At 66.3% G+C, this 57,671-nt stretch carries 46 protein-coding genes and 1 pseudogene (2 of these 47 only partly in view); 28 read left to right on the top strand and 19 right to left on the bottom strand.

Features of this window, described 5'->3' with window-relative positions:
* On the top strand, nt 1-243 hold the 3' portion of the coding sequence (locus ACQPZ2_RS13995; protein WP_433525922.1) for an ectoine synthase. Its footprint begins 153 nt before the window's first position; only the last 243 of its 396 coding nucleotides appear in the window; the start codon falls outside the window, past its left edge; its stop codon occupies nt 241-243.
* On the top strand, nt 240-1,298 hold the full coding sequence (locus ACQPZ2_RS13990) for a threonine aldolase family protein (protein ID WP_433525921.1): 1,059 nt from the start codon (nt 240-242) through the stop codon (nt 1,296-1,298). The genes ACQPZ2_RS13995 and ACQPZ2_RS13990 overlap by 4 nt, the downstream gene beginning before the upstream one ends.
* Nucleotides 1,299-1,319: 21 nt before the next feature.
* Here ACQPZ2_RS13990 and ACQPZ2_RS13985 read toward each other — a convergent pair whose 3' ends face one another.
* Genes ACQPZ2_RS13985 through ACQPZ2_RS13970 form a run of 4 tightly spaced genes read right to left on the bottom strand, consistent with a single transcriptional unit; the run spans nt 1,320 to nt 5,480 of the window.
* Nucleotides 1,320-2,084, bottom strand: coding sequence for an enoyl-CoA hydratase/isomerase family protein (locus tag ACQPZ2_RS13985; protein ID WP_433525920.1), 765 nt, complete (start codon nt 2,082-2,084; stop codon nt 1,320-1,322).
* Between the two features lies 1 nt (nt 2,085).
* Nucleotides 2,086-3,174 carry an acyl-CoA dehydrogenase family protein gene (locus tag ACQPZ2_RS13980; RefSeq protein ID WP_433525919.1) on the bottom strand — a complete coding sequence of 363 codons (1,089 nt, stop codon included), beginning with the start codon at nt 3,172-3,174 and terminating at the stop codon, nt 2,086-2,088.
* Nucleotides 3,161-4,063 (bottom strand): acyl-CoA dehydrogenase family protein, encoded by a 903-nt coding sequence (locus ACQPZ2_RS13975; protein WP_433525918.1) that lies wholly within the window; start codon nt 4,061-4,063, stop codon nt 3,161-3,163. The genes ACQPZ2_RS13980 and ACQPZ2_RS13975 overlap by 14 nt, the downstream gene beginning before the upstream one ends.
* On the bottom strand, nt 4,041-5,480 hold the full coding sequence (locus ACQPZ2_RS13970) for a class I adenylate-forming enzyme family protein (protein WP_433525917.1): 1,440 nt from the start codon (nt 5,478-5,480) through the stop codon (nt 4,041-4,043). Before ACQPZ2_RS13970 ends, ACQPZ2_RS13975 begins: the two co-directional genes overlap by 23 nt.
* Before the next feature lie 76 nt (nt 5,481-5,556).
* On the opposite strand from ACQPZ2_RS13970, the gene ACQPZ2_RS13965 reads away from it, so the two are divergent.
* Both ACQPZ2_RS13965 and ACQPZ2_RS13960 read left to right on the top strand, forming a co-directional pair.
* On the top strand, nt 5,557-6,621 hold the full coding sequence (locus tag ACQPZ2_RS13965; RefSeq protein ID WP_433525916.1) for a 2Fe-2S iron-sulfur cluster-binding protein: 1,065 nt from the start codon (nt 5,557-5,559) through the stop codon (nt 6,619-6,621).
* A gap of 206 nt (nt 6,622-6,827) precedes the next feature.
* The gene (locus ACQPZ2_RS13960) at nt 6,828-7,181 is read left to right on the top strand and encodes a hypothetical protein (protein ID WP_433525915.1); all 354 of its coding nucleotides are present in this window, start codon (nt 6,828-6,830) and stop codon (nt 7,179-7,181) included.
* Between the two features lie 32 nt (nt 7,182-7,213).
* Here ACQPZ2_RS13960 and ACQPZ2_RS13955 read toward each other — a convergent pair whose 3' ends face one another.
* The 6 genes and pseudogenes from ACQPZ2_RS13955 to ACQPZ2_RS13930 form a co-directional block, all read right to left on the bottom strand.
* Nucleotides 7,214-8,026, bottom strand: a complete 813-nt coding sequence (locus tag ACQPZ2_RS13955) for an alpha/beta fold hydrolase (RefSeq protein WP_433525914.1) — start codon at nt 8,024-8,026, stop codon at nt 7,214-7,216.
* A 129-nt stretch (nt 8,027-8,155) separates the two neighbouring features.
* Nucleotides 8,156-8,593 carry a group I truncated hemoglobin gene (locus ACQPZ2_RS13950; protein ID WP_433525913.1) on the bottom strand — a complete coding sequence of 146 codons (438 nt, stop codon included), beginning with the start codon at nt 8,591-8,593 and terminating at the stop codon, nt 8,156-8,158.
* Between the two features lie 186 nt (nt 8,594-8,779).
* A complete protein-coding gene (locus ACQPZ2_RS13945; RefSeq protein WP_433525912.1) occupies nt 8,780-9,838 on the bottom strand; it encodes a CaiB/BaiF CoA transferase family protein in 1,059 nt (352 codons plus the stop codon).
* The gene (locus ACQPZ2_RS13940) at nt 9,835-10,791 is read right to left on the bottom strand and encodes an LLM class F420-dependent oxidoreductase (protein ID WP_433525911.1); all 957 of its coding nucleotides are present in this window, start codon (nt 10,789-10,791) and stop codon (nt 9,835-9,837) included. The genes ACQPZ2_RS13945 and ACQPZ2_RS13940 overlap by 4 nt, the downstream gene beginning before the upstream one ends.
* Before the next feature lie 199 nt (nt 10,792-10,990).
* Nucleotides 10,991-11,368, bottom strand: a pseudogene (locus tag ACQPZ2_RS13935) (cobalamin B12-binding domain-containing protein); the annotation flags it as partial.
* Nucleotides 11,368-12,945: a methylmalonyl-CoA mutase family protein gene (locus tag ACQPZ2_RS13930; protein ID WP_063047807.1), complete on the bottom strand. Its 1,578-nt coding sequence runs from the start codon at nt 12,943-12,945 to the stop codon at nt 11,368-11,370. The pseudogene ACQPZ2_RS13935 and the gene ACQPZ2_RS13930, both read right to left, overlap by 1 nt.
* Before the next feature lie 87 nt (nt 12,946-13,032).
* Between ACQPZ2_RS13930 and ACQPZ2_RS13925 the strand changes: the two genes are divergently transcribed.
* Genes ACQPZ2_RS13925 through ACQPZ2_RS13910 form a run of 4 tightly spaced genes read left to right on the top strand, consistent with a single transcriptional unit; the run spans nt 13,033 to nt 15,386 of the window.
* Nucleotides 13,033-13,866, top strand: coding sequence for an SDR family oxidoreductase (locus tag ACQPZ2_RS13925; RefSeq protein ID WP_433525910.1), 834 nt, complete (start codon nt 13,033-13,035; stop codon nt 13,864-13,866).
* Between the two features lie 21 nt (nt 13,867-13,887).
* The gene (gene pcaC, locus ACQPZ2_RS13920; protein ID WP_433525909.1) at nt 13,888-14,283 is read left to right on the top strand and encodes a 4-carboxymuconolactone decarboxylase; all 396 of its coding nucleotides are present in this window, start codon (nt 13,888-13,890) and stop codon (nt 14,281-14,283) included.
* On the top strand, nt 14,276-15,166 hold the full coding sequence (locus tag ACQPZ2_RS13915) for an NAD(P)-dependent oxidoreductase (protein ID WP_433525908.1): 891 nt from the start codon (nt 14,276-14,278) through the stop codon (nt 15,164-15,166). Before pcaC ends, ACQPZ2_RS13915 begins: the two co-directional genes overlap by 8 nt.
* 10 nt (nt 15,167-15,176) lie before the next feature.
* Nucleotides 15,177-15,386, top strand: a complete 210-nt coding sequence (locus ACQPZ2_RS13910; protein WP_063047811.1) for a hypothetical protein — start codon at nt 15,177-15,179, stop codon at nt 15,384-15,386.
* 7 nt (nt 15,387-15,393) lie between these two features.
* Here the strand turns inward: ACQPZ2_RS13910 and ACQPZ2_RS13905 are convergent, their stop codons facing one another.
* On the bottom strand, nt 15,394-17,337 hold the full coding sequence (locus ACQPZ2_RS13905) for a nitrate- and nitrite sensing domain-containing protein (protein WP_433525907.1): 1,944 nt from the start codon (nt 17,335-17,337) through the stop codon (nt 15,394-15,396).
* A 77-nt stretch (nt 17,338-17,414) separates the two neighbouring features.
* Here ACQPZ2_RS13905 and ACQPZ2_RS13900 point away from each other — a divergent pair, with 77 nt between their 5' ends.
* On the top strand, nt 17,415-18,329 hold the full coding sequence (locus ACQPZ2_RS13900) for an LLM class F420-dependent oxidoreductase (RefSeq protein ID WP_433525906.1): 915 nt from the start codon (nt 17,415-17,417) through the stop codon (nt 18,327-18,329).
* A 13-nt stretch (nt 18,330-18,342) separates the two neighbouring features.
* Here the strand turns inward: ACQPZ2_RS13900 and ACQPZ2_RS13895 are convergent, their stop codons facing one another.
* Nucleotides 18,343-19,059 carry an enoyl-CoA hydratase/isomerase family protein gene (locus ACQPZ2_RS13895; protein WP_433525905.1) on the bottom strand — a complete coding sequence of 239 codons (717 nt, stop codon included), beginning with the start codon at nt 19,057-19,059 and terminating at the stop codon, nt 18,343-18,345.
* A gap of 147 nt (nt 19,060-19,206) precedes the next feature.
* Here ACQPZ2_RS13895 and ACQPZ2_RS13890 point away from each other — a divergent pair, with 147 nt between their 5' ends.
* Entirely contained in the window at nt 19,207-20,739 is a 1,533-nt protein-coding gene (locus ACQPZ2_RS13890; RefSeq protein ID WP_433525904.1) for an AMP-binding protein, read from the top strand.
* Here the strand turns inward: ACQPZ2_RS13890 and ACQPZ2_RS13885 are convergent, their stop codons facing one another.
* The 5 genes from ACQPZ2_RS13885 to ACQPZ2_RS13865 all read right to left on the bottom strand — a co-directional run bounded on the left by ACQPZ2_RS13885 (nt 20,740) and on the right by ACQPZ2_RS13865 (nt 27,945).
* Nucleotides 20,740-21,198: a MarR family winged helix-turn-helix transcriptional regulator gene (locus ACQPZ2_RS13885; protein WP_433525903.1), complete on the bottom strand. Its 459-nt coding sequence runs from the start codon at nt 21,196-21,198 to the stop codon at nt 20,740-20,742.
* 160 nt (nt 21,199-21,358) lie between these two features.
* Nucleotides 21,359-23,434, bottom strand: a complete 2,076-nt coding sequence (locus tag ACQPZ2_RS13880; RefSeq protein ID WP_433525902.1) for an ArnT family glycosyltransferase — start codon at nt 23,432-23,434, stop codon at nt 21,359-21,361.
* A gap of 29 nt (nt 23,435-23,463) precedes the next feature.
* On the bottom strand, nt 23,464-25,608 hold the full coding sequence (locus ACQPZ2_RS13875) for an ArnT family glycosyltransferase (RefSeq protein ID WP_433525901.1): 2,145 nt from the start codon (nt 25,606-25,608) through the stop codon (nt 23,464-23,466).
* A gap of 71 nt (nt 25,609-25,679) precedes the next feature.
* Nucleotides 25,680-27,227, bottom strand: a complete 1,548-nt coding sequence (locus tag ACQPZ2_RS13870) for a sensor histidine kinase (protein WP_433525900.1) — start codon at nt 27,225-27,227, stop codon at nt 25,680-25,682.
* Nucleotides 27,205-27,945 (bottom strand): response regulator transcription factor, encoded by a 741-nt coding sequence (locus ACQPZ2_RS13865; protein ID WP_307680683.1) that lies wholly within the window; start codon nt 27,943-27,945, stop codon nt 27,205-27,207. Before ACQPZ2_RS13865 ends, ACQPZ2_RS13870 begins: the two co-directional genes overlap by 23 nt.
* Before the next feature lie 174 nt (nt 27,946-28,119).
* Here ACQPZ2_RS13865 and ACQPZ2_RS13860 point away from each other — a divergent pair, with 174 nt between their 5' ends.
* From ACQPZ2_RS13860 to ACQPZ2_RS13845, 4 genes are all read left to right on the top strand, one after another.
* Nucleotides 28,120-28,812 carry a hypothetical protein gene (locus tag ACQPZ2_RS13860; RefSeq protein WP_433525899.1) on the top strand — a complete coding sequence of 231 codons (693 nt, stop codon included), beginning with the start codon at nt 28,120-28,122 and terminating at the stop codon, nt 28,810-28,812.
* A 127-nt stretch (nt 28,813-28,939) separates the two neighbouring features.
* Nucleotides 28,940-29,227: a hypothetical protein gene (locus ACQPZ2_RS13855; RefSeq protein ID WP_327100760.1), complete on the top strand. Its 288-nt coding sequence runs from the start codon at nt 28,940-28,942 to the stop codon at nt 29,225-29,227.
* 352 nt (nt 29,228-29,579) lie between these two features.
* The gene (locus tag ACQPZ2_RS13850) at nt 29,580-30,149 is read left to right on the top strand and encodes a DUF2165 domain-containing protein (protein WP_433525898.1); all 570 of its coding nucleotides are present in this window, start codon (nt 29,580-29,582) and stop codon (nt 30,147-30,149) included.
* 112 nt (nt 30,150-30,261) lie between these two features.
* On the top strand, nt 30,262-31,512 hold the full coding sequence (locus tag ACQPZ2_RS13845) for an MFS transporter (RefSeq protein ID WP_433527416.1): 1,251 nt from the start codon (nt 30,262-30,264) through the stop codon (nt 31,510-31,512).
* 6 nt (nt 31,513-31,518) lie between these two features.
* Here ACQPZ2_RS13845 and ACQPZ2_RS13840 read toward each other — a convergent pair whose 3' ends face one another.
* Nucleotides 31,519-32,256, bottom strand: coding sequence for a GntR family transcriptional regulator (locus ACQPZ2_RS13840; protein WP_433525897.1), 738 nt, complete (start codon nt 32,254-32,256; stop codon nt 31,519-31,521).
* Between the two features lie 192 nt (nt 32,257-32,448).
* On the opposite strand from ACQPZ2_RS13840, the gene iolC reads away from it, so the two are divergent.
* From iolC to ACQPZ2_RS13790, 10 genes are all read left to right on the top strand, one after another.
* Nucleotides 32,449-33,414, top strand: a complete 966-nt coding sequence (iolC, locus tag ACQPZ2_RS13835; RefSeq protein WP_433525896.1) for a 5-dehydro-2-deoxygluconokinase — start codon at nt 32,449-32,451, stop codon at nt 33,412-33,414.
* Nucleotides 33,411-34,334, top strand: a complete 924-nt coding sequence (locus ACQPZ2_RS13830; protein WP_433525895.1) for a Cgl0159 family (beta/alpha)8-fold protein — start codon at nt 33,411-33,413, stop codon at nt 34,332-34,334. Before iolC ends, ACQPZ2_RS13830 begins: the two co-directional genes overlap by 4 nt.
* 5 nt (nt 34,335-34,339) lie before the next feature.
* Entirely contained in the window at nt 34,340-35,221 is an 882-nt protein-coding gene (iolB, locus tag ACQPZ2_RS13825; protein ID WP_433525894.1) for a 5-deoxy-glucuronate isomerase, read from the top strand.
* 214 nt (nt 35,222-35,435) lie between these two features.
* Entirely contained in the window at nt 35,436-36,536 is a 1,101-nt protein-coding gene (locus ACQPZ2_RS13820; RefSeq protein ID WP_433525893.1) for a radical SAM protein, read from the top strand.
* Nucleotides 36,526-37,779 (top strand): ATP-grasp domain-containing protein, encoded by a 1,254-nt coding sequence (locus tag ACQPZ2_RS13815; RefSeq protein ID WP_433525892.1) that lies wholly within the window; start codon nt 36,526-36,528, stop codon nt 37,777-37,779. Before ACQPZ2_RS13820 ends, ACQPZ2_RS13815 begins: the two co-directional genes overlap by 11 nt.
* Nucleotides 37,767-39,026, top strand: coding sequence for an ATP-grasp domain-containing protein (locus tag ACQPZ2_RS13810; protein ID WP_433525891.1), 1,260 nt, complete (start codon nt 37,767-37,769; stop codon nt 39,024-39,026). The genes ACQPZ2_RS13815 and ACQPZ2_RS13810 overlap by 13 nt, the downstream gene beginning before the upstream one ends.
* Before the next feature lie 7 nt (nt 39,027-39,033).
* The gene (locus ACQPZ2_RS13805) at nt 39,034-39,822 is read left to right on the top strand and encodes an SDR family oxidoreductase (protein WP_433525890.1); all 789 of its coding nucleotides are present in this window, start codon (nt 39,034-39,036) and stop codon (nt 39,820-39,822) included.
* Nucleotides 39,809-40,387, top strand: coding sequence for a histidine phosphatase family protein (locus ACQPZ2_RS13800; RefSeq protein ID WP_433525889.1), 579 nt, complete (start codon nt 39,809-39,811; stop codon nt 40,385-40,387). Before ACQPZ2_RS13805 ends, ACQPZ2_RS13800 begins: the two co-directional genes overlap by 14 nt.
* Nucleotides 40,384-41,577: an MFS transporter gene (locus ACQPZ2_RS13795; protein ID WP_433525888.1), complete on the top strand. Its 1,194-nt coding sequence runs from the start codon at nt 40,384-40,386 to the stop codon at nt 41,575-41,577. Before ACQPZ2_RS13800 ends, ACQPZ2_RS13795 begins: the two co-directional genes overlap by 4 nt.
* A 179-nt stretch (nt 41,578-41,756) precedes the next feature.
* Nucleotides 41,757-42,635, top strand: coding sequence for an alpha/beta hydrolase family esterase (locus ACQPZ2_RS13790; protein WP_433525887.1), 879 nt, complete (start codon nt 41,757-41,759; stop codon nt 42,633-42,635).
* Between the two features lie 153 nt (nt 42,636-42,788).
* Here ACQPZ2_RS13790 and ACQPZ2_RS13785 read toward each other — a convergent pair whose 3' ends face one another.
* Nucleotides 42,789-43,565, bottom strand: coding sequence for an NAD(P)H-dependent oxidoreductase (locus tag ACQPZ2_RS13785; RefSeq protein WP_433525886.1), 777 nt, complete (start codon nt 43,563-43,565; stop codon nt 42,789-42,791).
* A gap of 141 nt (nt 43,566-43,706) precedes the next feature.
* Between ACQPZ2_RS13785 and ACQPZ2_RS13780 the strand changes: the two genes are divergently transcribed.
* From ACQPZ2_RS13780 to ACQPZ2_RS13765, 4 genes are all read left to right on the top strand, one after another.
* Nucleotides 43,707-44,558 (top strand): helix-turn-helix transcriptional regulator, encoded by an 852-nt coding sequence (locus ACQPZ2_RS13780; RefSeq protein WP_433525885.1) that lies wholly within the window; start codon nt 43,707-43,709, stop codon nt 44,556-44,558.
* Nucleotides 44,559-44,615: 57 nt separating this feature from the next.
* Nucleotides 44,616-45,464 (top strand): tryptophan 2,3-dioxygenase, encoded by an 849-nt coding sequence (locus ACQPZ2_RS13775; RefSeq protein WP_433525884.1) that lies wholly within the window; start codon nt 44,616-44,618, stop codon nt 45,462-45,464.
* A 95-nt stretch (nt 45,465-45,559) separates the two neighbouring features.
* Nucleotides 45,560-46,417, top strand: a complete 858-nt coding sequence (locus ACQPZ2_RS13770) for a PaaX family transcriptional regulator (protein WP_433525883.1) — start codon at nt 45,560-45,562, stop codon at nt 46,415-46,417.
* 306 nt (nt 46,418-46,723) lie between these two features.
* Nucleotides 46,724-57,671: the 5' portion of an MFS transporter gene (locus ACQPZ2_RS13765; RefSeq protein WP_433525882.1), read on the top strand. The gene runs 6,041 nt beyond the window's last position; 10,948 of the gene's 16,989 nt are visible here — the first part of the coding sequence; the start codon lies at nt 46,724-46,726; the stop codon falls past the right edge of the window.

Genomic DNA, 57,671 nt, shown 5'->3' with positions numbered 1-57,671 from the left:
TACACCAACCACATCGAGGCCGTCTACGTCATCGAGGGCCGGGGCGAACTGGTCGACCACGAGACCGGTGCAAAGCACCGTCTCGAGCCCGGCATGATGTACCTGGTCGACGCACACCAGCATCACACCTTGCGCGCCCACACCGAGTTCCGCGCGGTCTGCGTATTCAACCCGCCCCTCACCGGCCGTGAGGTCCACGACGAGAACGGCGCCTTCCCACTGCTGACAGAAGAGGATCAGTGAGCGACACCGCTGCCAACGAGGACGAGCCGCTACGCGGTTTCGCCAGTGACAACAACGCTTCCGTGCACCCGGACATCTTGGCGGCGCTGGCCGCCGCCAACGAGGGCCACCAGCCGGCCTATGGCGAGGACGTCCACACCGCACGGCTGCGCGAGCTGATCAAGAACCATTTCGGCGACAGTGCCGATGTCTTTCCGGTATTCAACGGCAGCGGCGCCAACGTGGTTGGGCTGCAGGCGATGTGCGACCGGTGGAGCGCGGTGGTCTGCCCGGAGTCCGCGCACGTCAACCTGGACGAGTGCGGCGCACCGGAGAAGGTGGCCGGGCTCAAGCTGATCCCGGTGCCCACCCCGGATGGCAAGCTGACGCCGGAGCTGCTCGACCGGTACGCGTGGGGCTTCGGCGATCAGCACCACGCCCAGCCCAAGGTTGTCTCCATTACCCAGAGCACCGAGCTCGGCACTCTCTACACACCCGGTGAGATCGCGGCCATCGGCGCGCTGGCGCGCGAACGTCACATGCTGCTCCATGTGGACGGCGCCCGGCTGGCCAACGCGGCCGCCGCACTCGATCTGCCGTTGCGCGCGTTCACCACTGACGTCGGGGTGGATGTGCTGTCGTTCGGCGGCACCAAGAACGGCCTGATGCTCGGCGAGGCGATCGTGGTGCTGAACCCGGACGCGGTGCGCGGCGTGACGTACCTGCGTAAAGCCGGGCTGCAGTTGGCCTCCAAGATGCGGTACATGTCGGCGCAGTTCGTCGCGCTGCTGGAGGGCGACCTGTGGCTGCGCAACGCCCGGCACGCCAATGCGATGGCGGCGCGGCTGGCCACAGCCGTCGCCCGGGTGCCCGGCGTCGAAATCGTACGGCCGGTCCAGGCGAACGCCGTCTTCGCCGTACTGCCTCGGGAGGTCACCGAGCGGCTGCGGAAACGGTTCCGCTTCCACACCTGGGACGAACGCACCGGCGAGGTCCGTTGGATGTGCTCGTTCGACACCACCGAGGCCGACGTGGACGCCTTCGCAGCCGCCATCGCCCAGGAGATGACCGCTTGAACAGGAGGCCTTGCGCGAACCTCAGCGCTTTGCGGTGAGCCTGGCGATGTTGGCCCGGAAGTCCTCGCTCTGGAATGTCAGATCCTCGGCCGCCAGGGCGTAGTCGAGAGTCGCCAGCACGGCATGCTCGAGTTGCAGGTTGAGCACGCGCTTGGTGCTCTCCACCGCCTGCTGCGGCAGTTCGAGCATCCGTTGGGCACAGGCCAGCGCCTCGGCGACCGGATCTTCGACGACATGGTTGGCCAGTCCCATCTCGCGTGCCCTGGCGGCGGGAATCCGTGCGCCGGTGATCGCGTATTCCTTGGCCAGCAGCATGCTGGTGTGCAGCGGCCAGGTGAGCGGGCCGCCGTCTGCGGCGACCAATCCGACCTGCACGTGCGGGTCGGACAGATACGCGGTTTCGGCGATGTAGACCATGTCGCTCAATGCCACAAGGCTGCAGCCGAGACCGACTGCCGGACCGTTGACCGCGGCGATCACCGGGATCCGGCAGCGGGCCATGCCGAGCACGATGTCCCGGCCGTCGGCAATTGTCTTGGCGCGCAGATCGCTATCGCGGCTGAGTTCTTCGAGATACGTGAAATCGCCGCCCGCGGAGAAGGCTCGGCCCGCGCCGGTCAGCACTGCTACCCGCGCCCCACTGTCCGCACTGAGCCGCGGCCACAGCCGGGCGAGCCCGGCATGCAGCGGATCGTTGACGGCGTTGAGGGCGTCGGGTCGATTCAGCGTGATGATCCGGACCGGTCCCTCGGCGCGGACATCGATTTCGGCTGGCATGTCGTACATTTCAAACTCCCAATCCCAGGATGCGCGCGGCGATGATGTTCTTCTGTATCTGCGAGGTACCGCCCATGACGCTCTGTGCGCGGCTGTAGAAGTAGGACCCGAGCAGTTCCGGATCGCGGGTGCCGCCGACGGCCAGCGCCGCATGGCCGACCGCTTGGTCGACCCAGGTCATGAGGAGTTTGTCCAGCGATCCGTCGGGCCCGTGGGTGACGCCGTCGAGCTGTTCGGAGAGTCGGCGCCGCACGTGCAGGCGCAGCATCTCGGTCTGCACCGCCGCCCAAGCGAGTTCCTCGGGTGCCTTGCCCTCGACGCGAGCGGCCAACTGGCGCACCAGCTTTCCGTATCGAGCCGCGAACCCCAGAGTGGAGGGCTCGCGTTCGTGCCCGACGACGGTCATCGCCAGCTTCCAGCCCTCCCCGGGTGCACCGACCAGCTGATCCGCGGGCACGATCGCACCGTCGAATTCCACCTGACCGAATTCCCGGGTCACCCCGCTGATCATCTGCAGTGGCCGCTGCTGCACACCGGGCTGCTTCATCGAGATAATGAATGCCGAAATGCCTTTGTGCCGTGGCGCATCCGAATCGGTACGCGCCAAGACCAGGCACCAGTCGGCGACATCGGAGTAGCTGGTCCAGATCTTGTGGCCATTGATGACGTAGTGGTCGCCCTCGCGCGACGCGGTGGTCGTCAGCGCCGCCAGATCCGAACCGGCCCCCGGCTCGCTGAAACCCTGGCACCAGCGCTCGGTGCCGTTGATCATGCCGGGCAGGAACCGTTGCTGCAGTTCCTTGCTCGCGTGCCGTCCGAGACCTGCGACCAGGTAGCCGAGGCTGGGCCGTGGCGGCGCACCCGCGATCGCCAACTCCTCGTCCAGGATGACGTCATAGACCGGTGAAAGGTCGTGGCCACCGAATTCTCGCGGCCACGACAAACCGAAGAACCCGGCCGCGTAGAGCGCCTGATGCCATTCGCCCTGCCGCGCCCAGTATTCGTCACCCGAGGTCGGAAACGTCCCGGCCACCTGGGCCAGCCAGGCGCGCAGCCGGTCCCGGAATTCGGCCTCCTGCGGTGCGTCACGAAAGTCCAAGGTCGATCTCCTCCAGGCTGACGGGGAACAATTCGGTCGAGGTCAGGGCACGGCGCAGGTACACGTGCGCGAGGCACTCCCAGGTGTTGCCGATGCCGCCGTGCACTTGAATCGCGGTCTCACATACCGTCCGCGCGGCCCGCGCGCAGTACAGCTTCGCGATCCGCGCTGCCCGCATCGACTCGGCATGCGGCAATTCGTCGACCGCCCAGGCCGCGTGCCGCGCGACGCTGATCGATCCCTCGATCAGTGCCTGACTCTCGGCGAGCAGGTGCGCGACCGCCTGATACGAGCCGATCGTATTGCCGTACTGCGCACGGACTTTCGCGTATTCGACGGCGAGGGACTGCGCGCCGCGGGCGACACCCACCAGATCGGCGGTGGTGGCCACCAGCGCCAATGCCTGCCACTGAGCCACCTGATCGGCGGACAATTCGCCGAGGAAGTCGGGTCGACCGGTGAGCTCCGCGTCGACCCTGGTGAGATCCGCACCGGGGAGTTCGGCACCGACCCCACCGACGAGCAGCTGGCCATCGTCGATCACCAGTGCTCGATCGGCGCCGTGCGCGTCGATCGCCCGGTCCGTAACCGCGACGGTCCAACGCTGACCGTCATCGGCCGGACCACGCAGATCGTCGGCCAGTACCGGTCCCAGGAACGGCACATCGACCAGTCCGCGCCCGAACTCCTCGGCCACGATCGCCACCTCGACTCCGGTAGCGCCGTCCGAACGCAGTGCCCGCCAGCCGGTCTGGTCGATCGCCTTCTCCAGCCGGGTCAGCCGCGCCGCGTCGTCGAGGTCGAGTACCGAGCCGGGGCCGAGGTCATCGGCCAATTTCGCGGCGGCGTCCCGCAACTGTCGCTGTTCACTCGTGAGACGAACGTCCATACTGCTCCTTGAGAATTCGGCGCAACACCTTGCCGGAGGGCAGGCGCGGGATTTCGGGGACGAACAGCACGCGGCGTGGTCGCTTGTATCCGGCCAGCCGGTCGCCGACCAGTGCGATGAGTTCGTCGTCGGTGACCGCAGCGGTGCGGGTGACGGCCGCGACGATCGCTTCCCCATCGGCGGGGTCGGCGATACCGAACACCGCGCAGTCGCCCACCGCGGGATGTCCGTGCAGCACGGCCTCGATTTCTGCGGGGGCCACCTGGAAGCCGCGGACCTTGATCATTTCCTTGGATCGGTCGGTCAGCTGGACCCAGCCGTCGGCATCGACGCGGCCGATATCACCGGTCCGGTACCAGCCGTCGTCGAAGGCTTCCGCCGTTGCATCAGCCGGTAGATATCCGGCCATGAGCGAAGGCGACCGCGCCTGGATTTCACCGATCTCGCCGGGGCTCAACGTTTCTCCGGTCGTCGACACCACCCGCAGTTGCACGCCCGCCGCCGCTTTTCCGACGCTGTCGTACCGCACGTTCCCGATCGGACTGCATGCGATGACTGGCAGTTCGGTGGTTCCGTACGCGGGCAGCCAGCCGACACCGGTTCGGGTGGTGACGGTTTCGGCGACGGATGCGGTGACCGGCGTCGCGCCCCACACGATGTAGCGCAGCGAGGACAGGTCATAGGACTCGAGTTCGGGATGCGCGGCCAGCGCTAGAGCGATAGGCGCGACGGCCATCTCGATGGTGATCCGGTCCTCGGCGATGCACCGCAGCATCCGTTCCAGGTCGAAGCGCCGGTGCAGCCGCATCCAGGCGCCGGCCTCCAGCACGGTGACGATATTGAGCAGTCCCAGGATGTGCGAGGGCGGCGTGACGATCTGCAAGCGGTCGTCGGAATTCAGCTCCAACACCCGGGTCCAGTGCCGCACCGCCGCGGCGAGCGAGGCGTGGGTGTGCCGCACCGCCTTCGGCAATCCGGTAGTGCCCGAACTGAATACGAGCACCGCGTCGGATTCCGGATCGGGTTGTCCGAAGGTGTGTGTCAGCGGTGTGATCGGATCGTCGAGGTGGCGCGTGGGCAGCAACTCGGCCAATATCGGCGCATCGCCGAGTCCGTGCGCCGGTTCGGTCAGCGCCAGGGCATGTTCGACCTCGGCACGCTTCCAAGCGGGACTGATCAGCACGGGTGTCGCGCCCAGTAGCCATGTCGCCAGTACCGCGACCACGAATTCCGGCCGGTTCGTCGACATCAGCGCGACGCGATGCCCGGCGCGCACACCTCGCGCCACCAAGTCCACGGCCAGACCTCCGGCCAGCCGATCCAGCTGCCGGTACGTGTACCCGCGGTCCTCGAACGCGAGGGCGACCGGTTCGGCGCGCACGGTCGCGGCACCGCGGCGGCTGTCGTTCGACCCCATATGAGAAGATCCTGTCTCGTCAGAGAGAATATAATTCTCCTTGTACTAGAATCTTAATACCAGGAGGAGGCAGTTCATGGCGAGACCCCCGTTATTCCAGCGCGCGACCGTAACGCGGATCGTTAAAGAGAGCGCCGACGCGCGCACCTATGTGCTCGACCCGCACGACGGGCCGATCGCTTATCAATCCGGGCAGTTCTGCACGTTCCGAGTCCACGTGGACGGCAAGGATCTGTTCCGCTCCTACTCGATGTCGAGTGCGCCGGAAACCGACCGCGAACTGATGACCACGGTCAAGCGGGTGCCCGGCGGACAGGTCTCGAACTGGCTGCACGACAACGTGGTCGAGGGCGACGAACTGGAGCTGACCAGAGCGGCGGGCCGATTCTGTCTGCGCCCCACCGAGGCGCCGCTGCTCGGTTTCAGCGGCGGCAGTGGTATCACACCGATCCTGTCGCTGGCCAAGAGTGCGCTGACGAGCACCGCCAGGAAAGTGCGGCTGCTGTGCGCGGACCGCGATCGGGAGTCGGTGATCTTCGAGGCGGTACTCGCGGAACTGGTCGGCCGCTACCCGGGGCGGCTCGAGGTGATCCGCCACCTCGACGCCGACGGCGGCTTCCTGACCCCCGACGCGATCCGCGATTTCGTCGGCGCGGACGGCGGCGGCGACAGCTATATCTGCGGACCCGAGGCCTTCATGGAGATGGTCGAGAATGCTCTGCCCGGACCGGGCCTGGTGTTCAGCGAACGATTCGGCGCGCCGGCCCCGGCGCTGCCCGCTACCCCGGAGGCCACCGAGACCCCTACGGACACAAGTTCGGCCGCGATCGTCGAAACCCCCACGGCTACAACCCCGGCTGCGACCACCGACCACACTGTCACGATCATCCTGAACGGCAAGAAGAAGTCCGTTCCGCGCAAGGACGGCGAAACACTGCTCGACAGCGCCCGCCGCGCCGGTCTCACACCCCCGTTCTCCTGCGAGGCAGGTAACTGTGCCACCTGCATGGCGAAGGTGACGAAAGGTCATGCCACGCTGCGCCGCAACGACGCGCTGACCGACGACGAACTCGCCGAAGGTTATGTCCTCACCTGCCAGGCCGTACCGGACACGGACTCCATCACCGTCGACTACGAGTGATCGATACCCAACGATCTCTGGCTGACTGTGAGATCGCGGCCCGGGTCGGCGTCGACGCGCGCGCCGTTCCCGCCCGTGCTTGGCGATAATTTTCGGCTTGCACCCCAACTCTTTGCTCGATCGGCCGGTTGATGTCGGTGTCGGTGTTACCTCGAGCAAAGGGAATGACGGTGTCCGAACGAAACTCCCGTTCCAGGAGATCTGTTGTGGTCATCGCGGCCGCGGGGCTCACTCTCACCGCCGCGTCCGCGTGCAGCAGCGTCGTCGACCATTTCAGTGGCCCCTACGATCCCGGTACTGCAAAGGTCGGCGACTGCTTCGGCGGAAAGCACCGGGCCATCGGCGGAGGAGCGAACTTGACCAAGACGGTGTCCTGCGGGAACCCCGAAGGGTACTACCAGGTTTCGGCAGTCCTCGGCAACGGAAAGAGCGCCGAGTGCCCCGCCGATCGCAGCCGGGAGGGTTACCTTCCGGCTGGTGTCGATCGAGGCTCGTACAGCACCAACTACTTCGAGGCCGACGGGAAGACTTTCTGCCTGCTCTGGCAAAAACCGAAATAGGCTGCGACAGCGGGGGCGAGCATTCGGCCGTATTACGCCGGGCGATGCTCCTCGACGCGCCGAAGCCACTCGGAGACGAGCGCCTCGACGAGGTCACCCTGCTCGTGCGGCAGCGCGTGCCCGGCGCGGTCCAGCACCGCGAACGTGCCGCGGGGATAGTGTTCGACCAGATCCCAGTGGCCTGCGAATCCCATCGAGGAGTCCTGGCGCCCGGCGATGATGAGGGTCGGGTTGGGATACGGCGGTCCGTCCTCGGGGCCGGAACTCAGCCGCCAGCGTTCGCCGATCCGCGCCATCGCGGATTGGTCGGCCAAGGGGACGGCGGGAGCCACATAGTGCTGGAACCGCTCTTGCATGGCGGGTGTGTGCACCACGAAGTAGGCCTCGAATTCGGTACGGTCGTCCGGGCCCAGAACGTCGCCGAGGTCGCCTGCGGCGTGCACCACCTGGTGTGCGGGTATGGCGCGCGGGTCCTCGATGAGGGGGCAGATTACGCTCAGCCCACTCACCTGATCGCGGCGTCTGTTCGCGACGGCCCGGGCAAAATAGCCGCCGACGGAATGGCCGATAACCAACAGATTTCGATCACCGATCACAACATCGATCAACCCGAGGACGAGCTCGACCACATCATCTGAGCTATTGATCGTTTCCGGCGCCGGGGTGCGCCCCATACCCGGGAGATCCAGATAGATGCGCCGATAATCAGGCAGGTCACCGAAGATCGGCTCCATCGTCGCGACCATCTCACGATGATCCACCCCCGAACCGTGCATCATCAAGATCGGAGTCCCGCTACCGTATTCGACGTAATGCACGGAAACGCCGTCGACGTCGCACTCCATACCGACACCCTAGTCAGCTGGGGGCGGCAGCTGAGCGCGATCGCTCGTGGCGGCGTGCGGGCATTGCGATCCCTCGAGCGCCTGCACTCTTGCGCTCGCGAACCTGGGGGCCGGTCAACGGCGGAAAGGTCAGCGCGATGACTCTGCGGCAGAGCCGGACGCGATGTCGTCGGCCAGCGGGGCAATGGCCCCAATGATCTGTTCCACCAGCGCCGTCGGCACCTCGGCGGTGGTCAGCGCATCGGTCAGATGTCCGGCAACGAGGTTGAAATGTTGCATCGTGATGCCACGGCCCTGATGGACCTGCTTCATCGGGGCACCAACGTAGGGGCCGGGGCCGCCGAGCGCGGCGGAGAAGAACTCGACCTGACGCCCCTGCAACCGAGACATGTTCGTACCGGTGAAGAACGGCGCCAGCTGGTCATCGGCGAGGACGCGGACGTAGAAGTCCTCGACTACCGCCTCGAGCGCCTCCTGCCCTCCGATCTGCTCGTAGATTGTGCCGGGCTCGGCTACCGCGGCCGCCCCGGACTTGGACTTGGACTTGAACCATGACGTGATATCCATGCATTCAGGACAGCACCGGTCGGTTTCCGTCCCGTTAGTCGGCTGTCGCAGCCCGTTTTCCATTCATGGCCTGTGCATTTCACGGAACTCACAACAGGCAGCCGCACCTGTGAGCAATATTTCGAACGTGACTCATTCTGGGGAAACGTACGGACTGTCGGTGCCGATCGGACACCGCCGGCCCGACTACTCCTCGTGCTCGCCGAGCACCGGCGGCGGACCGTACTGCGGCTGGTATCCGGTTATTCGGATCGGACTGCCGATCAGCCGGTAATCGCCTACGGTGACGATGGTTTCGGGGGTGGCGGCCAGCGCTTCGGGCAGGGTGCGGACCGCGGCCGCCGGGATGCCGAGTGGGCGCAGGCGAGATTCCCAGCCGGAGGCGGTGTCGGTGGCCAGAGCCGCGGTCACCGCGGCGAGCACCTCGTCGCGATGGGCGGCCCGCTCGGCCATCGTCTCGAATCCGTCGACACCGGCCTCCGCGGTGAAGACCTTCCAAAAGCCGTCGTGGGTGATGAACAGCGCGAGGTGGCCGTCGGCGGTCGGAAAGAGCTGTGCTGGAACGTAATACGAATGTGCGCCGAACTTTCGGCGTTGCGGTTGTTTGCCGTCGTTGAGATAGGCCGACGCATGGTAGTTCAGCTGCGAGAGCATCACCTCGTACAGCGAGACGTCCACCTGCCCGCCGCGGCCGGAGACTATCTGGGCGAGCAGGCCGAGCGCGGCGGTGAGGCCGGTCGAATTGTCCGCCGACGAATACCCGGGCAACGTGGGCGGCCCCTGCGGATCGCCCGTCATCGCGGCGATGCCCGTCGCCGCCTGGATCACATAGTCGAAGGCGGGGTCGTCACCGCCGTCCAAGCCGAAGCCCGTGATCGCCACACACACGATCCGCTCGTTGAATTGCCGCAGCGACTCATAGGTCAGGCCGAGCCGCCGGATCGCGGACGGCTTCAAATTCACCAGCAGCGCATGCGATTCCGCGACGAGTTCGGCCAGCCGACGCTGTCCGGCGGGGCTGGTCAATTCGAGTCGGATACTGCGCTTGCCGCGATTGAGGCTGGCGAAATAGGAGTCGCCGACCTGCCGCGAGATCTCCCCGTTCAGCGGTTCGATCTTGGTCACCTCGGCGCCGAGATCGGCGAGCATCATCGTGGCGTAGGGACCGGCGAGCATGGTGCCGACCTCGAGTACCCGGATCCCCGCCAGCGGCCCAGCGGCCTCACCGGATACCGGTCGGTTCACCGCAATTCCTTCGCCAGTTCGGCGATCATCTCCCGGGTGCGGCGCTTGGAGGCGATGAGTTCGTCGCGGGTGTCGCCGATGGGCAGCAGCCGCACCGACAGATCCGTGGCACCGGCGTCGGCGAAGCGCCGCAGTCCCGCCGCGATCGCCCGCTCGTCACCCGCGACGCAGATATCACCGATATCGCGGGCCGAACCCTGTTCCAGCAGCCGCTGATAGTTGGGCGAGACCTCGGCCTCGCCGAGAATCCGATTGGCCCGCGCCTTGGCCTCGTCGACCTCCGACGGCGAGCACAGACACACCGGTAGCCCGGCGATGACGCGCGGTGCGGGCCGCCCGGCGTCGGCGGCGGCCTTGTTGATTTTCGGGACCACATGGTCGGCCACCGCGCGCTCGTCGGCCATCCACAGAATGGTGCCGTCGGCCTGTTCCCCGGCGATGCGCAACATGACCGGTCCGAGTGCGGCGATCAGCACGGGCACCGGCGCTACCGGACCGAGGTCGAGCGGATTGTGCACGGTGAAGGTGTCGTTTTCGATATCGACCTGGCCGGGCCCCCGCAGACCGGCATTCAATACGTCCAGGTAGTCGCGGGTGTAGGCCGCCGGTTTCGTATAGGGGAGCCCGAGCATGTCCTGCACGATCCAGTGATGCGAGGGGCCGACACCGAGTGCGAGCCGACCACCGGCCGCGGCCTGCGCCGAAAGCGCTTGGCGGGCAAGGGCGATCGGATGCTGCGCCTGCAATGGCACGACCGCGGTGCCCAATTCGATGCGGGTGGTCTTCATCCCCATCAGCGCGATGGTGATCAGCGCGTCGAAATCGGTGGGTATCTGCGGAATCCACGCGGTGTCCAGTCCCGCGGATTCGGCCCATTCGATATCGTCGAGCATCCTGCTGAGCTTGCGGGCGGAGTCCCCCTTCTCCGGCCCGATCATCACTCCGATTCGCACGAATTCCTCCAGTTTCCAAGCTCTTCCGGACGACTGCTGCCGCCCGGGATCACGACGGTGTCGTGGTTTCGGTCTCGGGGACGGCAGTCGGCGGAGCCGACGGGGTGGGTAAGCACTCGGGGACGGCAGTCGGCGGAGCCGACGGGGTGGGTAAGCACTCGGGGACGGCAGTCGGCGGAGCCGACGGGGTGGGTAAGCACAGCGCGCGGATCTCGGTGACCAGCGTCTCCAGCGCGGTGCCGGTCGGAAAGACCGCGGCCGCACCGGCTTCCAGCAATCGCGGCACATCCGCCTGCGGGATGGTGCCGCCGACCACCACCGCGATATCCCCGGCGCCGGCGGCCCGCAGCGCGTCCACGACGCGCGTCGTCATCGACACATGCGCGCCGGACAGGATGCTCAAACCGACCACGGCGACGTCTTCCTGCAACGCGATCGACACGATGTCCTCCACGCGCTGACGGATGCCGGTGTAGATGACCTCGAACCCGGCATCGCGCAGGGTGCGGGCGACGATCTTGGCACCGCGGTCGTGACCGTCCAAACCCGGCTTGGCGACGAGTACGCGTGCGGGCATCAGAACACCACCGGCTGCTGGAATTCGCCCCATACCGACTTCAGTGCGGCGGTCATCTCGCCGACCGTGCAGTACGCGTTGGCGCAGTCGATCAGATTGTGCATCAGGTTTCCGTCTCCTTCGGCGGCATGCGACAAAGCGGTGAGACAGGCACGCACCGCAGCGGGATCTCGTTCGGCCTTCACCCGAGCCAGGCGCTCGAGCTGCAATTCCCGCCCCTTGGCATCGAGTTCATAGGTGCCGATATCGGGTGCGGGCTCGTCGGAGACGAATCGATTCACCCCGACCACCGGACGCGAACCCGACTCCACCTCCTGATGCAGCCGGTACGCCTCGTCGGCGATCAGACCTTGCAGATATCCGTCCTCGATGCAGCGCACCATGCCGCCGTGCTGCTCCAGATCGGTCATGATCTCGACGATGCGTGCCTCGGTGGCGTCGGTGAGCGCCTCGACGAAGTAGGAGCCGCCGAGCGGATCGGCCACCCGCGTCACGCCGGTCTCATACGCGAGGATCTGCTGGGTGCGCAGCGCCAGCGTCGCCGACTCCTCGCTCGGCAGCGCGAACGGTTCGTCCCACGCCGCGGTGAACATCGACTGCACCCCGCCGAGCACCGAAGCCATCGATTCGTACGCGACCCGCACCAGATTGTTCTGGGCCTGCGGCGCATACAGCGACGCGCCTCCGGCGACACAGCCGAACCGGAACATCGACGCCTTGTCCGTGCTCGCGCCGTAGCGCTCGCGCACCAGGGTGGCCCAACGCCGCCGACCCGCACGGTATTTCGCGATCTCCTCGAAAAAGTCGCCGTGGGTGTAGAAGAAGAACGAGATCTGGGGCGCGAATTGATCGATCGTCATCCGGCCGCGTTCCACCACGGTGTCGCAATAGGTCACGCCGTCGGCGAGGGTGAAGGCCATCTCCTGCACCGCGGTCGCCCCGGCGTCGCGGAAGTGCGCGCCCGCCACCGAGATCGCGTTGAACCGCGGCACCTCGGCAGCGCAGAACTCGATGGTGTCGGCGATCAACCGCAGCGACGGCTCCGGCGGCCAGATCCAGGTGCCGCGCGAGGCGTATTCCTTGAGGATGTCGTTCTGGATGGTGCCCGTGAGCTTTTCCCGCGGCACGCCCTTCTTCTCCGCGGCCGCCACATAGAACGCCAACAGGATCGCCGCGGTGCCGTTGATGGTGAAGCTGGTGCTGATCTTGTCCAGCGGGATGCCGTCGAAGAGCACCTCGGCGTCGGCGAGCGTGTCGACGGCGACGCCGACCCGGCCGACTTCCTCGCTCACCTCGGGATCATCGGAGTCGTAGCCGCACTGCGTCGGCAGATCCAATGCCACCGACAGTCCGGTGCCGCCCTGGCCGAGCAGATACCGGTAGCGCTGGTTGGATTCCTCCGCGGTGCCGAAGCCCGAGTACTGCCGGAACGTCCACAACCGACCCCGGTAGCCGGAGGCGAAGTTGCCACGCGTGAAGGGATATGCGCCCGGCTGGGGCGGATCGGCACGCCGGTCTTCCGGTCCGTAGACCGGCTCGAGCGGGATACCGGACGAGGTCTGCACTTGGTCGTTCATCAGTGAATACGCTACTTGCCAAAAAAGAGAATGCCAATACCATCTGAAGCGAGTGAGTTCTCACAATCCGTTTCCCCGAGGAGCACGATGCCCGAGCAGCACCGACCGTTGACCGACCGCACCATGGTGATTTCCGGCGCCAGCCGCGGCATCGGGCTGGCCATCGCGGTCGCCGCCGCCCGCCGGGGCGCCAACGTGGTGCTGCTGGCCAAGACGGCCGAACCACATCCACGGCTGCCCGGCACCGTCTACACCGCGGCCGCCGAAATCGAGGCCGCGGGCGGCAAGGCGGCCGCCGTGGTGGGTGATGTGCGCCGCGAGGAGGATGTGCAGCGGGTCGTGGGCACCGCGCTGGAACGCTTCGGCGGCATCGATATCTGTGTCAACAATGCCAGCGCCATCGCGACCGACCCGACCGAGCGGTTGTCGCCCAAGAAGTTCGATCTGATGATGGACATCAATATCCGTGGCGCCTTCCTGCTCACCCAGTCCTGCGTGCCGCACCTACGCAATTCGGCCAACCCGCATGTGCTGACCATCGCGCCGCCGGTGAATATGAACCCGCGCTGGCTCGGCGCGCACCCGGTCTACACGCTGTCGAAGTACGGAATGACGCTGCTGTCGCAGGGCTGGGCCGTCGAATACGCCAACGCCGCAATAGCATTCAACTGCCTGTGGCCCGAGACCTTCATCGCCACCTCCGCGGTGGCCAACCTCGACGACGGCACGAATCAGCTCGCGGCCGCGCGCAGTCCGGAGATCATGGCCGATGCCGCGATCGAGATCGTGTCCCAGCCCGCGCGGGAGGTCACCGGAAACTGCTTCATCGATGCCGAGGCGTTGACGGGATTCGGCGGCGTCGAGGACCTGTCCCGCTACGGCGGCGGCGCGCACCCGACACCGGACCTGTTCCTCGACTGATCGCCGAAAGGATTGCCGGATATGACAATTGATCCCGCCCAACGGGCGCGCTACGAGGCCGGATTACAGGTCCGCCGCGAGGTCGTCGGCGCCGACTACGTCGACCGGGCGCTGGCCGCCGCCACCGACTTCTCCGAGCCACTGCAGGATCTGGTCACCGAATACTGTTGGGGCGCGGTGTGGACCCGCCCCGGCCTGGACCGCAGGGCGCGGTCGATGATCACGCTGGCGATGCTGACTTCGCTCAACCGTGCCACGGAATTCGCCACGCACGTGCGCGCCGCATTGACCAACGGCGTCACCCCGGACGAGATCCGAGAGGTGCTGCTGCACGCGACAGTCTATGCCGGTGTCCCGGCCGGAGTCGAAGCCTTCCGAATCGCCGGACCGATCCTGCAGGAGCACGCCGATGCCTGAACGCGCTACCGGACATATCGCCTTTCTCGGCCTCGGCACCATGGGCGCGCGCATGTCGCGACGGTTGGTGGCGGCGGGTTTCGACGTCGTCGGATTCGACCCGTCCGAGCACGCCCGCGAAGGCTTGGCCGCGGTCGGCGGACGGGTCGCGACCAGCGCCGCGGCAGCCGCCGCCGGTGCCACCCACCTGATTCTCATGCTGCCCAGCTCTGCCGTCGTCGAATCCGTACTCGGTGACGAGCAGCTACTGGCCGCATTGGGGCCGGACGCGATCGTGATCGATATGAGCTCATCCGAACCGGAGTCGACGCGGCGGCTGGCCACCGAACTGGCCGCGCGTCGGATAACGCTGATCGACGCACCGGTGTCCGGCGGCGTGCGCGGGGCGGCGGACGGTACCCTGACGATCATGGTCGGGGGCCCGGAAGACACTGTCGCCCACATTGATTCGGTGCTGGCACCGCTGGGCAAGGTACGGCGCATAGGTGCGTCGGGGGCCGGTCATGCCGTCAAGGCGATCAATAATCTGCTCGCCGCGGTCAATTTGCTCGCCGCCGCCGAGGGGGTCGCGGCCGGACGCCGTTTCGGCCTGGACCCCGCCGTGATCGTCGAGACCATCAATGCCGCCAGCGGCCGCAGTGCCGCAACCGAACTCAAGTTCCCACAGGCGATTCTGCCGGAAACCTTCGACTCCGGATTCGCGCTCGCGCTCATGCTCAAGGACATGCGGATCGCCACCGACCTGGCGGCCTCGCTCGGCATACCGGCCGCACTCGGCGAACGCGCCGTCGAGCTGTGGACGCGCGCCGCAGCCGACCTCGGTCCGAGCGCCGACCAAACCGATATCGCGCGCTGGGCGGACGCGCAGTCCGCGGAACATTGAGGCCAATACCATGAATACGCCCATCCGATTCTCGGTCGTCGACGTGCTTCACTACTTCGGCAAGTGCCCGCGCTGCGGTTATTCCGCCACCGCGTCGGCGATGATCCAGACCTTCGCCGACGGCGCCACCGAATCACAACTCGTCGCCACCTGCGCGCAGCCGTGCGGGTGGAGCGGACCGGTGGCGCTGACCACGATGACCGACGCCCGGTCCGATTGACTCGGATTCACCACCGTTGCACGGTGCTCGGCGCGGCAATGCCCGCGTTCTCCGCGGCCAGCACCGCTGTCGGGATCACGACGATGGCGCGAACTCCGCCGTAGTCGGATTCGGTCAGGCGCACCGAGATGCCGTGCCGAATCCCCAACCGGGCCACCACGAACAGCCCGAGCCGCGAATCCGACGATAGTGTCGCGACGCTGAAATCCGGTGGGTCGGCGAGCACTTCGTTGGCCCGCTCCAGTTCCGAATCCGACATGCCCATGCCCTGATCGCTGATCGCCACGACAACGCCGGTGCCGATCAGATTGCCGGTCACATCCACGCGCGACTGCGGTGGCGAGAACGCGGTCGCATTGTCGACCAGTTCGGCAAGTAGATGGATGAGATCGGCGACCACCGCACCGTTGACGAAAACCGACGGCAGTCCGGCGCCGGTGAACACTCGCGCGTATTGAACGGTTTCCGCGATCGCACCCCGGACGAGCTCCCCGAGCGGAACCGGACGTCGCCACTGTCGACCCGGACGGCCGCCGCCGAGGATGATCAGATTCTCGGCATTGCGGCGCCCGCGGGTGGCGAGATGGTCGAGCTGGAACAGCGTTTCCAGCAGCGCCGGATCCTCCTGTCGCCGTTCGGCCGCGTCGAGAATCTCCAACTGCCGGTGCACGACGATCTGGCTGCGGTGCGCGATATTGCTGAATACCGCGCGCACACCCTCGCGGGTGTTCGCCTCGGTGACCGCTGCCGCGACCGCCGCGCCGTGCGCCCGATTGAAAGCCTGGGCGACCTGACCGATCTCGTCGGTGCCGAAATCCAGCTGTGCAGCTTCGGTTTCCGGGTCGATCCGCACACCTTCGTTCAAGCGTCGCATCGTCTCCGGCAACCGAACCTCTGCCACCGCAAGCGTTTCCGAGCGCAATCGTTTCAGCCGTCCGATCAATTGGTTGGCCAGCCACAGCGACACCAGGAACGCCAACACGGCGACCGCACCCAAAACGCCCGCGGCCAGCAACGAGTTGCGCGCATGCCGGGCACCCGCATCAGCTGCGTGCCGTTCGCCCTGCTGCATATGCCCCACCCACAATGCCACCAACTGCTGGCTCACCTCGTCCGCGGCCACCCGCCACTGCGCAACACTCATCGGTAACTGCGATGCGCTTGCGGGCCGCACCTGCATGATGGCGCTCTCCATGGCGCTGACGTGCTGCCAGGCCGCGGAAGCGGTGAGATCCTTTATGCGCTGTGCGTTGGCCGCGTCGAGTTCGGTTGCCAATCGCGCGATCTCGACGTGGTAGTAGCTGACCAGGTTGCGGTATTCGGCGAACAGCGTCGGCGACCCACTCTGTGGGTTGACGACCGCCATGGTCAGCGCGCTGGCGCGCGACATGGATTCGAGCACACGCATCAACCTGAGATTGCGGGTGAGTTCCGAGCCGGTGGACGCATCCGGAGCAGACTGTCCGATCGTCGCCGAACCCTGGTCCATGCCGTCCAATAGTCGGCTGTAGAAGTCGTAGGCGTCGGCGATCGGTAGCCGATCGGCATCGATCGCACTGCGCAACTCCGGCAACCGAGCCTTCAACTGGTCGAAGGCTGCCACCGTGCTCCCGAGCGCGCTGCCGCCCACGCGCTGGAACTCGTCCTCGGTGGCTGCCAGCGACTTCAGCACCGTGTCGAACCGCAGCCGCGCGGCGACCAGCGCACCGGGATCGATGGCCTCGCCCGCGAGCTGGGACACCGACAGCAACCGCTCTTGTTGCACAGCCAGTACCAATTCACGGGTGGGGGCGAGGTGACTGTCCAGCGTGCGCGCGTAGTCCTCAGCGTGTCGCCCGTCGTTGAACAGGTAGATCGACGTACCCACCCCGACGCAGATCAGCAGCAGGCTGGGTACCAGCGCAATGACAAGAATCCGTGTCCGGATCCCACGGAACCGAGCCTTCAGCATCGCGATAATATAACTTACATATTAGAGAATGGCATTCTTGAAAACACGCACGCCGACCCAGGCACACGGAGGACCCGATGCGATTTATCCTGCATTACCCCGAGACCACCGGCTACGACGGTGACATGCTCGATGTCGGCGCACTGCACGACGTGGCGATCGCGGCCGAACGATCCGGATTCGACGGACTGTCACTGAGCGAGCACCCCGTTCCGGGCGCTCGATGGCTGGCTTCCGGTGGACATCAGACGCTCGATCCGTTCGTCGCACTCGGTTACGTCGCCGGGGTGACCGAACGTCTGCGGCTGATCACCTATCTCGCGGTGCTGCCCTACCGCAATCCGTTCCTGCTGGCGAAAGCGGCGGCAACGCTGGACAAACTGTCGGGTGGGCGCGCGATCGTCGGTCTGGGCACGGGTTATCAGAAGAGCGAATTCCACGCTCTCGGAGTCGATTTCGACGAACGCAACGCACTGTTCGACGAGGCGCTGGACGTGCTGCCGCTGCATTGGAGCGGCGAGCCGTTCAGCTATCAGGGCCGTCATTTCAGCGCCCGCGATGTGATCGCCCGGCCGCGGCCGGTGCAGAACCCGATCCCGGTCTGGATCGGCGGCAATTCGAAGCTGAGCCGCCGCCGGGTCGCCGCGCGCGCACAGGGCTGGATCCCGATGACCGGCGGTGCCGAGCTGAGCACCTCGGCCCGCACACCGGAACTCGGCACGCTCGACCAGCTCGCCGCGAAGATGGCCGAGGTGCGATCGGCGGCCCAGGACGCGGGCCGGTCCGAGCATATCGATCTGGTGTACTCCTACCCGGACGCGAGCATCGCCACCCCGGCGGTGGATGCCGACCGGCATCGCGAAGCCTTCGCGGCGTTGGACAAGGCCGGTGTCGACTGGATCGTCGTCTCCTGTCGCACACGCGAGCCCGGCGCGATATTCGACTTCATCTCGGAATTCGGCGCGACCTACCTGACCGCGCCCGAATCCTAGGCTGCGCCGCAGCTCATCGCGGACGGCTCAGCACCTTGTCCGCCGCCGCCCAGTGCTCGTCCGAAACCCAAAGCTGCGCAAAGGCATTCACGGCCTCGGCCGGGGAAACGCCGGACAGCACGCGCTTGATCTCACCCGCGGGCGCGTTGGCCAGCGAGCGCGCCAGTGCCAGCCAACCTTCCTCGAACGACGCACGGGGCAGCACCCGGTCCACCAGGCCGACGCGTTCGGCCTCGGCGGCGTCGAGCACGGTTCCCGAACCCGCGAGCAGCAGCGCTCGGCTACGGCCCACCAGCGCGCCGAGCCGTTCGGCGCCACCCCAGGCCGGCATGATCGCCAGCGCGACCTGATTGAACGCGATCTTGATGTCGTCGGCGGCGACCCGGATGTCCGCGGCGACCGCGACTTCGGCGCCACCACCGAAGGCGTGGCCGTTCATCGCGGCGATCACCGGGGCGGGAAAGTCCGCGAGGCGATCACAGATGCCCCGCATTCGCCAGGCCATCTCCTCGGCGGCCTCGAGGGTCCGAATCGCACTGAGCTGCTTGAGATCTCCCCCCGAGACGAATGCCTTGTCCCCCGCGCCCCGGATAACCAGTGCGCGAGCCCCCTCGGCCGCGTCGAGCGCCTTCTCGAGCTGGTCCATCGTCTCCGGCGCGATGGCGTTGCGCGCCTGCGGGCGATCGATGGTGACGACCGCAAGCCCGTCGCTCAGCTCGAGTTCCACCATTGTCAGTTCTCCGATCAAGATATTGGCATTCTACTTTCAGGAGAATAGTATATTCGGAGCGGCAGCCCCGACACTCATCCCGTAACCACCCGACCGCGCCGCGGGTGTGGCCGACTCGTGCCCGCGCGCCGGGTACTTGGAGTCCATATGCGCACAATCCCCGCCGACCTGGTCAAACGGTACGAAGACGAAGGATGGTGGACCCGCGATTCGCTCGGCGATCTGCTGGCCCGCGGTCTGGCCGCCGCACCCGATGCCCGGTTCCGCGTGCACTCGGCGGTCCGGCCATATACCGGAACCTTCGGTGACGTCGAACTGGTCGCCCGCCGACTGGCCAAGGGCTTGCACAAGCGGGGTGTCGGTCCCGGTGATGTGGTGGCCTTCCAACTGCCCAATTGGATGGAGGCCGCCGCGACCTTCTGGGCCGCAACCTTTCTCGGTGCGACCGTGGTTCCGATCGTGCACATCTACGGCTCTCGGGAGGTCGGCTACATTCTGGGCGCGGTGCGTCCACGAGTCTTCGTCACCACCGACCGATTCGGTTCGATCGAGTACGACCCGGCCGTCTACGCGGATGTGCCGATCGTCGGCGTCGTCGGACGCACCTTCGACGATCTGCTCGATGACGAGCCGTTCACCGGGGTCGTCGAGGTCGACCCGGCCGGACCGGCGCTGATCGCCTTCACCTCGGGCACCACCCGCGCGCCCAAGGGTGTGATCCACAGTCATCAAACCCTCGGCTGCGAGACCCGCCAGTTGGCCGAGCACTATCCGGCCGACCTCGGCCCGCAGATCACCGCCGCGCCGGTCGGCCATTTCATCGGCATGCTCAACGCCTTCCTCATCCCGATCCGCGACGGCATCGCGGTCAACCTCGTCGACACCTGGAATCCGGCCCAGATCCTGACCCTGATGACCAACTACGGCATCACCGTCGCGGGCGGCGTGCCCTACTACCTGACCAGCCTGGTCGACCACCCCGACTTCACCGCCGAACATCTGCTGCATATGAAGTACGCGGGCATGGGCGGCGCCTCGGTGCCGAGTTCGGTCACCGAGCGGCTCAACGAACTCGGCCTCATCGTCTACCGCTCCTACGGCAGCACCGAACACCCCTCGATCACCGCTTCCGACTGCACCGCCCCGGAGGGCAAACGGCTCTATACCGACGGCGATCCGCAGCCCGGCATCGAGATCCGGCTCACCGAGGACGGCGAAATCCTCAGCCGCGGACCGGATCTGTGCCTCGGCTACACCGACGAGGCGCTCACCGCGAAGGTTTTCGACGACGAAGGCTGGTATCACACCGGCGATATCGGCGTACTCGACGAGGACGGGTTCCTCACCATTACCGACCGCACCTCCGACCTGATCATCCGCGGCGGAGAGAACATCAGCGCACTCGAGGTCGAGGAGGTCCTGCTGACCATGCCGGCGGTCGCCGAGGCCGTTGCCGTCGCCGCGCCCGATGCTCGACTCGGCGAGCATGTGGCCGCTGTGGTGCGACTGCACCCGGGTTCGAACGCCCCGACGCTCGCGGATCTGCAAGCGCATTTCGCACAGGCGGGACTGACCAAGCAGAAATGGCCGGAACAGCTCGTGGTGGTCGAGGACTTTCCGCGCACCCCGAGCGGCAAGGTGCAGAAGTACCGGATCCGGCAGAGCCTGCGCGAGGCGTGATCAGTGGCTGATGGCGGAATGCCGCGGCCACGGACGGCCGTGGTAGCGCTCGATATCGGTGTTGAAGCGTTCGAGATAGGCGGCGAAGGCGGCGACATCGTCGGGCGTCCAGTCGGCCATGATGTCGTCCAACACGCGGAGGCTCTCCGTGCGGTCGGCGTCGAGTTGGCGATTTCCTTCGGGAGTAATGCGGAACAGTCGAGCCATGCCGCCCTCGGGGTCCGGAATCCGTTCGATCAGCCCCGCGCGCATCATCGCGGCGGTTTGCCGACGCAGCGTGGACGCCTCCAATCCCAGTGCGTCGCTGAGCTGACCGATGGACATCGGCCCCTCCCCGTGCAGACGGTTGAGCAAGGTGTACGCACTGCGGTCCATACGACTGGCACCACGCCGAGACGCGAGGCTGTACCGCCCGAGCAGCATGGTCTCGAATTCGATCAAATGCGTGGGCTTGTCCATCCCGACCCTTCTGCCGATGCGCGCGTCACCAATGACGCATGTGTATCACACAGGATGCGCACTACAACCTCGAATGTGCATGTTACACGCAGCGTGTATCATACACGTCATTTTGACCGAAAGGCGCGCCTGATCGGGTCAGGCGCGCCTCGATTGGGGGTCACGAGGTGGGCTGACTCAGGTCGTAGACCGTGGTGCCGCCGACCGTGATGGCGGTGTAGTGCGCCTTGACCCATGCGGTGATTTCGCTTGCGCTGCTGTTGGATCCGCCGCCGGGTCCACCGCCCATGCCGCCGCCCGCGATGAAGTAGGCGATGTCGCCGTTGGCGACGTACTGCTGGAATTGCGCCAGCGTCGGTGAATTGTCGCTGCCGGTGAAACCGCCGATCGCCATGATCGAAGCGCCGGTGGACAATTCGAGGCCGCTCGCCGACTGCGAGCCCACCGCCGCTGCGGCCCACCGGGTATCGGTATTGCGCACCAGCTGCTGCAGTTCGGTGTTGGACGAGTTCGAGCCCGGTCCACCGCCGCCGTCACGGTTGGCGGTCGCGTCGGACCCGGTCTGTTCGGTCCCTGCCTGCCCGGTGCCGCTCTGTCCGGTACCCGCTTGTGCAGGTGCCGCGCCGTCGAATGACGGTGCGCTGGTTCCTGATTCGCCGGAACCATCGGGTGCCGCTCCCCCGCCGCCCCCCGGTCCGCCCATACCCATCCCCTTACCCGCGACAGCCGGGCCGGAGGTCGGAATGGAACCGGAATGCGCGGTCGCCGCGGTTTCGATCGCGTACGCGGTGGTCCCCGCGAGGCCGAACAGCAGTCCGGCGATGGCGACGACGGCGGTGAACCTGCCGAGTTGGTGTGCGCCGACCGCGATGATGGCCGCGACCACGATCGAACCGATCAGCACTATCCAGCGCAGCGCCGGGTACCAGTCGGGTGTGCGATCGAGCAGGATGAAGTTCCAGATACCGGTCGAGGCGGACATGGCCGCGAGTGCGATACGCGCCGTGACGAATTGGCGGCCGCGCCACAATTCGACCACCGCGATCCCGATCAGCGCCGCGATCGCCGGGGCGAGGGCGACGGTGTAGTACGGGTGCATGGTGCCCTGCATGTAGCTGAACACGACACCGGTGACGAGCAGCCAACCGCCCCACAGCATCAGGCCCGCGCGCGTGCGTCCGGTCCGCGGTGTACGCCGGGTGAACCACAAACCGGCGACCAGACCGATCAAAGCCGCGGGCAGCAGCCAGGAGATTTCGGTGCCCATCGAATCGCCGAACAATCGGGTGATCCCGGTGCTGCCGCCGAAGCCGGTGTTGCCACCGCCGCCACCACCGCCGCCGTTGCCTTCGCCGCCGAGGACACGGCCGAGACCGTTGTAGCCGAGCGCGAGGTCGAGCAGGCTGTTGTCGGTCGAGCCGCCGATGTACGGGCGCGAATCAGCGGGCCACAAGCTGACCAGTGCGACGAACCAGCCGCCCGAGATCACCATTGCGACAAAAGCGCCGAGCAGCTTGGCGATACGACGCCAGAAACCGATCGGTGCGGCGACCAGGAACACCAGTCCGAGCGCGGGCAGTACCAGGAAGGCCTGCATCATCTTGGTGAGGAAGCCGAATCCCACTGCCACACCGGCCAATGCGAGCCAGCGGCCGCTGCCGCGCTCGGTCGCGCGGACCGTGCAATACGCGGCGACAACGAGCAGCAGCACCAGCAGTGCGTCCGGGTTGTTGAACCGGAACATCAGTGCCGCAACGGGAGTCACGGCCAGAGCCACGCCCGCGAGCAATCCGGCCGCCGGGCCGCTCCACCGGCGCACCGCGGCGTACACCAGACCGACCGACGCCACGCCCATCAGTGCCTGCGGCAGCAGCATGGAGAACGAACTGAAACCGAGCAGCCTGCCGGACAAGCCCATCACCCATAGCGATGCGGGCGGCTTGTCCACGGTGATGGCGTTACCCGAATCCAGCGAACCGAACAGCAGCGCCTTCCAACTCTGCGTGCCCGCCTGGACCGCGGCCGCGTAGAAGTCGTTGGCCCAACCGGATTTACTCAGTCCCCACAGGTAGAGCACGGCGGTGGCCGCCAGCAGAGTCCACAATCCGGGGCGGGCCCAGCGTGGCTGATCAGGTGGGCCGAACAGCCAGCGGGTCGATCGTTTCCGGTGCGCGCCCGCGTGCCGCGGACCCGCTGGTTCGGCGTGCCGCACGGGCGCCGCTTCGGTCATGGTCATCTCGAGTCCCTCTCGTTTACTCAAAGTGGTCAGTGGTTGACGGTGAGGTCGTAGACCGTGACGCCGTCTATCGTCTGGGCGGTGAAGTTGGCCTGGACCCAGGCCGCGATTTCACTGGCGGCCTGACTGCCGCCGCTCGCGGATCCGCGCATCCCGCCCATGATCTGGGCGCTGATGAAGTAGTGGATCTTGTGTTGGGCCACATAGGCTTCGAACTGCGACAGCGTGGGCGCCGGGTCGGTGCCGTTGAAGCCGCCCACGGCCATGACCGGATCACCGGTGGCCAGTTGGTATCCGGCGGCATTGCTGGAGCCGACGACGGCGGCGACCCAGGTGTAGTTGTCGGCGTCGGCGCTCAGCGCCGCGGTCAGGTTCGCGCCCGGTGTGATGCCGCCGAACATTCCGCCCATCGGGGCACCGCCGCCGGTGCCGCCCCGCGCACCCGCGCCACCGCCAGTCCATGCACCCGCGCCACCGCCTTGCGCACCCGCTCCACCACCGGTGCCGTCCTGCGCAGCCACGCCACCGTTGGTACTGCCCGGCGCACCCGCCCCAACACTGGTGCCGCTCGGCGCAGTCGTACCACCGTCGGTGCCGCTTGGCGCACCCGCCCCACCGCCGGTGCCGGTCGGCGCGCCCGCCCCACCGCCAAGCGCGCCCGCGCCGCCATCGGTGCCGCCCGGTCGCCCGCCGCCCGGGAACGACCGACCCGCACCGGCCGGTCCTGCGGACGGAATCGCACCGCTGTGTGTTGTCGCCGCGGTGGCCAATGCATAAGCACCGGGTGCGGCCAGGCCGACGGCCACGGCGACCGCGAGGACACCAGTCGCGACGGCCTTCGGCAACCGACCGACTACCAGCAGCAGCGCCGCCGCTCCGACACCGGCGATCGCGACCACCGGTCCCAGCCACGGCAGCCAGTCGCGGGTCCGTGCGAGTAGGACACAGGCCAGCACGACGGTCACCACCAGCGCACCGGACAGTACGGCCGACGCCCGAATATCGTTGCGGCGCTGCCACAATAGGCCCGCACCGACTCCGATCGCGCCCGCGATCGCCGGTGCCAGCGCCACCGTGTAGTACGGGTGCAGGATGCCGTTGGCGTAGCTGAACACCACGCCGGTGACGATCAGCCAGCCCAGCCACAGCAATAGCGCCGCCCTGGTCGGATCGGTGCGCGGGGCCCGACGGGTGAGCCACAGTCCGGCTGCGCCGAGGATCAATGCGGCGGGCAGCAGCCAGGCGATCTGGCCGCCCATTTCCGAGCCGAACAAACGGGCCCAGCCGACATCGAAATTCAGATTTCCGAGGCCGCCCGTCTCGTTACCGGTCAACCGGCCGAAACCGTTGTAGCCCAACGCGAGTTCGAGCACGCTGTTGTGCTGGGAGCCACCGATATAGGGCCGCGACGACGCGGGCCACAGCGTGACAAGCGCCAGATACCATCCCGCAGATACCACCATCGCGAGCACGGCGGCGACCGATCGAACGATCCGGGTGCGCAGCGGCGCATGCGCGGCGAGCAGATACACCAGCGCGAAGGCGGGCAGCACGAGGAACGCCTGCATCATCTTCGCCAGGAAGCCGAAGCCGACCGCGATACCGGCCAGCGGCAACCACCAAGCACCGCTGTCCTTTTCGATGGCCCGCAGCACGCAATAGGCCGCGACGGTCAACAGCAGCACCAGCAGTGCGTCCGGATTGTCGAACCGGAACATCAGCGTCGCCGCCGGTGTCAGCGCCAGCACCGCACCGGCCAGCATCCCGGCCCAGTGACCGCTGACGCGGCGTACCGCCGCGTACAGCACGGCGACCGCCGCAACGCCCTCGAGCGCCTGCGGCACCAGCAGACTCCAGGAGTTGAAGCCGAACAGCCGCGCCGAAATATCCATCACCCACAGCGCTGCGGGGGTCTTGTCGACGGTGATCGCATTGGCCGCGTCGCTGGAACCGAACAGCATCGCCTTCCAGCTCTGCGATCCGGCCTGCACCGCGGCGGCGTAGAAGTCGTTGGCCCAGCCGCTGGCACCGAGATTCCACAGATACAGCAGTGCTGTCGCGATGAGCAGCACCGCGAGCGATACCCGCCGCCACAGCGGGCCGCGCCCGGGTGGCCGCGCATCCGATGGCTCGACCGCCGCGGCGGCAGGAGCTCCCAGCAATGTTGTCGTCATGCTTCGATCGTCGCGGCCCGACGTAGTTGCCAGCTCTGCCGTAACTGTGAGTTCGCTGTGTGGCGCAGCGCTCAGTTCGCGGCAGCAGCACCGGGCAGACGCACGGTGAATTCGGTTCGGCCGGGCGCACTGTCCACGGAGATGTCGCCGCCGTGCGCCTTGACGACGGCAGCGACGATCGCCAGCCCGAGACCGGTACTGCCCGCCCGCCGCGAGCGCGACGAGTCACCGCGCGCGAAACGCTGAAAAACCATCGGCTGCAAGCCTTCCGGGATGCCCGGACCGTCGTCGCTCACCCGCCATACCGCTCCCCCGTCGCCGTTGAATTCCAGCGACGTGAGCACCGTGGTACCTGGCCTGGTGTGCACACGCGCGTTGGTGAGCAGATTGGCGAGCACCTGATGCAACCTGGCCGCGTCACCGGTGGTCACCACCGGCTCGTCGGGCAGCTCGAGATCCCAGCGGTGTTCGGGACCTGCGATATGCGCGTCGCTCACCGCGTCCACCGTCAGCTGGGTCAGATCCACCGGCTCGTGCTCCAGCCCCCGTCCGGAATCCAACCGCGCGAGCAACAGCATGTCCTCGACCAGACCCGTCATTCGCCGGGATTCGGAGTCCACCCGTCCCATCGCATAGGCGACCTCAGCGGGCACCTCGGCCCGTTTGCGTTGCGCCAGTTCGGCATAGCCGCGAATGGCGGCCAGCGGGGTGCGCAGTTCGTGACTGGCATCGGCGAGGAATTGCCGGACCCGGGTCTCGCTGTCGTGGCGCGCCGACAACGCGCTGGTGATGTGATCGAGCATCCGGTTCACCGCCGAGCCGAGCTGCCCGACCTCGGTGCGCGGATCGGCGTCCGCGGCCGGAACCCGCACGGGCAGTACGACTTCGCCGCGATCCAGTTCCAGATCGGCCACCCGCGCGGCCGTCGCCGCGACTCGATCCAGTGGTGCGAGCGCGTGCCGGATCAGCCAGATGCCGACCGTGATCGCGATGATCGACACGATCGCCGTCACGATCCCGAGGATCAGCAGGACGCGCAGCAGGGTGGCGTCGACGGCGGTCAACGGCATACCGGTGACAACGATCTCGCCCGACCACGCCGTATCCGCCACCACTCGGTAGCGGCCCTGACCGTCGAGCGCGACATCGACCGGCTTCCCGTTCGCCGGTACCGCGGCAAGCTGCTGTTGTGCGGTATGCGAGAGGGCACGCTGCGCCCCGTCGGCACCGATCCGGCCCGCCTTGGTGACGCTCCCCTCGTGGACGATGGCGCCGATCGTGTCGGGCTGGATGCCGCGCCGGTCCAGGAAATCCGGTCCAGGACCGGAACCCGATGGTGGCGGAGGCGGCGGTGGCGGCATCGACGGCTGGCCGCTGGGTCGTGGCCCGAGACTCGGACCGCCGCCGACATCACCGAGTGAACGCTTCTGCACATCGACCAGTTCGGTGTCCAGCTGATGCACCAGGAACTGCTGCAATGCGAACTCGGTCGCGGCGCCGATCCCGACGACCACGATCACCAGCAACAGCACCTGTCCGACCAACAGGCGGGCCCGCAGCGACCAGCGCCGCGGCTTCAGCACCCGGCGCGCCACCTCAGCTCGCGGGCTTGAGGACATATCCGGCGCCGCGCAGGGTGTGGATCATCGGTGCCCGTCCACTGTCGATCTTCTTGCGCAGATACGAGACATAGAGCTCGACGATGTTGGACCGGCCGCCGAAGTCGTAACTCCACACCCGGTCCAGGATCTGAGCCTTGCTCAGCACCCGCTTGGGATTGCGCATGAAGAAACGCAGCAATTCGAATTCGGTGGAGGTCAGCACGATCAGCTCACCGGCCCGGGTGACCTCGTGACTGTCCTCGTCGAGTACCAGATCGCCGACCACCAGCTGTGCGCCGCTGTCCTCGGTGGCGACGCCGGTGCGGCGCAGCAGCGAACGCAGCCGCAGCACCACCTCTTCGATGCTGAAGGGTTTGGTGACGTAGTCGTCGCCGCCCGCGGTCAGCCCGGCGATGCGGTCCTCGACCGAATCCTTGGCGGTCAGCAAGAGCACCGGCAGGTACGGCAGCTGTGCGCGCAGTTTGCGCAGCACCTCGAGCCCGGTCATATCGGGCAGCATCACATCGAGCACGACCACATCCGGGCGGACCTCGCGCGCCTTCGCGACCGCCGTTCGACCATCGCCCGCCGTGCTGACCTCCCACCCCTCGTACCGCAGGGCCATCGACATCATGTCGGCCAGCACGGGCTCGTCGTCGACGACCAGCACGGTGATGGCGCTGCCGTCGGCGCGGCGCATGACAACTCGTTCGGCCGGCCCGTTCCCGGCGCTCATCGCGGACATCGTCCTACCATGACCGCGAACGCTGGGGGATAGCTGTGCCGAAACTATGTGTCAGCTGTGAGCGCGCACCCAGCGGATCCAGAACCAGCGCACAGCCGACGCCAAGGTAGGCGGACCAAGGTCGGATCCGAGCATTTCATCCGGTCCGCACCCGCAAGGAGCACCATGAGCCAACCCACTCAACAGTCGCCATCGGAACCCGACGCGGTCTGGGGCGCACCCCAGCCCGCGCAGACGCGCACCTGGTCCACCAAGAAGACCCTGGCCGCTGTCGGGATCGCCGGAGCGATCGCCGCGGCGGGCGGCGGTGCCATCTATGCGGCGTCGTCGTCCAATTCGAATAACAGCCATGGTCCGGGCGGTCCCGGTGGCATCGGAATGTCGATGAACGGCGCGTCGGGCCGGTCCGGTCAAGCGGGCGGCCCCGGTTCCGGCACCATGATTCCCGCTGCGCTACACGGGGAGTTCGTCGTCGCCGACGGCAATGGCGGTTACACCACCGAGCTCACCCAGACCGGCACCGTCACCGCCGTGAGCGCGACCTCCATCACCGCCACCAGCACCGACAACTACACCCAGACCTACACCATCTCCGGCACGACCAGCGCGTCGACGGTGAAAGCCGGGGATACGGTGAGCATTCGCGCCACCAAGACCGATGGCGCCGTCACCGTGACCTCGATCACCGCAGGCAATGCGACCGCGCCCGGCGGTATGAGTGGCGGTCCGGGTGCGATGAACGGCGGACCGGGTCAAATGAGCGGCGGCACCGGCCAGGCGGGCGGTGGACCCGGCCAACTGGGCGACGGCACGTCCGGGGGCGGTAGGGGCGGTGGGCAGAGCCGAACCGGCAACTGATCGGTTCATAGCTGGCACTTAACTTCCGCCAACGATGGACAAATGTTGGGGCTCAACGATTCTCGGGGTCGGCCCGGAGAAGCGGGCCGACGGTTTCGGATCTGATCCGACAACAGGAGGAACGCAGATGAGTTTCACATCGAAGCTGGCAGTGACCGCGGCGGCCGGTGCCGTCGCGCTCGGCATGCTCGGCATCGGAGCCGGTGCGGCGAGCGCCGACGGACCCCAGGGACCGGTGCCCGGACAGCAGTGCCAGCCTCCTGGCGATCACCCGCAGGGCCCGCCGCCCGGCGACCACCCGGACGGCCCGCCCCCCGGCGACCACCAAGGCCCGCCCCCTGGCGACCACCCGGACGGCCCGCCCCCCGGCGACCACCCGCAGGGCCCTCCACCGCAGTGCCAGCCCGGCCAGTAATCCATTGCAGCCCAACCCATCCCAATAAGCGACCGCGCGGCGGTGGACTCGAAAATCCACCGCCGCGCTCCGTCGCCATCAGCAACTGGTCGCAATAACTCGCCCCATGTCGAACTGCCGCAACCACCGAATCCGCCACAACAACCCCCGATCAAGATCAGGTGGAATCTATGGCGGCATCGGTCCGAGAAGCTACCGCCCGCACTGCCACCTGATCTTGATCAGGGGCTGGATACCTTGCGAAACAAGGCATTTCGAATCATGCGAAGTGAAGTATGATGACTTGGGCTGTCGGTTCGAGGTGCCGAGCGGCGGTCTCGAATCTTGTGCCAGATCGACCGAGGTGGCGGATATGGGTCTGAGTGGTAAGCGATTCCTGGATGTGGCCGGGAGCCGGGATACGGCCGTGACGGTGCTGGCATCGATCACCGCGTTGTACTACCTGATCGTCGCGGTCACCAACTGCATCGACACCGATACCAACCGGCGCGGTGTGCAGGCGGTGCTGTCGATGCAAGCCACGATCCACCACTCCGGTGTCGACTGGCATGCCATCACCAACAGCACGGTCGTCCTTATCGCCTACATCCTCATCGTGACCTGGGAGTATCTGACCGGCTTCGTGCTGCTCGCGGGGGCGGCGACCGGCTGGTGGGCACTGTTCGGCCGGAATTCCGCCAGAACCGCACTCGCAGCGAAGTTGTCGAGTCTCGGCTGGACCATGGCCGTGCTGCTGTTCGCGGGCGGCTTCCTCACCATCGGCGGCGAGTGGTTCCGGATGTGGGCGAACAAACAAGTGAATGCCACGTCGGCGGCACTGCAGAACTTCCTCCTCGCGGCCGTCGGACTCATCCTCGTGCACATGGCGAGCCGCTCCGAAACCCCAGTCAACGCGGACAGCAAGGCAGCCGCGGAAGGGTAGACCTAACCGACCCAACCCGGCGAGCATCTGAACGGCGGATAGCGGGAACTACGCTGCGTAGGTGCACACGACGCGGGCTTATTGGATTTGGGGGGTCGGTGTTGCCGCGTACATGATCGCGGTATTGCAGCGAACCTCGTTCGGTGTTTCCGGATTGGCTGCCGCCGAGCGGTACCACGCCAGTCCCGCGACATTGTCTGGATTCGTTGTGCTGCAGGTCATCGTGTATGCGGGGATGCAGATTCCGGCGGGGTTGATGCTGGATCGGTTCGGCTCGCGGGCGATGATCGTTACCGGTGCCGCGATCATGGCGCTCGGGCAGGGCGTGCTGGCGTCAACGGAATTGCTTCCGTTGGCGATTGCGGGCCGGGTGCTGGTCGGTACCGGTGACGCGTTCACGTTCATCTCGGTACTGCGGCTGGTTCCGCACTGGTTCGCACCGCGGCGGGTGCCGCTGATTTCCCAACTCACCGGCATACTCGGGCAGTTCGGCCAAGTGCTCTCGGCCCTGCCGTTCTTGGCGGTGCTGCACTCCGCGGGCTGGCCGCCCGCTTACCTGTCCGCCGCTGCGCTCGGCGTGCTGTTCGCGGTCCTGGCCGCGACGCTGATCAGAGATAAACCGCCGGGCGAGACCACGACCGACGCACCGACCCGACTGCGCGAGGTCGGTGCCCAGATCCGCGCGGTATGGACGCATCCCGGCACCCGGCTCGGCTTCTTCACCCATATGGGCACCCAGTTCTCCATCACCACCTTCGCATTGATGTGGGGCGTCCCGTATCTCGTTTCGGCGCAACGGTTGTCGCAGTCCAGTGCGGGTCTGCTGCTGACGGTTTCGGTAGGCGCGGCGATCGCCGCCGGACCGATACTCGGCATCCTCAGTGCCCGCTATCCACTGCGCCGATCGTGGCTGGTGCTGACCATCATGTGCGCCAATGCCACCGTCTGGACGGTAGTGCTGATGCGCAACGAACCCGCCCCGATCTGGCTGCTGGTACTGCTGGTCGTGGTCATCTCGGTCGGGGGCCCCGGCTCGATGATCGGATTCGACTACGCCCGCATGTTCAATCCGAATACCGTGCTCGGCACCGCACAGGGCATGGTGAATATCGGCGGCTTTCTGGCGACCCTGCTGGTCATCGAGACCATGGGCATCGTGCTCGATCACGCAGGCGGATACAGCTTCTCGTCGTTCCGCCTGGCGTGGCTGGTTCAATACCCGATCTGGCTGATCGCCATCACCGGTGTGCTGATCACCCGGTTGAAGACCCGCAGGCATCTGGCCGAGCACGGCATCCACGTGACGCCGCTGCGTACGGCGCTCGCCCGGATCCGCGGCAGACGCAGGCCAGGAAGTGGGTGATACACGTCAGCGGCTCAGCACCGTGGTATCGAAGAAATGCCGCGAGGCCCGGTACACATGCCTGCCCATTTCGATCGGACGCCCGGAATCATCGAAGGCGACCCGCTGCATGGTCAGCAGCGGCGCGTTCGTTCGCTCGTCGAGCAGTTGCGCCTCGGCCCTGGTCGCACCGCGCGCACCGATCCGCTGGCGCGCGAGCGCGATGTGAATTCCCTTGGCCCGCAGGCATTCATAGAAACCATGCAGTTCGAGCTGGTCGGGCGCGGGTGCGAATTCGGCGGGCACGTAATTGGTCATGACGGCCAGCGGCTCACTCCCGGCACGGCGCAGCCTGCGGAAGGTCACGAAGCGGGCGTCCTCGGACACGCCGAGTTCCTCGGCGATATCGGGATCCGGAGTGCCGAGCTGATAATCGAGCAGTTCGGTGGTCGGTTCCTGACCTGCGGTGAGCAGATCGTCGTACAGACTGGTCAATTCGACCGGCCGACGCACCTGGTTCTGCACCACCTGAGTGCCCACCCCGCGCCTGCGCATCAACAGCCCCTTGTCGACCAGTGCCTGGATTGCCTGCCTTGTCGTCGGCCGCGACAGATTGAGCCGTTTGGCCAGGTCGAGCTCGTTCTCGAGGCGATCCCCCGGGGCGAGCCGACCTTCCAGGATCGCGTTCTCGATCCCCTGTGCCAGTTGGAAATACAGCGGGACCGGGCTCGAGCGGTCGATCGCGACATCCAGTGGCGCGGGCATCGTCGGCTCCTCGGGGCGAGCGGGCGCAGGTGAGCGCCAATTTCTTCCACTGTAAATCACAACGAACAGTTCTTGTTAATATGTCCGTAAGTAAGTATGTCCTGACAAAGTCTTGACAAGCGGGTACGACGGGCGCACAGTCTGGATACGCGGCTATGCCCGCCCCCGAGGCCCGAACCCTGGAGTCAGCCTGTGAACGCTCAATTCGAGGTCGTGTCGACCGGTCGGGTCGGCGTCGACATCTACCCGCTCCAATCCGGAGTGGGGCTGGAAGATGTCGAGACTTTCGGCAAGTTCCTCGGTGGCAGTGCCGCCAATGTCGCTGTCGCGGCCGCGCGGCTCGGTCGGCGCACCGCGCTGTGGTCCGGCGTCGGCACCGATCCCTTCGGTCGGTACGTGCGGCGCGAACTGGTCCGGCTCGGCGTATCCGATGCCCTCGTGCAGACCACCGATCACCTGCCGACCCCGGTGACCTTCTGCGAGATCTTCCCGCCGGACGATTTCCCGCTGTACTTCTACCGCGAACCCAGCGCGCCGGACCTGCAGATCACCGGCGGCCAAGTGGATCCCGATATCATCCGCGGTGCGGGCGTGTACTGGTCGACTGTCACCGGCCTGTCCCAAGAGCCTTCTCGTGCAGCGCATTTCGATGCGTGGTCGATCCGGGAACGGCGGCCGCTCACCGTACTCGATCTGGACTACCGGCCGATGTTCTGGGCCGGTGAGGAACAGGCCCGCGCACAGGTACGCGAGGCGCTGACCCAGGTCACGGTCGCGGTCGGTAACCGCGAGGAGTGCCGCATCGCCGTCGGCGAGACCGATCCGCATCGGGCCGCCGACGCGCTGCTGGATCTGGGTGTCGAACTGGCCGTCGTCAAACAGGGACCGGATGGGGTGCTCGGCAAGACCCGCCACGAATCCGTCGTGGTGCCCCCGGCCACCGTCGAGGTGCGCAACGGCCTCGGCGCGGGCGATGCCTTCGGCGGCAGCCTGTGTCACGGCCTGCTGGCCGGATGGGAGCTGGAGACCATCCTGCACCGCGCCAATGCCGCCGGGGCCATTGTGGCCGCCCGGCTCGAATGCTCCACCGCCATGCCGACCAGCGCCGAAATCGACGATCTCGTCGCGCTGTCATTGATTGGAAAGGCCCGGAAATGAGGGTGGCGTCGCGCGGCGATTCGATGAGGGGTGGCGAAGGAGTGCGGTCCTATGCCGAGCTGACCGAGTTGCGTGCGGCCGATCCCGGCGCCATCGCCAGAGCCTTCGCCACGCGGACCCGTCGGGGTCTGGTGCGCGGCGACGGCCGGTTGATGATCATCGCCGCCGACCACCCGGCCCGCGGAGCGCTGTCGGCCTCGGGCAACCCCTACGCCATGAACAGCCGCAGGGAACTGCTGGACCGGCTGGTCACGGCATTGGCCCGGCCGGGCGTGGACGGTGTGCTCGGCACCGCGGACATCATCGAGGATCTGCTGCTGCTCGGCGCGCTCGAGGACAAGGTCGTCTTCAGCTCCATGAACCGCGGTGGCATCGCGGGCGCGGATTTCGAACTCGACGACCGGATGACCGGTTATACCGCGCGGGCGACCGCCGCGGCCGGACTCAACGGCGCGAAGATGCTCAACCGGTTCGATCTCACCGATCCGGGCACGCTGTCGATGATGACCGCGAGCGCCGTCGCCATCGATGAGCTCGCCGCGCTCGGTTTGGCCGCGATGCTCGAGCCGTTCATATCGCATCGGCCCGATGGGCCGGGGACCAAGGTGGTCAACGATCTGTCACCGGATGCGGTCATCAAGAGCGTGCACCTGGCGCAGGGATTGGGCTCCACCTCCGCCTACACCTGGCTGAAACTACCCGTCGTCGCGGAGATGGAGAGAGTCATGGACGCCACCACCCTGCCCACCCTGCTGCTCGGCGGCGACCCGCAGACCAGCCCGGCCGAAACCTACGCGCGCTGGGCGAAAGCCCTTGCGCTGCCGGGTGTTCGGGGCCTCATTGTGGGCCGTGCGCTGCTGTATCCGCCGGATGACGATGTCGCGGGCGCGGTCGATACGGCCGTATCGCTGGTGCGGTGATCGCGATGCACAGCAAGCATTACGTACCCGCCGCCCGCACCTATCGCGCGCCGTACACGGTGGCGCTCACCCAGGAGGCGGCGGGGTGGGATCACGCCAGCCTGCACGTCATCGAGCTCGCGCCGGGGCAATCGCATCGCACGCACAGCCATGCCGACGAGATCGTGGTGGTTCCGCTATCCGGTTCGTGCACCGTGACCAGTGCTGCCGAATCGTTCGAATTAGCCGGGCGCGACAGTGTTTTCGACGGCCCGACCGATTTCGCCTACATCGGACGGGACAGCGCCTACACCGTAACCAGTACCGACGGTGGGCGATTCGCGCTCGGTGGCGCGCGTGCCGAGCAGCAGCTGCCGTTCCGCTATGTGCCCGCCGCCGAGGTGGTCGTGGAGTTGCGCGGTGCGGGCAATTGCAGTCGCCAGGTGCACAATTTCGCGACCGCGGACACCTTCGAGGCCGATTCGATCATCGCCTGCGAGGTGATCACCCCGGGCGGGAACTGGTCGTCGTATCCGGCGCACAAACACGATGAGCTCTCCGATACCGAGACGCCGCTCGAGGAGATCTACTACTTCGAATTCGCCCGTGGCGCCGACGATTCGCCGGGCTTCGGGTTCCACCGTGTGTACGGGACCGTCGAGCGGCCGATCGATGTGCTCGAGGAGGTGCACGACGGCGATGTGGTACTGGTGCCGCACGGCTACCACGGCCCGTCCATCGCCGCGCCCGGGTATCACATGTACTACCTGAACATCATGGCGGGCCCCGGACCGGAACGGGCCTGGCGGATCAGCGACGACCCGGCGCAGACGTGGCTGCGCGGCACCTGGACCGATATGGCGATCGATCCGCGACTTCCCATGAACGCCGAGCAGACTCCGCAGTAGGTCGATCGACCACACCGAATCGCGACACCCTCTGTACCCGATTTCTCAGTGCGGGGAAGAACCGTCATCGAGCCGATGACGGACAATCTCTCCTGGCTCGAAATGGGCCTGCTTTCCTTGCACCCCAATGCTTTTGCGAGTCACAGCCTCGAGTGGGCGGCCGTCTGCGGGGCGCAGCGACTGCGAAATCGACTCCAGCAGAGGAGATATCGTGATGGCCAGCGAGCGGGACCCGATTCCGGATAGATATCGCAAGTTCCGGGTGAAGAACTTCCCGCAGACCGACTTGGCCGGTTACCTTCCCGTCGACGGCGTCGAAGTCAAATTTCTCGACGGCTGCAATCGGTCGTGCATCTTCTGTGTGAACGAGGACTACATCGGGAAACGGTTGAATCCGTTGGACACTGGGCGCTTCGCGCAGTCGCTGTTCGACTGGATCGATTCGCCCACCGAGCCGGAACGGCCCGAGGCGGTCTACGGCACCGGCGGTGAGCCCTTGATGGCACTGGATCTGGTCGAGGAGGTCTTTCGCCCGCTGGGTGAACGCGGCATCACCACACGCCTGGTGACCAACGGCACGTTGCTGAACGAGAAGCGGATCGCCCGACTGGTCGATATGAAGTTGTCCGGGGTGAAGGTCACCTACAACACTGCCGATGCCGCGCGGCTTGCGGCCCTGATGAAGGGCTCGAAATCCGATGACGCCGAACTGATCCTGCGCAACATCGAGCTGGCCAAGGCGGCCGGTCTGTGGGTGTTCATTCGAATCGGGCTCGGCAAGCACAACTTCGACGAGGCACCGAAGATCTATCGCATCATGCGCGAGATCGGCGTCGATGTCGTGCAGATCAAGCCCTGGATTCCGTCCGGACTCGCGGCGGCCAATCAGACCGAGCTGAGCCTGAGCCCCTCGGTACTGTTCGATCGGTTCACCGGAATCATGGAAGAGCTCTACGACGAAGTCCAACAGCCCGGCGGTCCGGAGGTGACCGTCTCCTGCTATCCGCCCGCACGGAACCTGGGATTCACGGTCAAGGATTGCGCCAATGTGGCCAAGATCTACTGCGAGCCCTGCGGCCATGCGCTCGTCTGCAATTTCTCCGACGAATACCTGGGCAGCTGGTTTCCCGAGGACGGAGGCCTGCTCGCGTGCGTGCAGCGTCGCCGCGAGTTGTATCCGCGGATTATGGACGCCCACGGTGTCGCGTCGTGCCCAGCCCGGCTGAACTGGTCGTCCCCGACCGGGGTGGTGAACCCCGCGCCCGAGTGGAAACCGGCAACACTGTTGCCACTGGCTGTCGTCAATGCCGAATGAGTCTGCGCCGCAGCGGATCTTGTTGCTCTCGCGCAAACCGCTCATCGAGCGCCCGCTGCACGAGTGGCTCGCGGAGGTCGTGACCGATACCGTTCTCGTCACCGTGCCCGGGGCGTTGGCGGATATCGGCGCGGACGTGCGCGACCGGTTTCGCGATTGCCGGACCGTATCGGATTACCAATCGTGGTCCACGGAGTGGACAGCCGAATGCGCAGCGCGCGAACACCGAATCGGTCTCGTCGCCAGTTCGAGTGAGGACGATGTGCTGCGCAGTGCGCGGCTGCGCGGTCGGCTCGGATTACCAGGGCAGACACTGGAATCCGCACACGCCTACCGCGACAAGCTGATCATGAAGGATACGGCGGCGCGGGCCGGAGTGGCTGTCCCCCTGCGGCGGGCCATCGATCGGCCTACCGACCTGATCGAGTTCGTCGAGGAGGCCGGATTGCCCGTCGTGGTGAAGCCGCGTCGCGGCTCCGCGTCCATCGGGGTGCGCATCCTGCGCGACGGCCGCGATGTCACCGCATTCCTGGCATCGGGCGAATTGCCCGCGGCACCACAGCATTGCGGGCGGTGGATTGCCGAGGAATACGTCGACGGCGACTTTTTCCATGTGGACGGCATTATCGCGGACGGGGCGGTGGTGCACTGCTGGCCGAGCCAGTACAGCAGCGGCAATGCCGAAGCGGCGCAGGCGGAGTCCGAGTTGTCCAGCGTTCTGCTCGCTCCCGACGATCCGAGAACGGTGCTGCTGCAGAGCTTTGCCGCCGACGTCCATCGCGCATTGCCGAGTCCCGCGTTTCCGACGAGTTTCCATCTGGAGGCGTGGATACCGGCGCACGGCAAGCCCGTGCTCTGTGAGGTCGCCTCGCGAACCGGCGGTGCACTTATCGCCCGCATCTATCGGGAAGCGTTCGGGGTGCACCTGTCCCGGGAGAATCTGCGCGGCCAGTGCGGACTCGGCCTCGAACTGACACAGCAACCCGCAGCGCCGCGCCGCGCCGGTGGCTGGGTGCTCTTCCCACCCGGACACGGCCGATTCCAGCCGGCCCCTGGTGCCTGCCCGGTTGCCGGGACGGAGGTCGAGTTGCATATGCCCGCGGGCACATTCGCGCACGGACCCGAGTACGCCGCACACTCGGCGGCGGCGGTCGCGGTGCATGCCGACACCGCCGAACAGGTGCGAGAGCGAATCCGGGAGACGACGCGCTGGTGGGCCGAGGGGGTTCGGTGGCTGAATTGATCCACGAGCGGCCGAGCCGGGTGGCGGTGCTGTCGAAGAAAGCGCTGACAACGCATCGCTACGATCGCTGGCTTTCGAAATTCGGTATCCGGACAAGCCTTTTCGCAGAGGACACGCCAGCAAGTCGCGCCTTTCTCGCTGGAACACACCAATACTCGACCTCGAGCCTCTTTCCGGATTGGAAGCGCAACCGAGCTGTCGACCAAGCGGTGGCCGCCGAGCATGGCGAACAGCCCTTCGACCGGATCGTCGCGCTGAGCGAATGTGATCTCGTCCGTGCTGCCGAACTGCGCGCCCACCTCGATATTCCGGGTCAGAGCCTGGCATCTGCCACCGCGTTCCGGAACAAGTTCGTCATGAAATCGCTGGCGGGCCGGGGCGGGCTGCGTGTTCCGGAGCACCGGCTCGTCGACTCGGTTTCCACTCTGATGGACTTCGCGGACCTCCACCCCAACGGTGTAGTGGTCAAACCGGTCGACGGGTCGGGCTCGGTCGGCGTCATCGAGCTGTACAACCGAACCGAGATCGAGTCCTGGGTGCATGCCCGCGCCTTGTCGTGTGACGACCCCACCGACTACCTCGTCGAGGAACGGGTTGTGGCGCCGATGCTTTCGGTGGACGGATTGATGCGAGCCGGACAGGTCGAGGCCGTTATGGTCGGGACCTACACACGGACCTGCCTGCACTCGCTGGTCGAGCTGGCGCCGCATGGCATTCTGCTGCTCGACACCGACGATCCGCGCGTCGCGGCGGCCCGTGATTACCTCACCCGGCTGCTGCGCGCACTGCCCGCCCCGGAGGAGACCATGAGTTTTCATTGCGAGCTCTTCGATCACCCGCAACGGGGCCTGATGCTCTGTGAGATCGCTTGCCGCACCGGTGGCGGCAATCTGAACCTGATCGCCGGCGATGCGCTCGGTATCGATCTGGAACAGGCTTCCTGTCTCGGACAGGCCGGCCTCGACGTGCCGGTCGAGCGCACGATGCCTGAATCCGGCCGTTGCTATGGAGATATCGTGGTGCCGCGGTCGCCGCGATCGCTCCCCCTTGGTCTGCACTGCGATCTGCCCGGGGTCCTGCGCTTCCACCGGGATGATCGACCCGGGCTGGCCGCGAAGGTGTCGGACTATGCGGTCGATGCGCTGCTGGCGGGCGACGACCATTTCGGTGTGCGACAGGTGTACGACTCTGTCGTCGCGTGGCTGGACGAGCACCTGCCAGCCGAGTCCGCGACGGGACGGTGCTGACCCCGCGATGGATCTCGGACTGGCCGGACGCGCCTATTACGTCACGGGCGGCAGCCGCGGCATCGGACGGGCGGTGGTTTCGCTGCTGCTCGCCGAGGGCGCGGCGGTCGCGACCTGTGCCAGAGACACCGCGGCGCTGGAGCAGATGCGTGCCGCCCTACCGCCTGAGCACGCCGACCGGTTGCAGACGCACACCGCCGACGTACGGGATGCGGCGGCGCTCGAACAGGCCGTCGGACAGGGGCTCGAACGATTCGGACGGCTCGACGGAGTGCTGGCCAATGCGGGAGCCGGCATCTCCGGCGGTGTGCTGAGGACACCGGAACCGGAGTGGCACAACCAATTCCAGGTGAAGGTGGGATCGGTGCTGAATCTGGTTACTGCGGCGCTGCCCGCGCTGTGCGAGTCGGATGCCGGACGGGTGGTGGTCGTCAACGGTGTCACCGCGCACGCGCCCGATCCGGGCATGGCCGCCGTCAGCGCGACGCGCGCCGCAGTGGCCAATCTGACCCGCTCACTCGCTGTCGAACTAGCACCGTCCGGGGTCCTCGTCAATGCGATCAGCCTCGGTGCGATAGCGACCGACCGTCAGCACACCCGATACCTGGCGGCCGGGACAGCCGAGCCGTTCGAGCAGTGGTGCGCGGGCGAGGCCAGCCGTCGGGGCATCCTGCTGGGGCGCTTCGGGACACCACAGGAGGTGGCTCCGGTTGCGGCACTGCTACTTTCGCCGATCTGCACCTATGTGACCGGCAGTTCCATCGATGTCTCGGGCGGCTCCGGTGGCCGCACCTGACTGGGAGATCGTCATAGCCAGGCACGGCCCTACCGAGTGGTCACGGGCGGGGCGATTCAGCGGTCATACCGACATCCCCCTGTCAGCGGAGGGGCGGACCCGCGCGGCCGAACTCGGCCGGGCACTGCGTCGACCGCTCCCGGAACGCATCCTCAGCAGCGACCTGGCGCGGGCACGACAAACCGCTACATCGATCGCCCTGGCTGCCGGGCTCGACCCGGACGAGATCACGATCAGCAGTGGGCTGCGCGAAGAATCGCTCGGCTCATGGGAAGGCCGCACCCGGGCGCAAATCGCGAGCACCAACCGGGATGGGTTCGCCCGCTGGCTGTCCGGCGATATCGGCGTATTCGACGGCCGGGAAGGGCTGGCGGCAGTGGCGCGGCGGGCCGTTCCCGTGCTGCTCGACCAATGCGCCGGGCGGCCCCGGAGCACAGGTCGGCTGGTCGTGGTCACCCACGCGAATACGGCAGTGGCGCTCATCGGCACACTCGCCGATATTCCGCGTGGTCAATGGGCCGATTTGCCGTGTCCCGGACCCGCGCAAGCCATGGTCCTGTGGTGAGCGGGTCCGCCCGGGCACTGGCCTGCGCGGTGCTGATCACCGCCATCGGCAACGGCCTGTACCTCGCCGGTGCTGTGCTCTTTCTGACCCGCTCGGTCGGGCTGAGCGGAACCGATGTGGGATTCGGACTGACCATCGCGGGTGTGACCGGGCTAGGTGCGGGACCGGTGGTCGGCCACCTCGCCGATCGCTTCGGTGCGCGCGAGATCTACCTGCTCACGCTGACCGCCGAGGCGCTGGCCACCGGCAGCCTCGTCCTGGTCCACGGCTTTGCGATGTTCGTGGTCGTCGCGGCCACGGTCGGCATTGCCGAGCAGAGCAGTAGAGCGGTGCGCGGCGCGCTGATCGCACGGGTCGGCGGGGATGGGCGAGCGCGTCTGCGCGGCTATCTGCGATCCGTCACCAATATCGGCGTGGCATTGGGTGCCGCCGGTGCGGGTTTGGCCATCCGATTCGACACGCGCACAGCGTATTCGGTGCTGATTCTCATCGATGCCGCCAGTTTCCTGCTCACCGCGCTGGTCATCGCTCGTATGCCACGACAGCCCCCGCTGCCTCGGCCCGACCGCGACCATACTGTGCGCCCCGGCAGGTTGGACCTGCCGTTCCTGGCCGTCACCGGGTTATACGGCGTGCTGTCGCTGCAGTATGCGGTGCTCACCGTCGCGCTGCCGCTGTGGATCCTCACCCACACCACCGCTTCGGCCTGGCTGGTCTCGCCGCTGCTGCTGACGAACACACTGCTCGTCGTCGGCCTCCAGGTACGAGCGGGCCGTCGCGTCGATTCCATCGCCGACGCAATCACGATCACCCGCCAGGCTGCCGTCCTGCTGACGCTGGGCTGCCTGCTGTTCTGCGTCAGCGCAACAGGCTCACCGGTATTCGCCATGCTGGTGTTGACGGTCGCGGTAATAGTGCACACATTGGGCGAGATCGCCCACGCCGCAGGCGAATTCGAACTCGGTTTCGCGCTGGCACCGGATCATGAACAAGGCCGCTATCAGGGGATCTTCGGCATGGGAACCGGCGTCTTCATCGCCGCTGCCCCAGCTCTGCTCAGTGTGCTCTGCATCGACCGGGGCCAGGCAGGATGGCTTCTGCTCGGCGGCATATTCCTGACCGCTGGACTCGGCATTGGACCGATCGCGCGCTGGGCGCAGCGCAGCGCCGCACATCTGGTCGATGCATGAAACCGAGCAGTGCAACCTGTACCGCCCAGCACGGCGAATGGCTGCCGTGGCGCGATCGGAGGCTACAGGTGCCGCCGCAGCCGATGGTGCGCGGACGCAGCGGCATCCATCGAACTGGATACGGCTCCGGGACAAACTCCTCACCTGGACGAGGTGCGGGCGGTGGTATACCTCGGCTGGTGAGCGATGAGTTGGTGACCGGTGAGTTGGCCGTTGACGGGCTTGCGCGCAGCTTTGCCGTGCGCCCGCCGCGTGGACGGAATGCGCCGCTGGTGTTGGTGCTGCACGGCAATCACTCGGGTAGCGCGCGGACGTACACCAGGCCGATCATGTACGACTGGACCAGTTTTGCCGCCCATGCCGACGAATGGGGCGTTGCTGTCGCGTATCCCGACGGTCACGGTGGCTGCTGGGCCGATGGGCGCGGTATCACAACGGCCGACGAGGCCGGGGTGGACGACGTTTCGTTTCTGCACGCGGTAATCGATTGGTGCGCCGACCGGTTCGGCACCGCACCGGATCGGACACTTGTCGCCGGTATATCCAACGGCGCGTTCATGTCGCACCGATTCGCATTGGAAGCCGCCGATCGAGTGCCGGTATTCGCCGCGGTCGCCGGCGGCTTCCCGGCGGCGTTGCTGGATATGCGGCCAACCCATGCGGTATCGGCGATGCTCATCAATGGTGATACCGACCCGATTCAACCGATCACCGGCGGCCACTCGCGCCACCGCGGAATGAACGGCGAACCTCGCGGCCGCACACTGGGATTGATCGAAACCGCTCGTCACTGGCGGGCACTCGATCGCTGCTGGCACGACGGTGGCACGATCACGACCGAGCACTCGGGCCGACACACGATGACCGGCGGCGTCGGCGGGACGCAGGTCACCTCATGGAGGGTATTCGGCGGCGGCCACACCTGGCCGGGCACGCCCGTCCCCGCCGAATGGGCCGACTCCCCCGGCGCGGCCGTAACCACGGAATTCGATGCCGCAGAACAGATCTACCTCTTCGCCCACCCCCTCCTGACCCCAGCGCCGAACCGCAAGCTCTGACCTCACACCAACGAGAATGCGCTGGCGAAGGGGCATTCTCGACATTTGCCGCCACCGATACATGGTTGCAACCGCCATCGGGCCAGTCCGCGGGCGAGATCGGCACAGCCCTAGCCGATCTCGCCTCGGAGCGACGACATCGAGCCCCTCGGATCAGGCCCGAACGTGCAGTCCGAACCCCGTGCGGCCCTTTGGTTCCAGACCTTCGCGCAGGCGCAGGGCGGGCATTTCGTAGTCGCCGCCGTTCTGGGTGCGGAAGGCGATCGGGTCGGTCTGTTCGATCGACAGCAGGCGCTGCTCCCACGCCTTGGCGGTGTCGGTGAAGTCTTCGGGCGAGAAGCGATCCACGCTGTAGGTCACGAACGGCGGGAGGACGTCCATGCCCGGGTAGTAGAGGATGCCGTGCTGGATCGGGAAGAGCAGGTCGTCGATGGGGCCGTTGATGCCGCGGTCGGTGTAGTGCGGTTCGCGGCCACCGATCGTCACCGACAGCATCGCCCGCTTGCCCGCGAGAGTGCCCTCGCCATAGCGGTCGCCATAGCGGGTATCGCTGTGTTCGCCTACGCCATAGGCGAAGTGGAAGGTGAAGACCCGGTCGAACCAACCCTTGAGAATTGCGGGCATCGAGTACCACCACAGTGGGAATTGGAAGATCACGGTATCGGCCCAGCGCAGTTTCTCCTGCTCCGCCGCGATATCGGCGGTGAGCGTTCCGGTGTCGTATGCGCGGCCGGATTCCGCGGCGACCCGCAGTGGGCCGCTCGTCCCGCCGAAATCGTCGGCGTCGACCGCCGACTTCCACCGCATCGCGTACAGGTCGCTGACCTGTACCTCGTGCCCGGCTTCGCGCAGGGTGGTCACCGCGATGTCCTTCAGTGCGCCGTTGAGCGACCGCGTTTCGGGGTGGGCGTGGACGATGAGTGTCCGCATTTGCTGCTCCTTCGGATCGGATGTGTTCGATCTTCGCCAGTTGAATCGGCCGCTGTTCAGGGACGCTTCTTCCATCGGACGGGACTTCCTGGTATCGACAGGACCACCCTTGTCCCGCGAAGCCGTGGCAATACTGGAGGGATGGACGAGCTCAGCGACTTCCTGCGCACGCGGCGGTCCCGGGTGGATCCCGGATCCGTCGGCATCCCGACCGATTCGCGCCGTCGGGTAGCCGGATTGCGCCGGGAGGAGGTCGCGCATCTGTCCGGGGTGAGCGTCGACTACTACGTGCGTTTGGAGCAGGGGCGAGCTCGGCAGCCGTCCGCGCAGGTCCTCGATGCGCTGGCTCGGGTGCTCGGCCTCGACGAGGTGGAGCGCGAGCATCTGCACCGGCTGGCCCGCCGACCGCAGCGTCCGGCGAAGTCGGCGCCGAATGTCCGCATCCGGCCTGAGTTGCGGCGGGTGCTGGATCTGATCCCCGATGCGCCCGCGTTCATCCTCGATCACCGTCTCGATGTGGTCGCGGGCAACCGGCTCGCGGAACTGCTGTACGGACACAGCCCGATGAAGGGCTTGAATATCGCCCGGCAAATCTTCCTGCACGACGACGGCCGCTCGCTCTACGCGGAATGGGATCTATGTACCCGCGATACCGTCGGCCACCTGCGCCTGGCCGCGGGCAAGTATCCGGACGATCCCAAACTGTCGGCCCTGATCGGCGAACTCGCCGTGCACAGCGACCGCTTCCGCAAGCTGTGGGCCCGCGCCGATGTCCGCTCCCGCACCCACGGCCGCAAATCCTTCGTCCATCCCCTGGTCGGCACCCTGGACCTACACCAGGAAAACTTCGCCCTACCCGAGGAAACCGGCACCGAACTCGTCGTCCTGTCCGCCGAACCCGGCACCGAATCCCATGACAACCTGCGCCTGCTGGCCAGCCTCGGTGCCACGGACGCCGGGATCACGCCGGACCGCCATATGACACAACCCTAGCGAGCGTCACATTCGTGTAATACGGTGAATCGGGGGCCATAGGAGAACGGGCCGCTGATGACCAGCCGACGCGACGCACTCGAACGCAACATCGTCACCGATTTCAGCTCTCGCATGAGCTATGGCGCGTACCTGGACCTCGGTACCGTGCTGAGCGCGCAGCATCCGGTCAGCCGACCCGAGCAGCACGATGAGCTGCTGTTCATCATTCAGCACCAGACCACCGAACTGTGGCTGAAGCTGGTACTGCACGAATTGTTCGCCGCGCGTGCGGCTTTCGATGCCGACGAGACCGGCATCGCACTCAAATGCATTGCGCGGGTGAAACATATCCAGAAAACGCTGACCGAGCAGTGGTCCGTGCTCGCGACGTTGACGCCCACCGAATACGCGCAGTTCCGTGATTTTCTGGGGAACTCGTCCGGGTTCCAGTCGTACCAGTACCGTGCCATCGAATTCATCCTCGGCAATAAGAACGCGGCGGTACTTCGAGTGTTCGAATCCGATCCCGAGGCGCACGAAATGCTGGCCACGCTCTTGCCGGAGCCGACCCTCTACGACGCATTCTGGCGTCATCTCGCCCGCACCGGACTGGAGGTGCCGGGCTCGACGCTGGCACGCGATGTCAGCGAGGCCCACACGCTCGACCCCGAATTGCTCGCCCTGGTGCAGTCGATTTACGAAGCGCCGGAAGAACATTGGTCGGTGTACGAGACGTTCGAGGAGCTGGTGGACCTGGAGGAGAATTTCCAGCTGTGGCGATTCCGTCATCTGCGCACGGTGCTGCGCGTCATCGGAAGACGGAGCGGGACAGGCGGCTCCAGCGGGGCCGGATTTCTACAGCGCGCACTCGAGCACACCTACTTCCCGGAACTGTTCGCCGTCCGCACCTGGACCGGACACTGACCGAATCGGCGGATAGCCCGATCGAGCCGAGTCGAATCAGACCTCGACCTCGACCTCGACCTCGACCTCGACCTCGAAGGAATACCCGACACGCGATGACCACTGACCAACAGTCGCTCGCAGCCGCAGTGCTCGACGATTTCGATGCACGGCCGGGCAGCGCCACCTCGCTCACCCGCACGGTGCTCGGCGCGTACATCCGCGACCTCGGCGGCTGGATCGCGGTGGCCGATTTCACCGAACTGCTTGCCGTGCTCGCCATTCCCGCACCGAGCACGCGCACCGCTATCACACGCCTGAAGAGCAAAGGCGTACTGCATTCCGAAACCCGCAGTGGGCGTGCGGGTTACGCACTGACCGACGCCGCCCTGGCCATGTTCGCCCGCGGCGACCCACGGATCTTCGGGTTCCGCCAGATGACCTCCGGCGATGCGTGGCGGCTGCTGTCCTACGCCATCCCGGAGTCCAACCGCGCCGCGCGCCACCAGCTTCGGCGACGACTGTCCGCGATCGGCTGTGGCATCGTCGCGGCGGGGCTGTGGATCTATCCGGAGTACCTCGCGGCCGAGGCAGCCGCCATTGTCACGGCCTTGGATCTCGACAACTATGTGACCTCGTTTCGCGCCACCGACCCCACCGTGCCCGGCACCCTGCGCGCGGCCGCCGCGCAATGGTGGGATCTCGACGATCTCGCGGCCAAACACCGAGCGTTCTACGAAAAGCACCACGGAATCCTCGACGTCGGCAGCAATGACCGAAGTGCCTTCGCACACTTCACGCTGATGCTCGACGAGTGGCGGATCATCCCATACATCGATCCGGGTCTGCCCGACGACATGCTGCCCGACGACTGGCCGGGCCCCGCCAGCGCGCAACTATTCGCGGAGGCCCGGCACCGATATCTGCAACCGAGTCGCCGATGGGTGCGGGCCTTCATCGATGCGCAGGGTTGAGCGGTCAGCAACCCGATTCGTCCACCAGAACATGCACGGCCTGATCACCCGCTGGCGCGAATACCAGCGAAAGCCCGAGCAGACCTGGAGCCGGTCCGTTCCGGCGACCCGACCTTCCCACGACCGGGAAAGCTCCGTGGCGTGCGCGAGAATTGCTGGGTTCTTCGGTTCGAAGATCGAGCTGGCGTGGATGTCCCTGCCGAGATAGATGGACGGGTTCGAGCACGGAGGACGAGGTGTATGCCGACGTGCCCACCGCTCGGTGACGGATACGGCCGGTCGAGGTGCGACGGGGTCAGACCGTAGATGACGCTGACCCTTCCACCAGGGTTACCCAAACCGGTGATCGACTGTGTCGCCGGGCATTTCCCGCGTGGCGATGAAACCGCGGCCCGACGCACCGCCGACTACTGGTCCGACAAAGCCGAACAATGCCGCGGCTACGCCGACCACCACGACACCCTCGCCGTCAACACCGACAACGACGCCCGAGGCCACTTCGGGACCGCACTCACCCAAGCCCACCGCGAACTCGCCACCAAATTCCGCAGCCAAGCCGACTACAACGACACTCTCGCCGAACAACTCTACGAGGGCGCCAATAGCATCGAACTCCAAAAATGGACCGTCATCGGCTTCGCCACCATCCTGGCCTGGCAGTTGGCGCGCGCCGCACTCATGTTCTCCCCCGCGGGCGCCGCAATCGAAGCCTACATCGACCGCCAAGCCACCCAAACCGCCTGCCAGATCGCCAAACGCAAACTCCTGATCTTCCTCACCGGACAAGCCTCCAAATACGCCACCCAACGCGGCGTACTCGTCCTCGCCGGCAAAGCCATGTTCTGGGGCACCCTGCAAGTCGGCGGCATCAACGCCGCCGTCCAAGCCGGACAGATCGCCGCCGACCACCGCACATCGATGGACTGGAAATCGGTCGGCATCGCCGCGGCGGCCGGTGGTGTCGGTGGCGCCGCCGGCGCCGCCGCGGGTATGTGGATCGGTGGCCGCTGGATCATCCCCAACACCATCGCCCACGCCGAAAAGGCCACCAGTACCGCGGCTCGTGTCGCGTTCCAGCTCACCGGGACCTCCCTCACCGGTACTGCCGGTGGTCTCGTCGGCGGCATCATGGGCGCACTCGCCTCCCTAGCCCTTTCCGGCGAACCCCTCACCACCAAAGCCATCACCGAAACCCTCATCCCCGCCATCACCGGCGGCTTCCTCGGCGCCGCCGCCCACGGCGCCACCGAAATACGCAGCGCCACCCCAATATCCGCAGCCAGCACACCGGAGTCTGTTGCGCCGCCCACCCGCTCGCTGCGCGACCTCGCGGACGCGCTCGCGGCGCACGGCATCGTGACCCGGGACTTCGACCCGAACAACCCCTCCCCCGTACACCGTCAGCAGCAGATCGACGAACTCCTCACGCGGCTGCGTCAACCGAGCACGAAGGTGGACAAACCAGCCCCGGAGCCTTACCACCCCGAGAAACACAACCGGGTCGATCATCAGCTCGCTGGCCTGCGAAATGCCTTGCCCGACAATGCCAATTCACCGAAGGCGGTCAAATTCCCCGCCCGCGCCGTCAGCACCACCGATCCGGCGGGTAGGGTCCACACCGCGACGGCACCGGAATCGACACCACCGCAACCAACCCCGCTGCGCAGCGCGCTCGCGGAACACCTCGACTTCGCAACCGCGAAGCACCCCGCGGACAGCGAATCGTCCGTGGCGCGCCCACATCCCGCGGATCCGGCAGAATCACCCGCCGCAGCGCCCAGGCCCGAGGCCGCTCGCCCAGGTCGCGGACACTCCGGCGGCGACAACAACGGTGCCAGCCGTGCCCGGATGCCGGATTCGGATCAAGGCACCGCCGAGCCACCTCCCAGCTCCGAAACCGGCCCTACAACAACATATCCCGCCGACAACACGTCGGGTGCCCCGCGCACGCACCCCGCGGCCGAGCGGCCCGGACACCAACGTGACAATTCGGCAGCGACGGATGCCAACGCACCGCGACCTGGACACAGCCAGACGACAGACGGCACCCCCGCACGTGAACATCCCGCTCCCACGGACAAGTCGGCCCCACCGAAGGACGCCGATACCGCGCAGCCGTCACACGAACCAGAGCCTCGGCACGTGCCCGCCACCGACGACGCGGACGGTTCACCGACCACGACGGAAGCCGAACCCGCTCGCACACACGATGACTCGGCGACCGCTGTCGAACCCGATCCAGCCGAACTCGCGGCGCGATACCACGCGGAAGCCGACGCCATCCTCGACGAGCACGCGGCCACGAACTGGAGCACCGTATCGGCGGAGGGCCTGGAATGGATGCTGCGCCACGGAGACGAGCGCCAAGCCGCGCTCGCAGTGGTCGAGGTGATCTGCCGCGAAGAGGGGAAGACGCTGCGGTGGACCCAGGTGATGGCGATGCTGGCCATGCGTGACGGCGTGGTGAATATGGATGCCGGTGAAGGCAAAACGCTGGTATTCCTGGCCGTAGCGGCAGTGGACTCGGCTAGTGGTGGCCCGGCGCAGGTGATCACGACCCGTGACACGCTGGCCAATCACGCCTTCGATCAGTATCAGAACATTCTGGGCAAGTACGGGTTCGACATCGTTCGAATGGACCCCGACAACCCGTATCCACAACCGGCCGACGGGAAGGCCACCATCTACATCGGCACCATGAACGACGCGGGCTTCGGCGAACTGCGCGGCAACGTCGTGCCTGGCAGATATAAATCCGTCGACGAGATCGACGAGGCACTGGTGCACGCCAACACCACCTTCATCCTGTCCGAAGGTTCCGGCAGCCCGGCGGGCCCGGAGGTCGTCGCGCAGGTCGCCGATGCCGGTAACTTCCTCGCCGACGCACTGCACGCCAAGCTGCTCACGGAAGCCGATTTCGGGCGCTACCAGGGCCAGATCGGCGGCGGCACGGCATTGACCGAAGCGGGCCGCGCCAAGATCGAACAGGTTCTCGGTCGTGAACTCACCGACGCCGAGGCGCATCGATTGACCATGGCGGCCACCGCGAAATGGGAGTACGTCGAAAATGACCATTACGTCGTCTGGCATCACCCCGAACTGGGTCCCGAATTCCGCACCGACAGTGACGGAAGCGTCGTGACCACCGCGGACAGAGAACCGATCCGCAACCCCGAATCGCACAAGATCTATATCATCGACCAGACCTCCCACAAGGTGATGTTCGATGCCGAAACATCCACCGAAAGCCGCTGGAACGGCGGTTTGGCGCAAGCCATCGAGGCCGAACACGGCATCCAGATCCGCGATGATCCGGCCGGTTCCACCTCCATCACCGCGCGGGAGCTGTTCTCTCAGGAGAACTGCGACAAACTGAACGGCGCATCCGGCACCGCCAAGGGCGTGGCCGAAGAGCTGCGACAGAACCATGGTGTCGACCAGGTGGTCGAAATCCCTCGCTTCAAAGAGTCACAATTGACAGTCGCCGACGACCACGTCGCCCCCGACCAGGCCACGAAGCTGCGGGCGATGGCCGAAAGCATCGCCGAGCGGCAGTCCAGCGGTCGTCCCCAACTGGCGATCTGCAACCGCAACAGCGAAGTCGCCGAATTGTCGGCGCTGCTGCACAGCCGAGGCGTCGAACATGTTGCGGTGGACGCGAAGTGGTTCCTCGCGCGCGGCGTGCACGCCGAGACCGAGCTGCAACAGATCTTCGACGAAGCCGGAAAACAGGGCAAAGTGCTGGTCATCAACCGGCAGGGCGGGCGCGGCGTCGACATCCCGGTCGCCGCGGACGTCGACGCGCTCGGCGGTCTGCACGTCCTGATTTCCAGCCGATCGGCCGAATCCCGCGACGTGGATGTCCAGGCCGAAAACCGCACCGCCCGCAGCGGCGGAAACGGCAGCGCCCAATACTTCAGCTCGCCCGACGACGCCCTCTATGCGGGCAGTCTCGAAGCCCGGATCACCGTCATCCGCTACACCGGCGCCGTCGCCCGACATGAGACCGCGGTGGCCGAATATCAACTCGCATTCGCGGAACACCAGGCCGCGCCCACCGCCGAAACCAAGGCCGAACTCGCCGCCGCCACCAACAACCTCCAGACGGCGCAGCACAGACTCGCTGCCGCCGAAAGCGATATCCGCGGAATGGTTTCGAAGCTGCAGACATCCGGCATCCGACGTCCGACGACCTCCGATCCTGCCACCGCCCACCTCCCCAACGGACCACCGGCCGCCGACACTCCCCGGACCTCGCACACCCCCGGGCAGGCACAGCGCCCACCCCAACCCATCCCCGCACTGCCTTTCACAACGCGGGCATTCGACCCCGTCGCCGCCCGACAACAGCAGCTCGACGAGCTCGGCACCATCCTGCACAACCAGCAGCCACCGACCACCGCGACCAACCAATCCACTGTCTCCACCTCGATCGACACCGCCTCCGAACCACGATCCGGCGCACCTGCCGCAAACCGGTCCGCCACTGCGACCACGAACGCAACCGCCCCGGAAACGCCGAGCGGCAGATCTGCCGCACACACCCGGCAAAGCGCCGCCGACCCGGGGCAGGCCGACACCGGCACGGCCACTACGCCCGTACCTACACAAGCCACGAATGCGCGCGCCGCGATGCCCGCGCGGCCGATCATCGCCACCAACTCGGTGTCCCCGCAGCGAGCATCGGACACCTTCCAGGACGAATCCTGGGTCGCGAGTCCCCCTGGGATCCGTCGCGACCCCGCCATGGTCACCGCTGTCGATCCCGACAACCCCATCGGGCCGAACGCACGCCTCCCGCACCAGCCACCTGTTTCACACAACCAACCGGATACCAACGGGCACAACGCAACTCCCGCGTCGACCGACCCACGGACCGCGCCCGAGGAACTGGATGCGCGCGGTCCGGAGTCGACATCTCCCGTGTCCGGCAAGACAACCACGGCCGAAGCGACGCGCGCGAACGACACGGTAAGCACGGATTCGACAGACCGACCACAGCAATCACCGATGTCCGACCCAATGGGCGAGTGGCCCACCGACGATATGGTCGCGCTGCTGTCCTTGGCGCGGCAGGGAAGCCGCAGTGCCGCCAAGACATTGAACCGCCGCCTCGCACCCGGCACCACCCAGCGCGTGTCGGCCCTGCTCGGCTGGGACCCGTCTCGTGGCACAGCCCCGGAGCCGGTCCAGCGGCTCGCGTCCGCGATCGGCGTCACCGCGCTGCGTGCCGCAGAACGCGACCGCTGGGCCGTCCCGCCGGGCCTGGACATCGGCGATTGGCTGTTCGAAACGGCACGAAAAACGTGGCACGACAACCTCGCCCAGCTGACCACCGCCCAACGCGAGCTCCTCACCGACGCGGCCGACGCGACGCGCCACCTGATCGACCTCACCGAGCGCCAGGCCGCCGAGATCGATCGGCTCACGCGGCAGGTGCACGCGAACTCGCGTGGCCGACTGCTGCCAACGGCGCAGGAGCTCGCGCGGCAACTGAGGTTGTCGTCGGGCACCTCCAAAGGCAAGGATTATCGTCAACTGGCCGACGAGGGATATGTGGTCACCCGCCACGGAGTGGGCACGCTGGTTGCGGATCCACAGCCGGAAACGCCTCCGACGCCGAATGGCAGCAGCGCCCTGAGCAAAGCCGCTGCTGGGGTCGCCACCGCGACGCGTGTCCCGTCCGCGCCATCGTTGCCGGAATCCCCGATATCACATCCCGACGCGGAAGCCGAAAAGTACATCAAACAGGCGATCGCGGCGGACTTGTTCCTGTCCTATGGAATCGAGGTACTCGGGCTGGACCAGCCGACGATTTCCATCGATACAGCGATGTCGATCCGAAACGCCATCGTGGACGAGTTGGCCGAAAACGGCCCGGTTCGGATAGACGCGATCGTTGTCGCTCCTCTGGAAAATGGCACATACGCTGCGGCCGGAAAGATATTGGATGGCCCAGAGCACATTGTTTTTCTCAATAGCACATACTTCGGACATCCGGAGAATTTCCGAGACGAATTCGAACGAGAGGTCGCGGCGGCCCGGTTGAACGGACCGACCGGCGATCCCGCCTATGACCTTATCCGCCATGAAGTCGCCCACTTGCGGGACCCGCACCATCTGACGGAAAGCCCTGGCACGCCGTATGCGGAACTGGCCGCGGAACGCGCGGCGGGCACACTGCATCCGGATGCCCGGTTCGACCGCCGCCGCGATTACACCGGCTGGCTGGAAGCAAAGGCATTCGGCTTCCTGTATACGCATTTCGTGGGACTGAAGCAGGCGCGCGCCCTCCCCGTCGAAACCCGATTCGACGAGTGGCTGGACCTGCTCAACAATTACAGCCGAGAACTGAAGCAGCTCGATGCCGGCAGTCGGCGCCGCATATTTTCCGATGCCGAAAATCCGGGTGTGGCCGAGCCCGCACTCGGCGATCGGCCCGTCTTCAACCCGAGGGAGGCACTCCCGGAGGCGAACAATGCGTTCGGCAAGAGCGCGCCCGACGATTTCACGCATCCGGTCTACGCGCTACAGGCACTATTGCGTGGGGTTCCGGTAGCGCAGGTATGGCGAGATGCGAAGCAGCGTAACGACCGAGCCGCCGCGCGAGCAGAAGATCGCGGACCGGTGCCCGCGGCGTCCGGGTTCCAGGCGAGCATGCGTCCCGATGGGGTGCTGGTAGAGCTCAGCCGAAGATGGGGTGTCCTGCTTCCGGATCAGCAGCATGCGCAGAAGATCGAGACCCCGGTCCTGATGGCCGTCGGCCGGGACGGTCGACGGAGCTTCGGCTTGGACGAGTTGGTCCACCTGGTCAATCGGCAACTGGCCGAAGGGTGGGGTGCCAATTCGCGCAGTCATGTGTCGGATAGCGGAGATCCGCTGCCCGGATTCTCCGAGTGGGACTGCGCGCCCGCCGGTGAGCTGGCGCAACGGCTGCGCGTGGTGTCCGAAATGTCATGGGAGCGGGCCGAACTCCTGCGCGACCTACGGCAGGCACTGGCCGCGGCCGATAGCCCGGCCGAAATGCTCGGTCTCGGCGCCTGGGCCGACGCCGGCGCCGCGCAGGCATACCTGGATATCGCGGACCTGCGTACCCGGGTTCAGCAGGCACTTTCCCGCCAGGATGTCGGAGACCGGGCGCGAAGCCGGCTGCGCGCACTATCTGGTCACATCGATGCGATCGCGCGGCAATGCGGCAATCTCGACACCGCGTTGGCCTCCGCGCGTGCCCGTGCAGAGCAATTGGCGGTGGGACATGTTGCCGCAGCCCGGGGCGGACTAGCACTGGGACCGTTCGGACAGATAGTCGATGGCAACCGGGTGGAGGTGTTCGAAAGGCGGGACCAACCGTCCGCAGCGACCGAAGTGTTGCGAAATATGTTGCGGCGGCTGGGAATTCCAGTGATATTGCGCCAGGTTCGAGTAGATCCGACCGGGCGGGTCCTGGTCGAAGACCTCCCGGAACCGGTGCGTAGGTCAATCACACACCGCCAGGATCGGCTGTGGCAGTTGGGCACTCCGACCAACGACGCGCGGGCGGCGGACGAGCAGGTGCCGACCGCACTCGAATCATCATGGCAGCTCGGTGCGACGACCGAATTGCCGCAGGCGCTGCCCGCATGGGGTGCGCGGATCACCGACGCGCAGCGCAAGCTCGCGCGGACCGCGGCCGTCCGGCAGCGCCTGTTCCCCACGCCGGTCGATCCGGACCGGATGACCGCGGCAGACGCCACCAGACAGCGCACACTCCTGGCCCGTCTCGAGATGCTCACCGAGTATCTGCGGACAAGCCGCATACAAGCCGCAGCCGCCGCAGCCCAGCAGTGCTCGGACCTATTGCCGGGACGACGATTCGGGCGCTGGGCCCGCCTCGACGGCAACGTCCTCACGGTCGTGTCACCGTTCACCGATCCCGAGCAATTTCTGCCGCAACCGATGCGGGAAGCCTTGGCTCAGGCTGGGATTCGGATCGCCTATCGCCAGGTGCGGGTCGATACCCAAGGCCGAGCATGGTCCACTGAACTCAGCCCTGCGGACTCGATGCAACTGTCCGCGGCAACCGACGATCAATCCGTGCGATCGCTCATCGACAGCACCGTCGAGTACCTCGATGAGCACCTCGGCCGCTACGGCGTAACCCGTGCGTCCGGCGCCCCGATCTCCCTGCCGGAGTTGCTCGATGATCGCGACAACCTGGTGGCCGAGCGTGAGCGGGCGCGCATCGCACGAGATCGGTGGCGTACGGAGCGCGACCGGATGTCCACCGTCCGCGCCGCTACCGAATCGGCAGCCCATGAAGCCGCAGCGGAAAACGCGGCGCACTTCGAGCGGGAGTTCGACCGCTTGGACACCGAAGTCGCGCGGCTCACCCTGCTCGCCTTCGACGGCGGCGCCGCACCGATGCAGCGCGAGTCGGCGCGCCGCATACTCCGATCCGATGCCCGAACACAGGGTCTGGTCGGCACGGCCCACACACCGGATCTGTTGCAGGCCGTCAGCGATCAGCTCGTATCACATCTCCAGGCGGTTTCCCGCCAGCTCGAGGCGGATCTCGACCAGCCCGTCCCCGACGAGGTTTTCGACAGGGATATGGCGCTGGCGGCAATGTTGGAGAGCATCAACGATCACCGAAACGGACTGTCGCACGATTCACCCGACAATACGGATCCGGCCGATACCAGCCCGCAGCCTGGGACCGGCGTGCACTTGGCATACGCGCGAGCTGCCACCCACCCGGGCAGCCGCCCGCTGTCCAAACGCCAGCGAACGATCTACGCGTTGATTACCGAAGGCAAGACCAATGCGGAAATTGCGGACAGCCTCCAGATGCCCGTGGAAACCGTCAAAACTCACGTCCGGCGGATCCGTGACAAGCTCGGTGTGCCGAGTCGAAGCGAGCTCGAACCGCCGTCGGCGAGCACAGATGCCGTCGAAGCGTCGCCGACCGGGCTGGACCCTGAATTCCTGCTGCTCCGGCGCCGGATTCTGCTCACCTACCTCATCGGCAATCGAATAGTCAGCCCGGCCATCATCCGCAGAATCGGGCAGGCCGCCGATGCCGAACTGCGACGGATTCTCGCAAAACAGGAACGCACGATGGCCGTCGAGACCGCGCTGATGCTGGCGAATATGAACAAGGCGACACTGCGCCAACTGCGGTCCGGTTTCAATCACGCGCAACGGACGCTCATAAACCAATCCAGCAAAGCCGTTCAGAATGGCCGTGAGATCAGCTACCTGCAACTGGTCATGGTCAACAGGCTGGCCACGGAAGTGCGCAAGATATCTATGATGAACGGGGTCGTCGGTGCCCTCGAACTATCCGGAATCGAGCTCGCGATACTCAGGCTCATCGCGGCGAGTAAGACGAACAGCGAAATCGCGCACGCACTCCCGCAGACCGACAACGTCGTCACGCACCGAAGGAGTCTTTTCAGAAAGCGCGACGTACACGATCGGACCGAGGCCGTCGTTCAGGCATTGCGCCTGAGGGTGCTGGCGCTGCACGAGATACCGGAACCCGACTCCGCCGCCGCGAGCCAGCTGGACGATCGCGATCACCAAATATTGCTCCTGCTCACTACAGCGGCCTCATATCAGGATATCGCTCAGGCCATCGCGATATCGACGAGTAATGTGGCAGCCCGCATCAGACGCATGCTCCGGATACTCGGTGCACGCAACCAAACCGAGGCAGTGGTTCGAGCACTACGCCTCGGGATTCTCGATCTGGACAACATACCGCTGCCGGACGTAATTCCTACTCGCGAACTATCCGACCGAGAGGTGAAAGCGCTCCGACTTGTCGCTACCGGCGAGGTGGCCGGCGCGATCAGCGGAATTGTCCGAGCTCTCGGCACGAACGACCGAACCGCAGCCGTGATTCAGGCACTGCGCCTGGGATATCTCCAGCTGGACGATCTGCCGCTGACCGACGAATCCCACCGGCTCTCGCCCAGCGAGATCGAGATACTGCGCCTTGTCGCCGCGGGCAACTCGAACAGCCGAATCGCAGCTGCGCTGCAGCAAGCCACGGAGACTGTGAAAGCGGCTCTGCTCCGGCTCTTTTGGAAGCTCGGAGTCCGCGACCGAACGGAAGCTGTGATCACCGCACTGCGCCTGGGATATCTCGACCTGGACCGCATTCCAACACACCATATGCGCGCGGCGGCGAGCACGGTTGCGAGCGGAACCGCCACCCAACCGGATGACGACGAGCAGCCCTCACCCGAGGAGCAACGATTCCTCGAGTGGTACCGCGCACGAGTCGCGGACGACTCCAGGCTGCCGAGACAAGGTCTCGCCGACTACCTGGAAATGCACAAACTCGAGATGGCACAGGTGTATCGCTGGCTGACCCGCGCCGGAATCGATCCGGATATCGACACCGTCGAGCAGGTGGGACAGTTCCCGGCGCCAGAAACAGATGAGATTGCGGCGTGGTTGTCGAGTGTGCGTCGATACCTCGGGGTAACTGCCGGTCGGATGGACGAACTGATCGGTGTACCGCAAGGGACTTGGATAGCGGCCGAGCAAGGCCGGATCGAGCTGGACATACCAGCCGTGCGCGCACTTTTGCGCCGTGTACCGGGCGCCCGCCGCACATATGATCGCGCCGCACTGCTGTTTCCGGCGCTATGTACACCGAATGGCGAGCCCGCATATCCGGAAGGATACGAGCACATCGGCGAATATCTTCTGTTCCGCCGAAACACCTCGAACACGGGGCAACCGATCCCAGGATTGACCCAGTCGGACGTTTCCGCGCTCATCAAAAAGGCCGTCTACACCATCCGGCGCTGGGAAACCGGCGCGGCGTTGCCACCCGCGGCAGCGGTGGCAGATCTACTCGACGCAATTCCTACCGACTACGCCGTCACCTTCGACGAGGTCGCGGAGAACTTCGACTACCTACCGAGACAAAATCTCGTCTACCCGAGCTTCTCCGCAGTGAAATCTTTCCGCGAGTACCTGCGCTACCTCAGGCGATCGAATAATCTCACTCGAGCCGAGGCAGCACGCAGATTCGGATACTCGAAGCATACGATCCGTGCCCGCGAAGAAGAGTATCCGGAAGGCGATATCGAGGCCTTCATAGTGGGGGCACACCGCCGTTTCCTGCACTCTGCAGGGCAGTGGAACGATCTCGCGACGGCATGGGGATATCCGCGGATAATCACTGACAGTGCGGGGGAATCAATTCCCGATCCGACCGACTGCGAGTCTATAAACCACTGGTTGCACACCCTCCGGA

This window comes from Nocardia pseudovaccinii (genome assembly GCF_050942345.1).
In the GTDB taxonomy this organism is placed as follows: domain Bacteria; phylum Actinomycetota; class Actinomycetes; order Mycobacteriales; family Mycobacteriaceae; genus Nocardia; species Nocardia pseudovaccinii.
Note: the sequence above shows the minus strand (reverse complement) of the source record. Positions and strands in the feature narration are given on the sequence as shown.

Excerpts from the sequence above, each read along its gene's own strand:
- ACQPZ2_RS13985 (WP_433525920.1), bottom strand. The coding sequence starts at position 2,084 with ATGTACGACATGCCAGCCGAAATCGATGTCCGCGCCGAGGGACCGGTC.
- ACQPZ2_RS13975 (WP_433525918.1), bottom strand. The coding sequence starts at position 4,063 with ATGGACGTTCGTCTCACGAGTGAACAGCGACAGTTGCGGGACGCCGCC.
- ACQPZ2_RS13970 (WP_433525917.1), bottom strand. The coding sequence starts at position 5,480 with ATGGGGTCGAACGACAGCCGCCGCGGTGCCGCGACCGTGCGCGCCGAA.
- ACQPZ2_RS13965 (WP_433525916.1), top strand. The coding sequence starts at position 5,557 with ATGGCGAGACCCCCGTTATTCCAGCGCGCGACCGTAACGCGGATCGTT.
- ACQPZ2_RS13955 (WP_433525914.1), bottom strand. The coding sequence starts at position 8,026 with ATGGAGTGCGACGTCGACGGCGTTTCCGTGCATTACGTCGAATACGGT.
- ACQPZ2_RS13950 (WP_433525913.1), bottom strand. The coding sequence starts at position 8,593 with ATGGATATCACGTCATGGTTCAAGTCCAAGTCCAAGTCCGGGGCGGCC.
- ACQPZ2_RS13930 (WP_063047807.1), bottom strand. The coding sequence starts at position 12,945 with ATGAACGACCAAGTGCAGACCTCGTCCGGTATCCCGCTCGAGCCGGTC.
- ACQPZ2_RS13925 (WP_433525910.1), top strand. The coding sequence starts at position 13,033 with ATGCCCGAGCAGCACCGACCGTTGACCGACCGCACCATGGTGATTTCC.
- pcaC (WP_433525909.1), top strand. The coding sequence starts at position 13,888 with ATGACAATTGATCCCGCCCAACGGGCGCGCTACGAGGCCGGATTACAG.
- ACQPZ2_RS13915 (WP_433525908.1), top strand. The coding sequence starts at position 14,276 with ATGCCTGAACGCGCTACCGGACATATCGCCTTTCTCGGCCTCGGCACC.
- ACQPZ2_RS13910 (WP_063047811.1), top strand. The coding sequence starts at position 15,177 with ATGAATACGCCCATCCGATTCTCGGTCGTCGACGTGCTTCACTACTTC.
- ACQPZ2_RS13905 (WP_433525907.1), bottom strand. The coding sequence starts at position 17,337 with ATGCTGAAGGCTCGGTTCCGTGGGATCCGGACACGGATTCTTGTCATT.
- ACQPZ2_RS13900 (WP_433525906.1), top strand. The coding sequence starts at position 17,415 with ATGCGATTTATCCTGCATTACCCCGAGACCACCGGCTACGACGGTGAC.
- ACQPZ2_RS13895 (WP_433525905.1), bottom strand. The coding sequence starts at position 19,059 with ATGGTGGAACTCGAGCTGAGCGACGGGCTTGCGGTCGTCACCATCGAT.
- ACQPZ2_RS13890 (WP_433525904.1), top strand. The coding sequence starts at position 19,207 with ATGCGCACAATCCCCGCCGACCTGGTCAAACGGTACGAAGACGAAGGA.
- ACQPZ2_RS13885 (WP_433525903.1), bottom strand. The coding sequence starts at position 21,198 with ATGGACAAGCCCACGCATTTGATCGAATTCGAGACCATGCTGCTCGGG.
- ACQPZ2_RS13880 (WP_433525902.1), bottom strand. The coding sequence starts at position 23,434 with ATGACCATGACCGAAGCGGCGCCCGTGCGGCACGCCGAACCAGCGGGT.
- ACQPZ2_RS13875 (WP_433525901.1), bottom strand. The coding sequence starts at position 25,608 with ATGACGACAACATTGCTGGGAGCTCCTGCCGCCGCGGCGGTCGAGCCA.
- ACQPZ2_RS13870 (WP_433525900.1), bottom strand. The coding sequence starts at position 27,227 with ATGTCCTCAAGCCCGCGAGCTGAGGTGGCGCGCCGGGTGCTGAAGCCG.
- ACQPZ2_RS13865 (WP_307680683.1), bottom strand. The coding sequence starts at position 27,945 with ATGAGCGCCGGGAACGGGCCGGCCGAACGAGTTGTCATGCGCCGCGCC.
- ACQPZ2_RS13860 (WP_433525899.1), top strand. The coding sequence starts at position 28,120 with ATGAGCCAACCCACTCAACAGTCGCCATCGGAACCCGACGCGGTCTGG.
- ACQPZ2_RS13855 (WP_327100760.1), top strand. The coding sequence starts at position 28,940 with ATGAGTTTCACATCGAAGCTGGCAGTGACCGCGGCGGCCGGTGCCGTC.
- ACQPZ2_RS13850 (WP_433525898.1), top strand. The coding sequence starts at position 29,580 with ATGGGTCTGAGTGGTAAGCGATTCCTGGATGTGGCCGGGAGCCGGGAT.
- ACQPZ2_RS13845 (WP_433527416.1), top strand. The coding sequence starts at position 30,262 with ATGATCGCGGTATTGCAGCGAACCTCGTTCGGTGTTTCCGGATTGGCT.
- ACQPZ2_RS13840 (WP_433525897.1), bottom strand. The coding sequence starts at position 32,256 with ATGCCCGCGCCACTGGATGTCGCGATCGACCGCTCGAGCCCGGTCCCG.
- ACQPZ2_RS13830 (WP_433525895.1), top strand. The coding sequence starts at position 33,411 with ATGAGGGTGGCGTCGCGCGGCGATTCGATGAGGGGTGGCGAAGGAGTG.
- iolB (WP_433525894.1), top strand. The coding sequence starts at position 34,340 with ATGCACAGCAAGCATTACGTACCCGCCGCCCGCACCTATCGCGCGCCG.
- ACQPZ2_RS13820 (WP_433525893.1), top strand. The coding sequence starts at position 35,436 with ATGGCCAGCGAGCGGGACCCGATTCCGGATAGATATCGCAAGTTCCGG.
- ACQPZ2_RS13815 (WP_433525892.1), top strand. The coding sequence starts at position 36,526 with ATGCCGAATGAGTCTGCGCCGCAGCGGATCTTGTTGCTCTCGCGCAAA.
- ACQPZ2_RS13805 (WP_433525890.1), top strand. The coding sequence starts at position 39,034 with ATGGATCTCGGACTGGCCGGACGCGCCTATTACGTCACGGGCGGCAGC.
- ACQPZ2_RS13785 (WP_433525886.1), bottom strand. The coding sequence starts at position 43,565 with ATGCGGACACTCATCGTCCACGCCCACCCCGAAACGCGGTCGCTCAAC.
- ACQPZ2_RS13780 (WP_433525885.1), top strand. The coding sequence starts at position 43,707 with ATGGACGAGCTCAGCGACTTCCTGCGCACGCGGCGGTCCCGGGTGGAT.
- ACQPZ2_RS13775 (WP_433525884.1), top strand. The coding sequence starts at position 44,616 with ATGACCAGCCGACGCGACGCACTCGAACGCAACATCGTCACCGATTTC.
- ACQPZ2_RS13770 (WP_433525883.1), top strand. The coding sequence starts at position 45,560 with ATGACCACTGACCAACAGTCGCTCGCAGCCGCAGTGCTCGACGATTTC.